Source organism: Actinacidiphila acidipaludis (assembly GCF_019890725.1).
GTDB lineage: Bacteria > Actinomycetota > Actinomycetes > Streptomycetales > Streptomycetaceae > Actinacidiphila > Actinacidiphila acidipaludis.
Window position 1 is genome coordinate 1 of the sequence record NZ_JAINZZ010000052.1, and the last position, 54581, is coordinate 54581.

Genomic DNA, 54581 nt, shown 5'->3' on the forward strand with positions numbered 1-54581 from the left:
TGTCGTCAGCGGCCCGGCGGCCGCGCATGCGTCGCTCGGGGTCACGTCAGTCCTCCCCGAGGATCTGCGGCACCTTGAAGCGCTGCTGCTCCTGCGCGGGCGCGCCCGACAGCGCCTGCTGCGGGGTCAGCGACGGCCGGACGTCGTCCGGGCGCATGACGTTGGTCAGGGGCAGCGGGTGCGAGGTCGGCGGAACGTCCTCGCCGGCCACCTCGGATACGCGGGCTACGGCACCGATGATGTCGTCGAGCTGTCCGGCGAAGTGGTCCAGCTCTTCGCGGGAGAGCTCCAGTCGTGCCAGCCGGCCGAGGTGAGCGACCTCCTCGGGCGTGATGCCAGGCATGCAGCGGTCCTCTGGGGGTGAGATGTCGATTGTGGCCCCAATCCTACGGGCCCGGCCGTCGCGACCCGTACCGCATTACCCCCCGCACGCCCTCGGCGCGCGGGGGGTGACGCCTTCGGGGGCCGGCGACGTCCCTATGCCGTCCCCGTGCGGCCGGCGGGACCGCCGACGTCGGCCACGGAGGCGTGCTCGGGTTCGGGCTCCGCGGCGGACGGGGAGCCGCCGCCGGAGGCGGCCGGGGCCGACGCCTGGCCCGCGGCCGGGGCGGCGGATACGGACGCGGGGGCGGCAGGTCCGGTGGCCGGGGCCGTTGCGGGCGCGGCGGCCGCCGTGGACGCGGGGGCGGAGGCGGAGGCGGAGGCCGAGGCCGACGCGGACGCACCCGAGAGGCGGACGGCAGGGGCGTTGTCGGCCGGGCCGGCGCCCGCGCCGGGTCCCGTGGTCCCACCGGTACCGGACCCCCCACCCGGACTCGCGTCCGGGCCGGCGCCCGAACTCGCCGCCGTCAGGGCGGGCCGGGTGGCCCGGCCGCCGGGGCGCCAGCCGTCGTTGCGCCGGGACTGGAGCCACTTCGTGGCCTCCTCCGGAGGCATCGCGGCGGCGACCAGCCAGCCCTGGACGGCGTCGCAGCGCAGGTCCCGCAGCCGCTCCCAGGTCTCGTCGTCCTCCACGCCCTCGGCGACGACCATCAGTCCCAGGGAGTGGGCGAGGTCCACCGTGCAGCGGACGATCTCGGCGTCCTCAGGGTCCACGACCAGTCGGGCCACGAAGGACCGGTCGATCTTCAGTTCGCTGACCGGCAGCCGGCGCAGGTGGACCAGGGACGAGTAGCCGGTGCCGAAGTCGTCCAGCGACATCTTCACGCCGTGGCCGGTGAGCCCGTTGAGGGTCTCCGCGGCCCGCTGCGGGTCCTCCAGCAGGACGTGCTCGGTTATCTCCAGCTGGAGGCAGCCGGGCGGCACCCGGTGGTGGGCCAGCCGCGCGGCGACGGCACCGGCGAAGCCGGGGCTGTGGACGTCGCGCGGCGAGACGTTGACGGCGACCGGCACGTCCAGGCCCGCCTGCCGCCAGCGGGCGATCTGGGCCAGCGCGGTGTCCAGCACGTATTCGGTGAGCTGCGGCATCAGGCCGGACGTCTCGGCCATGGTGATGAACTCGTCGGGGTTGACCCGGCCGCGGTCGGGGTGCTCCCAGCGGACCAGCGCCTCCAGGCCGGCCACCTGGCCGTCGAACCGCACCTTGGGCTGGTAGTGGAGTTCCACCTCGCCGGCCTCCAGGGCCCGCCGCAGGTCACCGAGCAGTCCGAGCCGGTCGGGGGTGTTGCCGTCGCGGGTGACCTCGTACACCTCGACGCCGCTGCGGTCCCGCTTGGCCTGGTACATCGCCACGTCGGCCCGCCGCAGCAGCCCTTCGGCGTCCAGCGCGTGGTCGGGAAAGACCGCGACCCCGGCGCTGGCCTCCAGCACCAGGGTCAGGCCGTCGAGGCCGATCGGTGAGCCGAGGGCCGCGACCAGCGCCCGGGCGACCCGCTGGGCGCGGGTCGGCGAGTCGCAGGCCGGCAGCAGGACGGCGAACTCGTCCCCGCCGAGCCGCGCGGCCTCCGCACCGCGCGGCAGGGCGAGCCGGAGCCGGTCGGCGATCTGCAGCAGCAGCCGGTCGCCGGCCAGGTGGCCGAGGGTGTCGTTGACCGACCGGAACTTGTCCAGGTCGATGAGGATGAGCCCGACCCTGCCGCCCGCGCCGGATCCGGCGACGCCCGGCTCGGGGCGCTTGGCGCGCTCCTGGGCGACGTCGAGCGCGGACCAGGCTCGCTCCAGCAGCCACTGACGGTTCGGCAGGCCGGTCAGCGGGTCGCGCAACTGCTCCTCGGCGCGGGCGTGCGCGATCCACAGCGTGGAGTCGAGCGCGATCAGCGGCACCGAGAACAGCGGGAGCAGCGACGGCTTGTCGCAGGCCACGACGAGGATGAGCGGGGAGATGCCGAGCAGCGCCACCCCGACCATGCCCTGCCGGACCAGCGCGGTGCGGGCCACCGTGGGCAGGCCGCCGCTGCGTGGCGCGAACGCCCACCACAGCAGGGTGCGGGTCGCGGCCAGATAGGCCAGGCCGGTGACGCACACGGTCACCGCGGCGGACGCCGACCATCCCGTGGGCGCCCATGGGTGCTCGACCGAGGGGCGGGTGCCGAAGAGGGCCAGGGTCAGCGCACCGGCGCCGATGCCCAGGACGTCGATGGCGCCGTGCAGCAGCGCCTGCCGCCAGCGGTGACGGCGGGCGGCGCCGACCAGGACCACCACGGCGAGGCTGACCAGCACCGCCGGCACCCAGCCGAAGAGCATCAGCATCGCCAGGGTGAGCGCGGCGCCGGAACCGGTGCCGCCCCACCAGCGGTCGCGGCCCATGGCCACCAGATGGCCGACGATGATGCCGGTCAGGAACGCGAACGACCAGCCCACCGTGCCGCCGGGGAACAGCGCGTGACCGTCACTCAGCACCCGCGCCACACCGGCCAGCAGGGCGGCGCCGGCGACGACCGGGACGGCCCGCCGGGCGATCGGCCCGGGAGGGGCCGGGAGCACGGACGCCGCCACGGCGGGGCTCGTGGGCAGCGGCGCCGCTCGGGCGCTGTCCGTTGATTCCATGCCCGTCCCTCTCACAGCCCGTCGCGCAAGCAGGTCCTTCGCGCCGATACCCCGAGCGGTTCCCCGCTTCAGGTGTGCTGCAAGCTTGTTGCCGCGCTGGCGCGCCTTTCCACAGTAGGCCGCAAGGCGCCGGCGCGAGCACCGAACAGTTGCCATCGCCGAAGGCGACCTGGGCAGTCACCGTATTCCGAAATGGGCTGATCGGGTGACATCTTCGCCTTGTTCAGTCGGATTTCCCGTCGTCTTCCGCCGGATTCACCGCTGCTTGCTTCGCCGCGTCCGCTCCCTGTTCGAGCAGGACGGCGAATCCGTCCTCGTCGAGGACGGGAACCTTGAGTTGTACCGCCTTGTCGTACTTCGAACCGGGATTGTCGCCGACCACCACGAAGTCCGTTTTCTTCGAAACCGAGCCGGTGACTTTCGCCCCCCTGCTGCCCAGGGCCTCTTTCGCGCCGTCACGGGTGAAGGTGGCCAGCGTTCCGGTGACGACCACGGTGAGTCCCTCGAGTGGCCTCGGTCCTTCGTCCGAGCCCTCCTCGGTGAACCGCACGCCGGCCGCCCGCCACTTCTCGATGATCTCCCGGTGCCAGTCCTCGGCGAACCACTGCTTCACGGAGGCGGCGATGGTGGGCCCGACGCCGTCGACCGCGGCGAGCTCCTCCTCGGCGGCGTCCCTGATCCGGTCGAGGTCGCGGAACTCGCGGGCCAGCGCGTCGGCGGCGACCGGCCCGACGTGCCGGATGGACAGGCCGGTGATGATCCGGGCCAGCGGACGCTCCTTGGCGGCGGCGATGTTGTCGAGCATCGCCAGGGTGTTCTTCTTCGGCTCGCCCTTCTGGTTGGCGAAGAACGAGACGATCTTCGGCTCGCCGGTGGCCGCGTCGCGCTTGGGCAGGCCGGTGTCCTGGTCCAGCACGTAGGAGCGGATCGGCAGCAGCGTCTCGACGTCCAGGCCGAACAGGTCGCCCTCGTCCTTCAGCGGTGGCTCGGCGTCCAGCGGCTGGGTGAGCGCGGTGGCCGCGACGTACCCGAACGACTCGATGTCCAGGCAGCGGCGGCCCACCAGGTAGTAGAGCCGTTCGCGCAACTGGGCAGGGCAGAAGCGGGCGTTGGGGCACCGCAGATCGATGTCGCCCTCCTTCATCGGCTGCAGGGCGGTGCCGCAGTCCGGGCACTCGGCGGGCATCACGAACTCCCGCTCGCTGCCGTCCCGCAGGTCCACGACCGGGCCGAGGATCTCGGGGATGACGTCGCCGGCCTTGCGCAGCACGACGGTGTCGCCGATGAGGACGCCCTTCTTCTTGACGACGTCCTGGTTGTGCAGGGTGGCGAACTCCACCTCGGAGCCGGCCACCGTCACCGGCTCGACCACCGCGTAGGGGGTGACCCGGCCGGTGCGGCCGACGCCGACGCGGATGTCGACCAGCTTGGTGTTGACCTCCTCCGGCGCGTACTTCCAGGCGATGGCCCAGCGGGGCGCGCGCGAGGTGGAGCCGAGCCGGCCCTGCAGCGGGATCTCGTCGACCTTGACGACGACGCCGTCGATCTCGTGCTCGACGTCGTGCCGGTGGGCGCCGTAGTAGTCGATGAACTCCCGCACCTCGGCGAGGGAGTCGACCACCCGGTTGTGGCGGGCGGTGGGCAGGCCCCACTCGCGCAGCAGCTCGTAGGCGTGCGACTGGCAGTCGATGTCGAAGCCGCGGCGGGCGCCGATGCCGTGCACGACCATCCGCAGCGGGCGTCCCGCGGTCACCCGCGGGTCCTTCTGCCGCAGCGAACCGGCCGCCGCGTTGCGCGGGTTGGCGAAGGGCTTGTCGCCGGCCTCGACCAGCCGGGCGTTGAGCTCCTCGAACTTCTCGCCGGGGAAGTACACCTCGCCGCGGATCTCCACCAGCTCCGGCACGCGCTCGCCGGCCAGCCGCTCGGGGATGTCGGCGATGGTGCGCACGTTGGGCGTGATGTCCTCGCCGGTGCGGCCGTCCCCGCGGGTGGCGCCGCGGGTCAGCCGGCCGTTCTCGTACGTGAGGTTGACCGCGAGGCCGTCGACCTTGAGCTCGCACAGGAAGTGGTACGGGCTGCGGTCGTTGTCCGGCGCGCCCAGCTCGGCGGCGACGCGGTCCGCCCAGGTGGTCAGCTCCTCGTCGGTGAAGGCGTTGTCGAGGGAGAGCAGACGCTCGATGTGCTGGACGCTGGTGAACTCGGTCTCGTAGGCGCCGGCCACCTTCTGGGTGGGCGAGTCGGGGGTGCGCAGCGCGGGGTGGCGCTCCTCCAGCCCTTCCAGGGTGCGCAGCAGCTTGTCGAACTCGGCGTCGCTGACGACCGGGGCGTCCTTGACGTAGTAACGGAAGCGGTGCTCCTCGACCTGCTCGGACAGGCGGGCGTGCTGCTCTCGTGCCTCCGCGGGGATCTCCGCGGACGCTGCGTCCTCCAGGGCTGCCACGGTTCCGTCCTTCCTCACTCTGGGTTGTCGACGAGCGAGCGTGCCGCCTTCGCGCAGTGCACGAGTGCGGCACGGGCGTAGGCCGGCGAGGCCCCCGCCAGGCCGCACGACGGGGTCACGGCGACCGCGGACCCCAAGGCCCCCGGTGCCAGTCCCAGCCTGCGCCACAGCGCCCGAACACCACTGACGCTACCGGCAGGGTCTGACAACGGGGCGTCGGTGCCGGGCACGACACCGGCGAACAGCGCGGTGCCGGCCTCGGCCGCCTCACCGAAGGCGTCCCAGTCACGCTCGGTGAGCAGATCGAAGTCGAAGGAGATGCCCGCGGCCCCGGCCCGGCGCAGCAGGGCGAACGGCACCTCGGGCGCGCAGGAGTGGACGGTGACCGGGACGCCGGCCGCCGCCATCACGTCGCGCAGGGCGCCCTCGACCACGCCCCGGTCCACCGCGCGGTGGGTGCGGTAGCCGCTGGCGCTGCGGATCCGGCCCTGCAGGACGGCGGTCAGCGACGGCTCGTCGAGCTGCAGGACGGGACGGGCGCCGGGGACCCTCCGGCGGATGTCGGCCAGGTGGGCGGTCAGGCCCTCGGTGAGCGAGGCGGCCAGGTCACGGCAGGCGCCGGGGTCGGAGAGCGCGGCCTCGCCCCCGCGCAGTTCGACGGCGGCCGCGAGCGTCCACGGCCCGACCGCCTGGACCTTCAGCGGGCCCTCGTACCCCTGGGTGAACTCCTCCAGCGCGTCCAGGTCCTCGCCGAGCCAGGAGACCGCGCGCTTGGTGTCGCGTCCCGGCCGGTCCCCGAACCGCCAGCCGCTGGGCTCCACCCGGGCGTACAGCTCCACGAGCATCCCCAGGGTGCGGCCGATCATGTCGGCGCCGGGCCCGCGGGCGGGCAGCTCGGGCAGGAACGGCAGCGCCGCGACCGCCTCGACGGCCACGCGCGCCGCCTCGCGGGCGTCGCCGCCGGGCATCGACCCGATCCCGGTCGCGGCACCTTCGGGCAGGCTGAACTGGGTGTCGGTGGTCACGTTCGAAAGCGTAGTGGCTGGCGGGCCGCCCACCGCGCGCCGCCGGCGCCCGCCCGCTCACGGCGGCCCGTTCCAGATGAGGCACAGGTGGACGCCGTACACGGCGGAGGCCAGGGCCGCGGTCGTGAGGGCGTAGGCGACGGTCCTGCGGTGGGTGCGGGCCAGCACCCGGGCCAGCGGGATGAGCAGGGGGAAGGCCGGCAGCAGGAAGCGGGCCCGGGCGATGTAGACGCCCTTGCCGAGCGCGACCACGGCCAGCAGCGCCCCGCTGAACAGCAGCAGCGGAAACGCCTGGCGCTGGGCCACGCACAGCGCGAACAGCGCGAAGCACGCGAGGACGACCAGCGTGACGACGACGTACGCCACCGGGATGTCCGCGCCGCGCTGTCCGAGGAACACCCAGCGGATGCGCCGCAGCAGGTAGCCGCCCTTGCTGAGCTGGTTGCCCCAGGCCGCCTGCACCGCGAAGTAGCCGTCGGCGCGGTGCAGCCGGAAACCGACCCAGGCGACGAACGCCAGCCAGCCCGCCGGGGCGAGCACCACGGCGAGCCCCGGCCGCCAGGCCCGGCGCCACCAGGGGCCGCCCGCCCGCACCTCGCCGAGCACCGCCAGCGCGGCGACCGCGGACACCGCCGCGGCCAGCGCGATGCCGGTGGGCCGGGTGAGCCCGGCGAGGGCGGCGAACATCCCCGCGCGCACCCAGTGCCGGCAGAGCGCGGCGTACAGGGCCGCGGCGCACAGCGCGGTGAACAGCGACTCGGTGTACGCCATGCTCTCCACGACGGCGTGCGGCAGGCAGCCCCAGAGCACCGCCAGGATGATCCCGGTCCTGCGCTTGTACAGCCGGTCGCCGATGAGGAAGATCAGCCAGGCCGCGGCGAAGGAGGCGGCCATCGACACCGCCCACGCGGACCTGGCCGGGCCGGTGGGCAGCACGGCGTCGGCGATCCGGCACAGCCAGGGGTAGAGGGGGAAGAACGCCAGGTTGCTCCACGCGTGCCAGGTGTGCGCCGCGCCGAGGACGGTGTGGTCGTAGCCGTGCTCGGCGACGTCGAGGTACCAGCGGGAGTCCCAGGACCCGTAGAGGACGGTGCCCGGCGACCGGTCCCGCCGCTTGGCGAGGTAGTACAGCAGCGCGATGCCCAGGAACCGGGCGGCGCCGTAGCCGAGCAGGGCGGGGGCGGCGTGCCGCAGGGCGGCCTCGGCACGGTTGCGCAGGTCCCGGTGGGCGCCGGTCGGGGCGCTGCGGGATTCCGCGGCGGCTGAGGCCATGGTCGGTCCGCTCCCTCGGATCGGGTGGGGCGCGGACGACCCTACGATCCGGGGGCGGGCAAACCATCACCAAACAGGCGCATTGGTCCGACAAGCGCCAGAGAAGTACACGGTCGGGTGACGGGCCTCCGCCGTACGCCAGTTGGCCCTCTCCCCCAGCGTCCACGCGCCGGCTCCCCCGCCGTCCGACGGCGGGACGGGCCGGTCAGACCAGGCCGGGACGCACCGTCAGATCGGTGACCTCGGCGTCGCGCGGCAGGTCGATCGCGGTGAGCACGGCCGTGGCCACCGACTCGGGGTCGATCCAGCGGGTGGCGTCGTAGCTCTTGCCCTCCTGCTGGTGGACCTTGGCCTGCATGGGCGTGGCGGTGCGGCCCGGGTAGACGGTGGTGACCCGGACGCCGTTCGCGTGCTCCTCGGCCCGCAGCGAGTCCGCCAGGGCCTTCAGGCCGTGCTTGCTGGCCGCGTAGGCGGACCACTCGGCGCTCGCGGAGAGCCCGGCGCCGGAGTTGGCGAACAGCACGTGACCGCGCGACAGGCGCAGTTGGGGCAGCAGCAGCCGGGTGAGCTCCGCCGGGCCGACCAGGTTGGCGGCCAGCGTCTCCAGCCAGATCTTCGGGGTGAGGTCGCCGACCGGGCCCAGTTCCACCACGCCCGCGATGTGCAGCAGGGTGTCCAGCCGGTCCGGCGGCGCCTGGTGGCCCAGCGCCCAGGACAGGCGGCCCGGTTCGCCGAGGTCGCCGACCAGGGTCTTCGCGCCGGGGTGGGCGGCGGCCAGCTCACGCGCCCGGCCGGCGTCCCGGGCGAGCAGCCAGACCTCGTCGCCGCGGTCCAGCAGGCGGCGGGCGACGGCCGCGCCGATGCCCGAACCGCCGCCGGTCACGAGGTGGATGCGGGGCTCGGGGCGGGCTGCCGCCGTGGACGCCGAGGACGCCGAGGACGCCGACGACGCCGGGGACGCTGACGACGGGGTGGCCCCGGGGGTGCTCACACCTGCTCCTGGAGGTACGCGAGGGCGGCGGCGCCGTCGTCGGCGAAGTGCACGAGGTCGGCCAGCGGCAGCGGCAGGAAGCCCTCGGACTCCATCCGCCGGAACTGCTGCTCCAGGCCGTCGTAGAAGCCGGCGCTGTTCAGGACGACCACCGGCTTGGTGTGCATCCCGTGCTTCTTCAGCTCCAGGATCTCGGTCGCCTCGTCCAGGGTGCCGGTGCCGCCGACCATGACCACGATCGCGTCGGAGCGCAACAGGAGTTCGGCCTTGCGGTGGGCGAGGTCGCGGGCGACGATCATCTCGTCGGCGTCCGTGCGCGCGACGCCCTGCAGGAACTCCACGGAGACGCCGACGAGCCGGCCGCCGGACGCCTGCACGGCGTCGGCGACGACCTTCATCAGGCCGGACTCCGAACCGCCCCACACCAGGCTGTGACCGCCTTCGCCGATCAGCCGCCCGAACTCCTTGGCGGGGACGGTGTACTGCTCGCCGAGATCGGCGGCGGACAGGAACACGCCGATGTTCATACGGTCACCGGGGGCTTCTCCTCGAGGTGGCTGGTGGTGGTGGCGATCGTCGCGGAACCGACGACGCGGCTGCCGTCGTAGAGCACGACGGCCTGGCCGGGCGCGACTCCGCGCACCGGCTCGGCGAAGGACACCCGGAGCTCCTCGCCGCTGAGTTCGGCGGTGACCGGGACGTCGTCGCCGTGGGCGCGCAGCTGCGCGGTGTACGCGGCGGCGCCGGTGGGCGGGGTGCCGCACCAGCGGGGGCGGATCGCGGTGAGCGCGGTGACGTCGAGCGCCTCGGCGGGGCCGACGGTCACGGTGTTGTTCACCGGTGAGATGTCGAGCACGTAGCGGGGCTTGCCGTCGTCGGCGGGGACGCCGAGCCGCAGGCCCTTGCGCTGGCCGACGGTGAAGCCGTAGGCGCCGGTGTGGGTGCCGACGCGGGTGCCGTCCCGGTCGACGATGTCGCCCTCGGCGGTGCCGAGGCGGCGGGCAAGGAAGCCCTGGGTGTCGCCGTCGGCGATGAAGCAGATGTCGTGGCTGTCGGGCTTGCGGGCGACCGCCAGGCCGCGGCGCTCGGCCTCGGCGCGGATCTCGTCCTTGGTGGTGCGGGTGTCGCCCAGCGGGAACAGCGCGTGCGCGAGCTGGCGCTCGTCCAGCACGCCGAGCACATAGCTCTGGTCCTTGGCCATGTCGCTGGCCCGGTGCAGCTCGCGGCCGCCGTCGGGACGCTCCACGACGGTGGCGTAGTGGCCGGTGCACACCGCGTCGAAGCCGAGGGCGAGCGCCTTGTCCAGCAGCGCGGCGAACTTGATCTTCTCGTTGCAGCGCAGGCAGGGGTTGGGCGTGCGGCCGGCCGCGTACTCGGCGACGAAGTCCTCGACGACGTCCTGCCGGAAGCGGTCGGCCAGGTCCCACACGTAGAAGGGGATGCCGATGACGTCGGCGGCTCGGCGGGCGTCGCGGGAGTCCTCGACGGTGCAGCAGCCGCGGGCTCCGGTGCGGAAGCTCTGCGGGTTCGCGGAGAGGGCGAGGTGGACGCCGGTCACGTCGTGCCCGGCCTCGACGGCCCGGGCGGCGGCGACCGCGGAGTCCACGCCGCCGCTCATCGCGGCGAGCACCCGCAGCCGCTTGCCGGGGGCGCTCTGAGGGGTCTCGTTCACCTGTCCAGGGTAACGGGAGGGGCCGCGGGCCCTTTCGCCCCGCACCTTTCCCGGGCCTTCTCCCTGTCGTCGCCCGGATCCCGCGGGAACCGGGAAGACTGAGCGGGCGCTTAGTGTTGTGCTCTCCGAGGCTGGACAACTGATGACTACTGACGGGTAACCTAGCGACCATGGCAACTGCAGCGGCCCGCGCGGCCATCGGCGACAGCGAGTTCGACCGGGACACGGCGGTCGTGCCCAGGGCGGACGAGCCCGGGACGTACGACATCGACCTGTCGGCCGGCTGGACGATCATCGCGGCGGTCAACGGCGGCTACCTGCTGGCCGTGCTGGGACGGGCGCTGCGCGACGCGCTGCCGCACCCCGACCCGCTGACCATCACCGCCCACTACCTGACCGCCTCCCAGCCGGGACCCGCGGTGATCAGGACGCAGACGCTCCGCGCCGGGCGGACCATGTCCACCGGCCAGGCCTCGCTCTACCAGACCGACGAGCAGGGCCGCGAGGTCGAGCGGATCCGGGTCATCGCCGGATACGGCGACCTGTCCGCGCTGCCGGACGACGTGCGCACCTCGGCCACCCCGCCGGCGATGCCCTCCTACGCGGACTGCGTCAGCTCCGACGACGCCCCCGACGACGGCCCGGTCACCGGCTCGACCGCCATCCTGGAGCGGCTCGACCTGCGGCTCGACCCGGCCACCGCGGGCTGGGCGATCGGCATGCCGTCCGGCGCCGGTGACATGCGCGGCTGGCTGGGGCTGGCCGACGGCCGGGACCACGACCCGCTCTCGCTGCTGCTCGCCGTCGACGCCCTGCCGCCCACCGCGTTCGACCTCGGCCTGAAGGGCTGGACGCCCACGCTCGAACTGACCGTGCACCTGCGTGCCGTGCCCGCGCCCGGGCCGCTGCGGGTGGCGCTCACCACACGCAACCTGGCCGGTGGCCTGCTGGAGGAGGACGCCGAGGTCTGGGACAGCGCGGACCGGCTCGTCGCCCAGGCCCGGCAGCTGGCCCGGGCGCCGCGCGGCTGAGACCGGCACCCGCAGGCGGGCCGCCCGCGGCCGGTCGCGGCAGGGGGCGTGAGCGGGGCCGCGGAAGTCGCCCCGCGCGCGCTCCCCGGGCGGACCGCGGGTCCGGCGGACCCCCGTAGAATCGCTGCATCATGGCCTACTTCGACCACGCCGCCACCACGCCCATGCTCCCGGAGGCGGTCCAGGCGATGACCGCGCACCTCACGGTGACCGGCAACGCGTCCTCGCTGCACGCGGCGGGTCGGCAGGCCCGGCGGACCGTCGAGGAGTCCCGCGAGGCACTGGCCGCGGCGCTCGGCGCCCGCCCGAGCGAGATCGTCTTCACCGGCGGCGGCACCGAGTCCGACAACCTCGCCGTCAAGGGCCTGTTCTGGGAGCGCCGGGCCGCCGACCCCCGCCGGGTCCGGGTGCTGGCCAGCCCGGTCGAGCACCACGCGGTGCTCGACGCGGTGTACTGGCTGGCCGACCACGAGGGCGCGGTCGTCGAGTGGCTGCCGGTCGACGAACTCGGGCGGGTCCGCCCCGAGACCCTGCGCGCGGCCCTCGAACGGAATCCGGACGACGTCGCCCTGGTCACCGTGATGTGGGCCAACAACGAGGTCGGCACGATCATGCCGGTCCGCGAACTGGCCGCTGTGGCCTCCGAGTTCGGGGTGCCGATGCACTCGGACGCGGTGCAGGCGCTCGGGCAGACCGAGGTACGGTTCGCGGACAGCGGGCTGGACGCGATGACCGTGACCGGGCACAAGATCGGCGGGCCGTACGGCGTCGGGGCGCTGGTGCTGCGGCGCGAGGACACCCCGGTGCCGCTGCTGCACGGCGGCGGCCAGGAGCGGAGCCGGTCCGGCACCCTCGACGTGCCGGCCATCGCCGCGTTCGCCGTGGCGGGCACGCTGGCCGCCGAGCGGCGGGCGGACTTCGTCCGCGAGGTGGGCGCGCTCCGCGACGAGCTGGTGCGGGGCGTCCTGGCGGCGGTGCCGGACGCGGTCCTCAACGGCGACGCCTCGCCCGAGGGGCGGCTGGCGGCCAACGCGCACTTCACGTTCCCCGGGTGCGAGGGGGACGCGCTGCTGTTGCTGCTCGACGCCCAGGGCATCGCGTGCTCGACCGGCTCCGCCTGCACCGCGGGAGTGGCCCAGCCCAGCCATGTGCTGCTCGCGATGGGGCAGCCCGCGGAGGCCGCACGGGCCACCCTCCGCTTCTCCCTCGGCCACACCTCCACCGCGGACGACGTGGCCGCCCTGGTCGCGGCCATCGGCCCCGCCGTCGTCCGCGCCCGCACCGCCGGCCAAACCTGAGGGGTCACCCTGCGGTCGGCTCCACCCCCTTGAGTGCGGCCGCCCCTCGCCGGAGTGCGGCACCCCACAGGGCCGCGGGGTCCCCCGCGCCCCTGATGGTTGCCCTTCGCCCGAACAGGGCGAACCCCGGCTCGCGCGGGGCGAACCGGGGTTCAGAGGGTGAGGGTGCGGGCTAGCCCGCCGCAGGCGCGTTCTCGGGGTGGTGGCAGGCCACCTGGTGTCCGGTCGCCAGCGCCGCCAACGGCGGCTCCTGCGTCTTGCACACCTCCGTCGCCTTCCAGCACCGGGTGTGGAACCGGCACCCCGCCGGCGGCGAGATCGGCGACGGCACGTCACCGTTCAGCAGAATCCGCTCACGCTGCTGCTTGCGCTTGGGGTCCGGCACCGGCACCGCCGACAGCAGCGCGTTGGTGTACGGGTGGAACGGCGAGCCGTACAGGTCCTCGCGGTCGGCGATCTCCACGATCTTGCCGAGGTACATCACCGCGATCCGGTCGGACACGTGCCGGATCACCGACAGGTCGTGCGCGATGATCACGTAGGTGAGGCCGAGCTCGTCCTGCAGGTCGTCCAGCAGATTGACGACCTGCGCCTGGATCGAGACGTCGAGCGCGGAGACCGGCTCGTCGGCGACCACCAGCTTGGGCTTGAGGGCCAGCGCGCGGGCGATGCCGATGCGCTGCCGCTGACCGCCGGAGAACTCGTGCGGGTAGCGGTTGTAGTGCTCGGGACTGAGGCCCACCAGTTCCAGGAGGTTCTGCACCTCCCGCTTCACACCGCCCTCGGTCTGCACCTTCTGCAGGCGGAAGGGCGCACCGACGATGGTGCCGATGGTGTGCCGCGGGTTCAGCGACGAGTACGGGTCCTGGAAGATCATCTGCACGTCGCGGCGCATCGGGCGCATCGCCCCGACGCCGAGGTGCGAGATGTCCCGGCCCTCGAACTCGATGGTGCCGCCGGTCGGTTCGAGCAGCCGGGTGATCAGCCGGCCCATGGTGGACTTGCCGCAGCCCGACTCGCCGACGACACCGAGGGTCTCGCCCGCGCCGACCTCGAAGTCGATGCCGTCGACGGCCTGCACGGCCCCGACCTGACGGCGCAGCACACCCTTGGTGATCGGGAAGTGCTTCACCAGTCCGGTGACCTTCAGCAGCGTCTCCCGGTCCCGTACCGGGGACGCGCCCTTCTCCAGAGAGGTGTTCGCCGACGGTGCAGTCACGGCTTCGTCCTGGCCCTTCACAGCTTCGGTTCTATCTCTTCGGTCCAGATCCGGTTCCGCTCGGCCTGGGCCAGATGGCACGCGGCGAGGTGGCCGGGGGCCGTCTCACGCAGCTCGGGGACGACGGACTCGGAGGACCCGCCGGTCAGCGACGCGTACGGGCAGCGCGGGTGGAAGGCGCAGCCGGACGGCACGTTGATCAGGCTGGGCGGGCTGCCCTTGACCGGGTTGAGACGGTCGGTGCGCTCGCGGTCCAGGCGCGGCATCGAGCCGAGCAGTCCCCAGGCGTAGGGGTGCTGCGGCTTGGTGAACACCCGCTCGGCGCTGCCGCGTTCGACGACCCGGCCGGCGTACATCACCAGCAGGTCGTCGGCGACCTCGGCGACCACCCCGAGGTCGTGGGTGATCATGATGACCGCGGAGCCGAACTCCTTCTGCAGGTCCCGGATGAGGTCCAGGATCTGCGCCTGCACGGTCACGTCGAGCGCGGTGGTCGGCTCGTCCGCGATCAGCAGCTCCGGGTTGTTGACGAGCGCCATCGCGATCATCGCGCGCTGCCGCATGCCGCCGGAGAACTGGTGCGGGTAGTCGTGGAACCGCTTGCGCGGCTCGGGGATGCCGACGCGGTCGAGCATCTCCATGGCCCGCTCGGAGGCGACCTTCCTGCTGACCTTGTGGTGCACCCGGTAGGCCTCGACGATCTGCGCGCCGACCTTGTAGTACGGGTGCATCGCGGACAGCGGGTCCTGGAAGATCATGGCCATCTTGCGGCCGCGGAGCCGGCGGACCCGGTCCGCGCTGGCGCCGACCAGTTCCTCGCCGTCCAGCCAGACCTCGCCCTTGATCCGGGCGCGGGCGGTGCGGTGCAGGCCCATGATGCCCAGCGACGTCACGGACTTGCCGGAGCCGGACTCGCCGACGATGCCGAGGGTGCGGCCGCGCTCCAGGTCGAAGCTGATGCCGTCCACCGACTTGACCAGGCCGTCGTCGGTCTGGAAGTGGATGTGCAGGTCGCGCACCGACAGGTACGAGCCGTTCGCCGGCCCGGACGCGACCGGCTCCCCGACCGCCGCGGTGGGCGCGGGCTCGGTCACCTTCTCCAGGGAGGCCTTGGCGGGAGCCTCGGCCGCGGGCTCGCTCTCGGGCGCCGCCTCGGTCTCGGTCTCAGCCGCGGCCTCGGTCTCGGTCTCAGCCGCGGTCTCAGTCTCGGCCTCGGCGGCAGACGCGGCCTCGCTCTCGGGCGCCGCCTCGTCGGCGGGGCCCTTCTGCTCCGGCACGGAGGCCGCTTGTTCGTCAGCGTCCTTCTTCAGCGCCTTGCCGCTGCTGTTGTCGGTGCTCACGAGTACCTCACGCGGGGGTCGATGGCGGCGTACAGCAGGTCCACCACAAGATTGCAGACGACGATGAAGGTGGCGGCCACGATGGTCACGCCCATCACGATCGGCAGGTCGTTGCCGGTGATGCCCTCAACGGCGTACTCGCCGACTCCCTTGAAGGAGAAGACGCTCTCTGTCAGGACGGCTCCGCCGATCAGCAGCCCGAAGTCCATACCGAAGATGGTGAGGATCGGGGAGAGTGCCGCGCGGAGGCCGTGCTTTCCGACCACCACGCGCTCGGGCAGACCCTTGGCGCGTGCGGTGCGGATGTAGTCCTCACCCATGGTCTCCAGCATTCCGGCTCTGGTGAGCCGGGCGTAGAGAGCCGAGTAGAGGAAGGCCAGACTCACCCAGGGCAGGATGAGGTTCCACGCCCATTCCCCGGGGTTGTCGGTGAAGGCCACGTACTGGACGTTGTCCCAGATGACCCACTTGTAGGAGAAGAGGCCGAGCAGGACGAGTCCGGTGAAGAAGATCGGCAGCGAGACGCCGGCCAGGGCGACGCCCATGGACAGCCGGTCGAAGATCGAACCCCGCTTCAGCGCCGACAGGACGCCGATGGCCACGCCGGACACCACCCAGATCACGGCCGCGCCGATCGCCAGCGAGAACGTGATCGGGATGCGGGACTTGATCTGCGGCCACACCTCGATGTGGTTCTTGAAGGAGTAGCCGAAGCACGGGCGGTGGCAGTAGGCCGCATCGGGGCCGAACTTGTAGTGCGCGCCCATGACGATGGCCTTGATGAAGTGCCAGTACTGCTCGTAGAGCGGCAGGTCGAGGCCCAGGTTCCTCTTGACGGCGGCGATGGACTCCGGGTTGGCGTCCTTGCCGACATACTGCGTGGCCAGCTGTGTGGTGGTCTGCCCGCCCAGCTTCGGCACCCAGAAGAAAATCAAGAAGGTGACCGCGCTGACGACCAGCACCAGGAATATCGCGGCGATCACGCGTCGAATGATGTACGCAGTCACAGCGGATCGGCGCCGGGCCGCCGGTCCGGGTGGTCATCCCACCCGGACCGGCGAGCCCGAAGCCTTCACCTGCCTTCCGGTGTTCGGGTTCGTTCGGTGCTCGCTCGTCCTACTTCGAGGAGCTGAGCAACAGGTAGTCGTACATGCCCAGGTAGGCCTGAGTGACGGTGACGTTGGTCGCGTTCTCCGGGCGGTAGAGCAGGTTCTTGCGGTAGATCAGCGGCACCACGGTGGCGGTGTCGACGACCATCTTGTCGATGTCGCCCCACGCCTTGGTGCGGGCCGCGGCGTCGGTGTTGGCGATCGCGGCCGCCAGGGCGGCGTTGATGTTCTTGTCGTTGAGCTCCTGGAGGTTGTTGCCGCCGGAGGGCTTGATGGCGCTGCCGTCGACGATCTGGTCCAGGAAGCCGTAGCCGGTCGGCCAGTCGGCGCCCCACGCGGTGAGCATCAGGCCGAGCTGGTGGCTGTGCACGTAGCTCGGGACACCGGCGAAGTTCGAGAAGTACTTGCCGGCCGGGAAGCTCTTGATGTTGGCGGTGATGCCGACCTGCTTGAGCGAGTTCTGGATCGCGGTCGCCTCGGCCATCTCGGCGGGGCGGTCGCTGCGCGCGGTCAGGTTGGTGGTGAAACCGCTCGGCTTGCCACAGGCCGTGAGCGCCGCCTTGGCCTTGGTCACGTCGCCCTTGTTGTCGGGCGTCGCGAACTCGTCGAACTTGGTGTAGCCGTTGACGGTCGGCGGGAGCAGCGTGGTGGCCACGTCACCCTTGACCGGACCGCCGATGGCGGTCTGCACCGAGACCTTGTCGATCGCGTACTCGATCGCCTTGCGGCAGTCGGCGTTGTTGTACGGCGCGACGTTCGGGTTGATCGCCAGGTACGAGGTGGCACCGGCGTACGTGTCGTCGGTGTTCTTCGAGTACTTGGGACCGATGACCTTGGCCTGGGTGTTCGACTGGACACCCGTGCCGCCGGAGTCGACGGTGTCGTTGCCGGCGATCAGGTTGTTGTCGATCGTGTTGGCGTTGACCTTGAACTTGATCTTGATCTCGTTCGGCAGCGCCTTGCGGATCGGGTCGCTGGCCTGCGACCACTGCGGGTTGCGGACCAGGTCCGCGCCCACGTTGTCCTCGTACGAGGCGAACTTGTACGGGCCGGACGACACGATGTGCTTCACGTAGTCGGCGCCGGTGTCCTTGCTCTGCGGCACGGGGGCCGTCTGCGAGAAGGTCGCCAGGTAGTCGAAGTCCGCGAACGGCTTCGCCAGGTGGAAGACGATCGTGGTGTCGTTCGGGGTCTCGATGGACGCGATGCCGTTCGGGCTCTTGTCCTTGTAGGGACCCTTGTACGCGTCACCGCCGGCCAGGTACGCCTTGAAGTACGTCGGGCCGTTGGACAGGGCCTCGGGCGCGAAGTTGCTGCGCTCGATGCCGTACTTGATGTCCTTGGTGGTGATCGGCGTGCCGTCCTCGTACTTCAGGCCGGGACGGATGGTGTACGTCCAGGTCTTCGCGTCGGGGCTGGACTTGCCCAGGCCCGTGGCGAGGTCGGGAACGACGGTGAGGCCGTCCTTGCCGGCGGCCGGCTTGAAGGTCAGCAGCGTACGCGCGTAGAGGCGCGAGAAGTTCTGCACCCAGCCGTAGTACGTGTTGCCCGGGTCCAGGGAGTCCGGCACGTCGGAGTTCTCCATGACGACCGTGCCCCCCTTCTTGTCCGAGGGGTTCACGATGCCGGTCAGCGCGGCGTCCTTGGCGGCGGCCGCGCCCTGGGAGTTGCCGCCCTTGCTGCCACCGTTGTCGGACTTGGAGTTGCTACTGCACGCGGATGCTCCCAGGGCGAGTGCCGTGGCGAGCGCCAGCGCCGCTGTCGCCTTTCTGCTGTTCATGCCGAGGAAAGCCTCCTGTTTCGATGAATGTCCGGTGTGCCGGGCGCGGGGGACCGCGCCCGGAGGGTCACCGGGCCGGGTCTGTGCAGTGGAACGACTGTGGTCTGGGGCGAACATCACTTGCTGCGCGGGTCGAGTGCGTCGCGCAGCCCGTCACCCAGCAGGTTGAACGCGAGCACGGTGATGAAGATCGCCAGGCCGGGGACGATCATGAACTCCGGGTCGGCGTAGAACAGGTCGATGGCCGAGTTGAGCATGCCGCCCCACGACGCCTGGGGCGGCGCGATGCCGACGCCCAGGAAGCTCAGCGCGGCCTCGAAGAGGATGTTGGTCGGGATCACCAGGGTCGAGTAGACCAGGATCGGCGCGACCAGGTTGGGCAGCAGCTCCTTGAACAGGATGTACGGTCCGCGGGCGCCCAGGCTGCGTGCGGCCTCGACGAACTCGCGCTCGCGCAGGCTCAGCGTCTGGCCGCGCACGATCCGGCCCATGTAGGGCCAGTTGAAGAAGCCGATCACGAAGATCAGCACGCTGATCCGCAGGGGGAGGCCGCTCAGCCCGAACGCGCCGTCCTGCAGCGACGCCGAGATCGAGATGGCGAAGAGCAGCAGCGGGAAGGCCAGGAAGGTGTCCATGGCGCGGCTGATAACGCTGTCGACCCAGCCGCCGTAGTACCCGGCGATCAGGCCCATCACCGCGCCGATCACCACGGACAGCACGGTGGCGCCGGTGGCGACCAGCATCGACACCCACGAGCCCTCGATGATGCGGGCGAGCAGGTCACGGCCGTACTGCGGGTCCACACCGAGCGGGTGGGACAGGCTCATTCCGCCGAAGGCGCCCTTGGGCGTCGTCGTCGACGGGTCGATCAGGTCCTGGTGGAAGGCGTTGGGATCGAGGCCGAAGACGCTCTCGATCGGCTTGGCCAGGATCGCGAGCAGCACCAGCAGGATGACCACGACGCCACCGGCGACCGCCACCTTGTCGCGCCTGAAACGCATCCACGCGATCTGACCGAGGGAACGCCCCTCGATCGTCTTGCGATCCGCCCCGGCGAGGATGGCCTCGGGCTGCGCCTCGGCCTGCGCCTGGGTGGTCTCGATAGGTGCGGTCATGGTGTAACTGACCCCTCTCGCCGGCGGGTAACCGGCGCGCGCCCGCCGCTGTAGCGGCTTTACTCGTCAGTGGTGCTGCGGTGCGGAATAGCTGTTCTGAAGGACATTCAGGATCACGGAGAAACGACACGCGACCCGTTGCGCTGGATTCTTCTGTGCGCCGGCGATCACCCGCCAGCCCTCACCGAGAAGGGATGCGCAACTGTGATGTGGTGATTCTTAGTCCGTTACCCGCCCGTACCTCGGGGTACCGTCAGCCCGTGGACGAGCGGCTGCGCGCGGTGTGCGACCTGATGATGCCCCAGGCCCGGGAGATGGCGGGCCTGCACGAGTACGACGGAAGGGTCCAGGACCTGTCCCCGAGCGGGATACGTGCGGCGCTGTCGCGGCTGGAGGAGGCCGGGCGGTCCGCCGGCCCCCTGGACGACGCGCACGACGAGGCCCACCTGGCGGTTTTCGAGCAGTCGGTGCGGGTCCAGTACGGCGATCTCGAACTGCACCGGCGTGATCCGTATCCGCATCTGTCGAATCTGGAACTCGCCTGCTACGACCGGGAGTACGCCTCGCGCAAGGAGCGCGCCGCGGCCCGGCGCAAGCACCTGGCGCAGTGGCCGGAGGCGATCGAGGCGTCGCTGGAGTCCCTCGACCGGGTGAGCGCGCCGGTCGCCGAGGCCCTGCTCGGCACCGCGTACGGGCTGGCCGTCGGGCTCGACGCCCAGCAGGGCCGGGTCGAGGAGGAGGCGCTGCGGGCGCACGCCCGGCTGGTGGCCCGGCTGGAGGCGGCCGCGCAGGACGGCGACCCCGACCCGCGGCTGGGCGGCGCGGCGCTGGCCGCGCTGATGGGGGCGCAGGAAGGCCTGCGGGTCGATCTCGGCGCGCTGGCGGACGAGGCGGCACGGGAACGGGACCGGCTGACCGAGCTGCTGACCGGCGCGTGCGCGGCCTACGACCCGAACCGCACGGTCGACGAGCTGATCCCGGTGCTGCTGGCCGACCACCCGGACGCGGACGAGGTCATCGCCGAGGCGGCCCGGCTCACCGACGAGGTCATCGACTTCACCCGGGACCACGGCCTGGCGCCCTATGTCGACGGCGAGTGCCTGGTGGGGCCGGCGCCGCCGTCCCGCCGCTGGTCGATGGCGATGATGGCGTGGGCGGCGCCGGCCGAGAAGGGCTCGGTGCCGTCCTGGTACCACGTGACCCCACCCGAGCCGGAGTGGCCGCGGGCGGAGCAGGAGGAGTGGCTCACCGTCTTCAGCCGGACGAGCCTGCCGTCGATCACCGTCCACGAGGTGGCCCCCGGCCATTTCGCCCACGGACGGGCGCTGCGCCGGACCCGCGGGCCGGTGCGCCGGGTGCTGCACAGCCTGGCCTTCGCCGAGGGCTGGGCGCACTACGTGGAGGAGGTCTGCTTCGAGGAGGGCTTCCGGGGCCGTGACCCGCGGTTCGCGATCGGCGTCGCCCTGGAGGCGCTGGTCCGGGTGACCCGGCTGACGTGCGCGATCGGGCTGCACACCGGGGCGATGGATCTGGAGGAGGCGGCCCGGCTGTTCGTGCGGGACGCACATCTGGCGCGGACCAGCGCGCTCGCCGAGGCGCGGCGCGGAACCTTCGACGCGGGCTACGGCCGGTACACCTGGGGCAAGCTGGAGATCATGCGGCTGCGGGAGCGCGCCCGGCGCAGGTGGGGCCGGGAGTTCTCCCTCCCCCGCTTCCACCGGGCCCTGCTGTCCCTGGGCAGTCCGCCGCTCGGCCTGCTCGCCGACGCACTGGACCTGCCGGCCTTCCGCTGACGGCCGTCGTGGTGGTCGGCCCGGGCCGCGGTGGCCGCCCGTCCGCCCTGACGCGACGTCAGCGGGCGGGCCCCCAGGCGGGTCCGGCCGCATAGGCGTCGCGGTCGAAGAAGGCGGCGGCGTGCACCCGCATCCACAGCGCCACCGGGTCGAAGGTGTCGCCCATGGCCACGGTGGACACGGCGAGCCCGTCCGGCAGTCCGCCGACCGACTGCTGCATCATCATCCGCACGCCCTCGACGGACTGCGGCACACCGTCGTACACCTCGACGCCGACCGCCAGGTACGGCTCGCCGACGGCCGGCTGGACCCAGGCGCGGCGCAGCGACCGGACGGCCGGGGTGCGGTGCGCGGCCTGCACCAGCAGCGAGTAGAACTGCGGGATCTGCAGGGACGGTTCAGCGATCTGCAGGGGCCCGGCCGGCAGCACGTCCAGGCCCACGGCGATCCGCCGCAGGTCCGGCCAGGGCACCCCGACGCCGCCGCCCGAGGCGTGCGGATTGAGCCACAGCCCGCAGCGGTCGGGGTAGAGGGTGAGCGCGACGTCCCGCCCGGAGACCACCTCGTGGTCCCGGGTCCAGCCGCTGGCGGCCAGCTCGCGCGGCGAGGTGAAGCAGGGCGCGTAGGTGTGCCCGCCGACCTCCATGCTGCCGTACTGCGCGTCCGGGGAGCCCGGGGTGCCGTGCCACAGCAGCATCCACACCTGGCCGCCGGCGAGTGACGCGAGCAGGTTCTCGTATGCGTCGAAGCGGCCGGGGGCCACCTGGAGCAGCATCTGCTCCACATGGCCGGCCGCCGCAGCGCCGCCTTGCGCGCCCGCGATCACGTGGGACCGCCCCTTCTCGTCGTCCGTTCCCGCCATCAAATCAGGTCGAGTGTTCCCGGTGGAACGCCCGACGACTCAAGCCGAGCCGTCTATAGGTCGTCTATATGTCGCCTGAACAACGTGTATACGCAGTCGCGCGGCCACGCTCCGCTACGGTCACTCGCGGGTGAAGAAGGGCCGGACGGACTCCAGCATCCAGTCCGCGACCGGGTCCTGGGCGATGTCCAGCAGGATCAGGTGGACCGGCACGGTCAGCGGCGCGGCGCCCAGCGCCCGGCCGAGGGCGTCCATGGCCGCGGCTCGGTCGCCCTCCTGCCAGGCGTCCAGCTCCACGCCCACGAAGAGCGACGGCGGCTCGTCCTCGACCGCGGCCAGGGCGCGCCGGGCGGTGAGCACCACCGGGGTGACCGCGAACTCGCCGGCCGCGGCGGCGAGGAAGTCGATCGGGTCGTCGTCGTGGTCCGGCTCCCAGAGCCGGACCCGGCCGCCGGAGGCGGGGTTGTCGCCGCGTTCGGGCCGGCACAGCTCGGCGACGGCGGCGGGCGGCACCGGCACCCCGACGGCTCCGCCGGGGTTGACGGCGATGCCGACCGTGGGCGGCAGGCCGCGGGCGAACTCGTGGACCGGCGCGACGGTGCAGGACATGCCCTCGGCCGCCTGCCGGAACTGCTGCTCGGAGCTGAACACCGGCACGTAGACGGCGCCGCCGAGTTCGACGGTGGGCAGGTCGAGGCCGTCCGCGCCGGGGTGGCCGCCGTTGGGCAGCGGAACCCACACCTGGGAGCGGCCGAGGACCTCCAGCAGCCGGGGCCCGGCGCCGGGGTTGCCGACGCTGGCGGTCAGCACCTCTTCCAGCTCGTTGGCCGGCCATATGTACGGTGCCGGAGTCTCCATGTCGCCGTCGTCCACCCTTGTCCGCCGATGTGCCGGTGCGGCACTCGCCCGCCGCCCGGGAAATCTTAGGGCCTGGCAGGGACTACGGGGCCGGAGGCGGGCATGCGTCACACGGGCGTGCAATGATGGCCACCACAACTTGCATACCGGCCGTTGGAGGCCGCGCGGGAGAGTTCCGACCCTGTCCGGGGCCGGGCGCCGAAGGAGCAAGTCCTCCCTTGAATCTCTCAGGCACAGATACCGCGCGGGCGAGGCAGATCTGAAAAGCGGAGGGGCCGTAGGGCTCCTCTCACCCAAGGTGCAAGCCGGGGTCCCCCGACGATGATCGGGGGTTCACGGTGAACCTCTCAGGTTCCGATGACAGATGGGGAGGCCGCAGTGGCCTCGTCCTCCGTGCATCCGTCCTGTTCACCGTCCTCACCTGGGAGCCCGTTTCCGATGAGCGAATCCCCGAGCCAGCCCGCGGGCGCGCCGCGCCGTACCGCGCTGGACGCGCTGCACCGCGCGCTCGGCGCCACCATGACCGACTTCGCCGGCTGGGACATGCCGCTGCGGTACGCCAGCGAGCGCGAGGAGCACCAGGCGGTTCGCACCCGGGCCGGCCTGTTCGACCTGTCCCACATGGGTGAGATCGCCGTGACCGGCCCGCAGGCCGGGGAGCTGCTGGACTTCGCGCTGGTCGGCCACCTCTCGGCGCTGGCCGTGGGCCGGGCCCGCTACACCATGATCTGCGCGGCCGACGGCGGCATCCTGGACGACCTGATCGTGTACCGGCTCGGCGAGCAGGAGTTCATGATCGTCGCCAACGCCTCGAACGCCCAGATCGTGCTGGACGCGGTGACCGAGCGCGCCGCGGGCTTCGACGCGGCGGTCCGCGACGACCGCGACGCGTACGCGCTGCTCGCCGTCCAGGGCCCGGAGTCCCCCGGCATCCTGAAGTCCCTGACCGACGCGGACCTGGACGGGCTGAAGTACTACGCCGGGCTGCCCGGCACGGTCGCCGGGGTCCCGGCGCTGATCGCCCGCACCGGCTACACCGGCGAGGACGGCTTCGAGCTGTTCGTCGCGCCGGCCGACGCCGAGGCGCTGTGGCAGGCGCTGACCGAGGCAGGCCGGGCCGCGGGGCTGGTGCCGTGCGGTCTGTCCTGCCGGGACACCCTGCGCCTGGAGGCCGGCATGCCGCTGTACGGGCACGAGCTGACCACCGCGCTGACCCCCTTCGACGCCGGTCTCGGCCGTGTGGTGAAGTTCGACAAGCCGGGCGACTTCGTCGGCCGCCAGGCGCTGACGGTGGCGGCCGAGAAGGCCGCGGCGACCCCGCCGCGCAAGCTCGTCGGCCTGGTGGCCCAGGGCCGCCGGGTGCCCCGGGCCGGCTACCCGGTCACCGACGGCTCGGGCGCGGTGATCGGCGAGGTCACCTCCGGTGCCCCCTCGCCCACGCTCGGTGTGCCCGTCGCGATGGCCTACGTGGACGCCGCGCACGCCGCGCCGGGCACGGCCGGGGTCGCGGTGGACATCCGCGGCGCCCAGGAGCCGCACGAGGTCGTGGCCCTGCCGTTCTACAAGCGCGAGCGCTGAGACTCCTCTTACCTCCTCCGTCCTCGCGCCGCGTGCGAGGACCGCCAACCATCCGGGAGAATTCCGACATGAGCATCAACCCTGAGCAGCTGCGTTACAGCAAGGAGCACGAGTGGGTCTCGGCCCCCGCGGACGGGGTCGCCACCGTGGGCATCACGTCGCACGCCGCGGACGCGCTCGGCGACGTCGTCTTCGTCCAGCTCCCCGAGGCCGGTTCGACCGTCACGGCGGGTGAGACCTGCGGCGAGCTGGAGTCCACCAAGTCCGTCAGCGACCTGTACTCGCCGGTGACCGGTGAGGTCACGGAGGTCAACCAGGACGTGGTCGACGACCCGTCCCTGGTCAACTCCGCGCCGTTCGCGGGCGGCTGGCTGTTCAAGGTCCGCGAGTCCGAGGAGGCGGCGGACCTGCTGACCTCGGCCGAGTACGACGCGTTCGTCGCGGGCTGAGGGCGCACGATGTCGCTGCTGAACCAGTCCCTGCACGAGTTCGACCCGGACGTCGCCGCCGCGGTCGACGCCGAGCTGCACCGCCAGCAGTCCACGCTGGAGATGATCGCGTCGGAGAACTTCGCTCCGGTCGCCGTCCTCGAGGCGCAGGGCTCGGTCCTGACCAACAAGTACGCCGAGGGCTACCCCGGCCGCCGCTACTACGGCGGCTGCGAGCACGTCGACGTCATCGAGCAGCTCGCCATCGACCGGGTCAAGGAGCTGTTCGGCGCCGAGGCGGCGAACGTCCAGCCGCACTCGGGCGCGCAGGCCAACGCCGCCGCGATGTTCGCCCTGCTCAAGCCGGGTGACACCATCCTGGGCCTGGACCTCGCGCACGGCGGGCACCTGACCCACGGCATGCGGATCAACTTCTCGGGCAAGCTCTACAAGGTCGCCGCCTACCACGTGGACGAGCAGACCAGCCTCGTCGACATGGCCGAGGTGGAGAAGCTCGCCAAGGAGCACCGGCCGCAGCTGATCATCGCCGGCTGGTCGGCGTACCCGCGGCAGCTCGACTTCGCCGAGTTCCGGCGGATCGCCGACGAGGTCGGGGCGTACCTGATGGTCGACATGGCGCACTTCGCGGGTCTGGTCGCGGCCGGGCTGCACCCGTCCCCGGTGCCGTACGCGGACGTGGTCACCACCACGACCCACAAGACGCTGGGCGGCCCGCGCGGCGGTGTGATCCTCTCCCGGGCCGACCTGGCCAAGAAGATCAACTCCGCGGTCTTCCCCGGCCAGCAGGGCGGTCCGCTGGAGCACGTGATCGCGGCCAAGGCGGTGGCGTTCAAGGCCGCGGCCACGGACGAGTTCAAGGACCGCCAGTCCCGTACCCTGGAGGGCGCGAAGATCCTCGCCGACCGGCTGGTCCAGCCGGACCTGGCGGAGACCGGCGTGGCGGTGCTGTCCGGCGGCACGGACGTGCACCTCGTCCTGGTCGACCTGCGCAACTCCGCGCTGGACGGTCAGCAGGCCGAGGACCGGCTGCACGAGGTCGGCATCACCGTCAACCGCAACGCCGTCCCGAACGACCCGCGGCCGCCGATGGTCACCTCGGGTCTGCGGATCGGCACGCCGGCCCTGGCGACCCGCGGTTTCGGCGCGGAGGACTTCCGCGAGGTGGCCGACATCATCGCGCAGGCGCTGAAGCCCGACTACGCGGCCGACAAGGCCGCCGCCCTGCGCGACCGGGTCTCCGCGCTGGCCGCGAAGTACCCGCTGTACGCGTAAGCCCGACCGGGGGCGCGCCCGCGAGGGCGCGCCCCCGACCCCAGGGGGGACAACGGCGTCCCCCCGTCAGACAGGAGTCCCCAGCACCATGGCAATCTCGGTCTTCGACCTCTTCTCCGTCGGCATAGGCCCGTCGAGCTCGCACACCGTGGGCCCGATGCGGGCCGCGGGCATCTTCGCGCACCGGCTGAAGAACGAGGGCCTGCTCGCCCACACCGCGGCGATCCGCGCCGAGCTGTTCGGGTCGCTGGGGGCCACCGGGCACGGTCACGGCACGCCGAAGGCCGTGCTGCTGGGCCTGGCCGGCCACTCGCCGCGCACGGTGAACGTGGAGACCGCCGACGACGAGGTCGCGGCCGTCCACGCCGCCAAGCGGCTGAGCGTGCTGGGCGCCCACGAGATCGCGTTCGACCCGGCCACCCAGCTCGTGCTGCACCGCCGCAAGTCGCTGCCGTACCACGCCAACGGCATGACCCTCTTCGCGTACGACGAGGACGGTGAGCCGCTGCTGGAGAAGACGTACTACTCGGTCGGCGGCGGCTTCGTGGTCGACGAGGACGCGGTCGGCGAGGACCGGATCAAGCTGGACGACACGGTGCTGCGCTACCCGTTCCGCACCGGCGACGAGCTGCTGCGGCAGTCCCGGGACACCGGCCTGTCGATCTCGGCGCTGATGCTGGAGAACGAGAAGGCCTGGCGCAGCGAGGCGGAGATCCGGGCCGGGCTGCTGGACATCTGGCAGGTCATGCAGGCGTGCGTGTCCCGCGGGATGTCCCGCGAGGGCATCCTGCCCGGCGGCCTGAAGGTGCGGCGCAGGGCCGCCCAGTCCGCGCGGCAGCTGCGGGCCGAGGGCAACCCGGCGGCCCACGCGATGGAGTGGGTGACCCTCTACGCGATGGCCGTCAACGAGGAGAACGCGGCGGGCGGACGGGTGGTGACCGCGCCGACCAACGGCGCCGCCGGCATCATCCCCGCGGTGCTGCACTACTACCTGAACTTCGTGGCGCCCAAGAGCGGCCCGGTGGAGGAGCAGGAGGACGCGATCGTCCGCTTCCTGCTGGCGGCGGGCGCCATCGGGATGCTCTTCAAGGAGAACGCCTCGATCTCCGGCGCCGAGGTCGGCTGCCAGGGCGAGGTGGGCTCGGCCTGCTCCATGGCCGCGGGCGGCCTGGCCGAGGTGCTGGGCGGCTCCTCCGAGCAGGTGGAGAACGCCGCAGAGATCGGCATGGAGCACAATCTGGGCCTGACCTGCGACCCGGTCGGCGGCCTGGTCCAGATCCCGTGCATCGAGCGCAACGGCATGGCCGCGGTCAAGGCCGTCACCGCCGCCCGGATGGCGATGCGCGGCGACGGCCGCCACCACGTCTCCCTGGACAAGGTCATCAAGACCATGAAGGAGACCGGCGCGGACATGAAGATCAAGTACAAGGAGACCGCACGCGGCGGCCTCGCGGTGAACGTCATCGAGTGCTGATTCACGCGGCCTGACCCGCGTACGCGCCCGCGCCCCGTTCGGGGCGCGGGCGCGGTGTCGTCGGCCGGACGGCGTCAGCTCCGGGCGAAGGCGAGGAGGTCCTCGTTGAAGCGCTCGGCGAACTTGGGGACCATCGCCAGCCCGTGCGGCGCGCCTTCGTAGACCTTGAACGTCGAGTTCTTGATCAGCTTGGACGACTTGTTGCCCGCGGACACGATCGGCACGATCTGGTCGTCGTCCCCGTGGACGATCAGCGTCGGGACGTCGACCTTCTTGCAGTCCTCGGTCAGGTCCGTCTCGGAGAACGCCTTGATGCAGTCGTAGGCGCCCTTGATGCCGACGGACATCGACCACAGCCAGAACATGTCGCGGGTGCCCTGGCTCACCGTCGATCCGGGGCGGTTGGCGCCGTAGAACGCCGCGCTGAGGTCCTCGTAGAACTGCGAGCGGTCGGTCGCCACGCCCTTGCGGATCTCGTCGAACACCTCCATCGGCAGCCCCTCGGGATTGTCCGCCGTCTTCAGCATCAGCGGCGGTATCGCGCCGACCAGCACGGCCTTGGCGACCCGGCCGGTGCCGTACTTGCCCATGTAGCGGGTCACCTCACCGCCGCCGGTCGAGTGCCCCACCAGGATCACGTCGCGCAGGTCGGCGCTCTCGATGACGGACGCCAGGTCGTCGGCGTACGTGTCGAGGTCGTTGCCCTCCCAGGGCTGCCCGGAACGCCCGCCCCCGCGCCGGTCGTGGGCGACCGCGCGGAAGCCGTTGTCCGCGACGAGCTGCGCCTGCGGGTCCCACGCGTCGGCGTGCAGCGGCCAGCCGTGGCTGAAGACGACCGGCTGCCCGGAGCCCCAGTCCTTGTAGAAGATCTTGGTGCCGTCCTTCGCGGTGGTGTACGGCATGACCACACTCCTCACGGTCGGTCGCTGGGTACTGACAGACGGCCGCGCCCCAGGACCGGGCACATCTCGCACGCGCCCGGGAGTCCGCGTCCCGGCCGCCGCTTCGGGCCGGCACGTTCCGGGGGACGGCGGGCGGCGCGGCGGCGGCCCGGCGGCCGTGGCCACGGCCCACGCGGTCCTGAACACCGCACCGGACGGGGCCCGCCCCGTGCCGCGGCCCACTACCCAGCTTCGCGCGCCCGGCCAACTCCCGCATTCCGGGAGCGGTCCGGGCCCGCGGGGAGTCCGGCGTCAGGCGGCCGCCGCGGCCTCGGCGATCTGGTCCGGGGTCGGTGCGAGCCGGGGCGAGGCGAAGGTGATCAGGATCGTCGCGGTGCTGAAGACCGCGGCCACCAGCAGCCCGCGGTGGAATCCGGCGGCCAGCGCGTCGGCGGGCGCGGAGCCGTCGGCGAGCGCCCCGGTGGTCCGCGACGTCGACAGCGTCGTCACCACCGCGAGCCCGAGCGCGCCCCCGACCTGGTAGAACGCCGTGACCAGGCCGGACGCCGCCCCCGCCTCCCGGGGCGCCACGTCCACCACCGCCGCGATCTGGCCCGGCACGGCGACCCCGATGATGCCGACGCCGAAGAGCACCAGCCCGGGCAGCAGCCCGGAGGCGTACGAGCCGTGCGCACCGGCCTGGGCGAGCAGCACCAGCCCGGCCACGTTGAGGACCGCGCCGGCCAACTGCACGGGACGGGTGCCGAACCGGGTGACCAGCGGCGTGGTGGCGACCGCGGCCGCGATCGCCGCGCCGCCCATCGGCAGGAACTCGACCCCGGCCCGCAGCGCCGAGCCGCCCCGGGCCTGCTGGAGGAAGATCGCGGTCAGGAAGAACATGGACAGGAACGCGGCGCCGTTGAGCGCCAGCGCGCCGCCCGCCGTGCTCAGCGCGCGGTTGCGCAGCAGCCGCAGGGGGACGAGCGGCGCCTCGGCGCGGGCCTCGACGGCGACGAAGGCCGCCAGCAGCACCACGCCCGCGGCCAGGCATCCGGCCACCTCGGCCGAGGCCCACCCGGCGGGTTCGGCGCGGACCACGCCGTAGACCAGGGCCAGCAGGCCGCCGGTGCCGAGGAACGCGCCGAGCAGGTCGAAGGAGCGGTTGCCGTCGTGCGGCACGATCCGCCGGACGAAGACGGGGGTGACGGCGACCAGGCCGACGACGATCGGCACGTTCACGATGAACACCCAGCGCCAGCTGAAGGAGTCGACCAGCAGGCCGCCGGCCACCACGCCGAGCGTGCCGCCCAGTCCGGCCAGGCCGCCCCACACGCCCATGGCGATGTTGCGGCGGCGGCCGTGCTCGAAGGTGACGGTGAGGATCGACAGCGCGGCGGGCGACAGCAGCGCGCCCCCGAGCCCCTGGACCGCGCGGGCGGCGATCAGCAGGCCGGGCGAGCCGGCCAGTCCGCCGAGCAGCGAGGTCACGCCGAAGAGGGCGAGGCCGGCCGCGAACACGCGCCGGGAGCCCAGCAGATCGGCCGCGCGGCCGCCGAGCAGCAGGAAGCCGCCGAAGAGCAGGGTGTAGGCGCTGATCACCCACTGCAGGCCGTCGGTGCTGAAGCCGAGGTCCCGCTGGATGTCGGGCAGTGCGACGTTCACGATCGTCACGTCGAGCACCACGATGAACTGGGCGAGGGCCAGCACGGTGAGCGTGGCCCAGGGACTGCGTCGCATGGTGGTCTCCCACAAACTAGGTATACGACGTAAGCTTTCAGCGTTCACCATACACACTCTTGTGTACGGCGTATACCTTCGCTGGAACTCCGCCCCTCGGGCCGCATCCCGCGGATGCGTACGCTGTACGCACCACATCGACCGGGAGGCCCGCGGATGCCGGCGCAGAAGCGCTTGAACAGGGACGAGTTGGTCGCCACGGCCATGTCCGTGGTCGACGCGGAGGGCCTGGAGGCCGTCACCGTGCGGCGGGTCGCCCAGCAGCACGACGTGACCCCCATGGCGCTGTACCGGCACTTCGACGACAAGGACGGACTGCTCGACGCCGTCGCCGAACGCGTCCTGGACGACGTCCGGCTCCCGGCGGCCGACGACCGGCCCTGGCACGAGCAGATGGCCGACCTGCTCACCGCGTTCCTGGACGCCATGCGCCCGCACCCCAACGCCACCCCCCTGCTCTTCGACCGGATACTGTCCGCCGAGTCGGGACTCGCCATCACCGAGCGCACGCTGACGCTGCTGGCCGAAGCCGGCATGAGCGTCGACGACGGCGCCGAGCACGCCTGCAAGGCACTGAACTTCCTGGTCACGCTGGTACTCACCGAGCCCGGCCGCGGCGACGACACCGACCCCGCGGCCCGGGACGAGGCGTTGCGCGCCAAGCGGGCCCGGCTGCTCACCCTGGACCCGGCGCGCTACCCGCACGTGGTGGCGGCGGCCGGGCCGCTCACCGACTGCCCGAGCGCGGAGGCGTACTACCGGCGCGGGGTCGAGTCGATCGTCACCGCCATGCGCGGGCCGGCGGCGGCCGCGGCGCCCACGGCGGTGTGACCGGGCGCGGATCACCGCAAGCCGGACGGAATTCACTTTCGGCACCCAAGATTTCACGGGAAACGCCTTCTGCGTCCCGTTCTACGCGCGTATCTTGAGGCCGATCGCGCGCGCCCGCCCGGCGGGTTGACGCCGTGTCATGTCCGAGTGCCGTCCGCACAAAGGAGATTCCCTCCGGTGTCGCACCCTTCCGAGGCCACACCTCAGCCCGCGAGACCCCGGTCCGCGAGTCCGGCCAGGTCCCAGCTCCGCAAGCGCATGCTGCCCATCGGCATAGCCGGCGCCGTCGTCCTGGCGGGCGTGACCGTCCACTCCGCCTTCGCGACCCCGTCCTCGGACGGCGTGATCGCCGAGGTCTACGGCGGCGGGGGCAACTCCGGTGCCCTGTACACCAATGACTTCGTCGAGCTGGCGAACTCCGGTGCCGCGCCGCTGGATCTGAGCGGCTACACCGTGCAGTACCTGCCCGGCAGCCCTTCCGCCAGCTCCAAGTGGCAGGTCACCACGCTGACCGGCTCGCTGGCCGGCGGCGGCCGCTACCTCGTCGGCGAGGCGGCCGGCACCGGCGGCACCCAGGCGCTGCCGACCCCGGACGCCACCGGCACCATCGCGATGGCCGGCACGAGCGGCACGGTCGCGCTGGTGTCCGGCGCGGACCCGCTGACCTGCCTGACGGCCGCCGACTGCGCCGCCGACAAGCGCGTGAAGGACCTCGTCGGCTACGGCACCGCCGTGGTCCACGAGGGCGGCGGCGCGGCGGCGGGCGCGAGCAACACCAACTCGGTGACCCGCGCGGCGAACCTCGCCGACACCGACGACAACGCGGCCGACTTCACCGCTGGCCCGCCCACTCCGCAGAACTCGGGTGGCAACTGCCCGACGGCCCGGGTCGCCTCCGACGACGGCGGCACGGTGGGTGTCACCGGCGGCGGTGACGCCATCGGCGGCATCACCAGCGGCGGCGGCGACGTCAGCGGCGGCGGCACGGCCGGGGTCACCGATGGCGGCACCGTCGGCGGCACGGACGGCGGCACCACCACCACCGGCGGCGACGCCATCGGCGGCGTGGACGCGGGCGCCACCACCGGGGGCGGCACGGACGGCGGCAGCAGCAGCGCCGGGGTGGACTCGGGCGCCACCACCGGCGGCGGCACCACCACCGTCGGCGTGGACGCCGGCGCCACCAGCGGCGGCGGGGGCGACTGCACGCCTCCCACCACCCCGCCCACCACGCCCCCGACGACGCCGCCCACCGGCGAGCCGCCGGTCGCGGCGAAGATCCACGACATCCAGGGCGACACCCGGGTGTCCCCGCTGGACGGCAAGGCCGTCACCGGCGTCACCGGCGTCGTCACCGGCGTGCGCGGCTACGGCTCCTCCAAGGGCTTCTGGATGCAGGACCCGAACGCCGACGACAACCCCCGTACCAGCGAGGGCATCTACGTCTTCACCAGCTCCGCCCCCACCGTCGCGGTCGGGGACGCGGTGTCGGTCGCCGCGACGGTCTCGCAGTACTACCCGGGCGGCGCCGCGGCCGGCGGCCAGGCGGTCACCGAGCTGACCAAGCCCACGGTGACGAAGGTCTCCAGCGGCAACCCGCTGCCCGCGCCCGTGGTGCTCGACGCCCGTTCCGTGCCGGACGCCTTCGTGCCGAGCGCGGGCGGCGGCAGCATCGAGAACGTGCCACTGCGGCCCTCGGACTACGCCCTGGACCTGTTCGCGTCCCTGGAGGGCATGAACGTCCAGATCGCCGACACCCGCGTGGTGGGCGCCACCGACCCGTACTCCGAGCTGTGGGTGACGGTGAAGCCCACCCAGAACCGCACCAAGCGCGGCGGCACGCTCTACACCGGGTACGACCAGCCCAACTCGGGCCGTCTGATGGTGCAGTCACTGATCCCGACTGCCGACCAGGCGTTCCCGGTGGCCAACGTCGGCGACACACTGGCCGGGACCACCGCGGGCCCGCTGGACTACAACCAGTTCGCCGGCACCTACGCCGTCGAGGCCCGCACGATCGGCACGGTCAAGAGCGGCGGGATCACCCCCGAGGTGACCGCCAAGGCCGCCTCGGACCAGGCGACGGTCGCCACGTACAACGTCGAGAACCTGGCCCCGGACAACCCGCAGTCGAAGTTCGACGCGCTGGCCAAGGGCCTGGTCACCAACCTGCGTTCGCCCGACGTCGTCGCCCTGGAGGAGATCCAGGACAACAGCGGCGCGACGGACGACGGCACGGTGGCCGCGGACAGGACGCTGCAGAAACTGGTCGACGCGATCGTGGCGGCGGGCGGCCCGCGCTACGACTGGCGTGAGATCGACCCGGTCGACGACAAGGACGGCGGCCAGCCCGGCGGCAACATCCGCCAGGCGTTCCTGTTCAACGCGCAGCGCGTGGGCTTCACCGACCGCGCCGGCGGCGGCTCGACCACCGCGGTCGGCGTCACCGGCACCGGGAAGAACACCGCGCTGACCGCCTCCCCCGGCCGGATCGCACCGAACGACCCGGCGTGGACCACCAGCCGCAAGCCGCTGGCGGGCGAGTTCACCTTCCGCGGCAAGAAGCTGTTCGTGATCGCCAACCACTTCGACAGCAAGGGCGGCGACCAGGGCATCGACAGCCGCTTCCAGCCGCCGGTGCGCAGCTCCGAGGTGCAGCGGGTGCGGCAGGCGGTCATCGAGCACGACTTCGTCCAGCAGCTCGAGCAGGCCGACCCGCACGCCGACGTGGTGGTGCTGGGCGACCTGAACGACTACCAGTTCTCGCCGGCGGTGCTCAGCCTGACGGGGAACGGCAAGGTCCTCACCGACCTGGTCAACACCCTGCCGCTGAAGGAGCGTTACTCCTACGTCTACGAGGGCAACTCGCAGGTGCTCGACCACATCCTGGTCAGCCCGGCGCTGAAGGACGTCGAGTACGACGTCGTGCACATCAACTCCGAGTTCGCGAACCAGACGAGCGACCACGACCCGCAGGTGGTGCGGCTGCAGCCGTGACCCCTGAGGGGTGAACTCCTGCCGCGGCGGGCCCGGGTCGACCGACCCGGGCCCGCCGTCGTGCGTGCTCCGCTCAGCGGGGCGGAGGGGCGGGAGGCGGCGCAGACCTTGACGTGTGACGCGTGGGGTTATAGACAACTCGTTGGCCAGAGAGCGCTCTCAGATAGCGCCGGACGCCTCGACACGGTCCCCCACCCGGTCTGGAGAACGTCATGCCTGTCACCTTCGCGCACGACTTCGCGCACGAGCCGGACGACATCCCCGGCTCTCCCCCGCCCCGCGGCCACCGCGCCCGGCGTTCCCGGACCCGCCTGGGTCTGGCCGCCGTGGCGGTGGCCGCGCTCAGCCTCGCCGGGTTCACCGCGGCGACCGGCACCGGTGGCGCGGCCACCCCGCCGGCCCGCGCCGCGGCGAACGCCGCCGCACCGGCTCCCGCCCCGAACGCCGTGCCCGCCCCGCCGGCCGGCTTCACGACCACCTGGAGCGACGACTTCAGCGGTGCGTCCGGCACCGGCGTCAACGGCTCCGACTGGAAGTACGACACCGGCCCCGGAAGCAGCTTCGGCACCGGTGAGATCGAGACGATGACCAACAGCACCGCGAACGTCTACCAGGACGGCAACGGCCATCTGGTGCTCAAGGCGCTGCATGCGGGGAGCGACCCGCGCTCGGGGTGGACCTCGGGCCGGATCGAGACGCAGTCGTCGTCGTTCGGCGCGCCGCCCGGCGGCGTGGTGATGATGCAGTCCTCGATCCAGCAGCCGAACCTGACCACGGCCAACGGCGCCGGCTACTGGCCGGCGTTCTGGATGCTGGGCTCGACCCTGCGCACCGGCACCACCTGGCCGACCTCCGGCGAGGTCGACATCCTGGAGGACATCAACTCCCGCAGCTCGGTGTTCGGCACGCTGCACTGCGGCACCAACCCCGGCGGCCCGTGCAACGAGAGCACCGGCATCGGGTCCGGTGAACGCGCCTGCTCCGGCTGCCAGACCGGCTACCACACCTATGCCGTGCAGATCGACCGCTCGACCTCGCCCGAGCAGATCCGCTGGTACCTCGACGGCGCCAACTACTTCACCGTCAAGGCCAACCAGGTCGACGCCACGACGTGGGCCAACGCCGTCGACCACCCGTTCTTCATCATCTACGACCTGGCGATGGGCGGCGGCTTCCCCGACGCCTTCGGCGGCGGCCCCAACGCCGCCACGGTCTCCGGCGGCCAGATGAACATCGACTACGTCGCCGTCTACAACAAGGCGCCGGGCGGCGGCGGCACGACCACCCCGCTGTCGCAGGGCAAGCCCACCACCGCGTCCTCGACCGAGAACTCCGGCACCCCGGCGTCCTCGGCCACCGACGGCAACACCGGGACCCGCTGGTCGAGCCAGTTCAGCGACCCCCAGTGGCTGCGGGTGGACCTCGGCGCCACCCACACCATCAGCCAGATCAAGCTCGACTGGGAGGCGGCGTACGCCAAGGCGTTCCAGATCCAGACGTCGAACGACGGCACGAACTGGACCACCGTCTACTCGACGACCTCCGGGACCGGCGGCAACCAGACGCTGAACGTCTCGGGGTCCGGCCGCTACGTGCGGATGTACGGCACCCAGCGGGCCACGCAGTACGGGTACTCGCTGTGGGAGTTCCAGGTGCTCGGTTCCTGACCGCGCCCGACCGCACCCGACGGCCGGTCGCGCCGACTCCCCGGGGCGGGCCGGACACGACGTCCGGTCCGCCCCTCGGGGTTCGGCGGGCGCGCCCGCCGAGGTCCGGCCGCGCCTCAGACCGTGAGGACGATCTTCCCCGTCACGTGTCCCCCCTCGCTGAGCCGGTGCGCCTCGGCGGCCTCGGCCAGCGGGAAGGCGCGGAACACGGGGAGTTCCAGCTTGCCGGCCGCCACCAGCGCCAGCGCCTCCTGGAAGGCCGGCTCGCCGCGGTACTCGTCCCCTCCTCCGGAGGTGAACCGCACGCCGTACTCGGCAGCGCCCTGCCCGTCGGCGATGGTGACCACCCGGTCCTTGTTCCCGGTCAGCTCGACGGAGGCGGCCACCGCGCCGCCGCGGCCGGCGGCGTCCAGCGCGGCGTCGACGCCCTGCGGGGCGACCGCCCGGACCCGTTCGACGAGGCCGTCGCCGTAGGTGACCGGGATCGCGCCGAGCGCCCGCAGATGGTCGTGGTTGGCCTCGCTCGCGGTGCCGATCACGGTCAGCCCGCGGGCGACGGCGACCTGGACGGCGACCCCGCCGACGGCGCCGGCGGCCGCGTGGACGAGCAGCGTCTCGCCGGGCTGGACCCGCAGCAGCTCCAGCGCGCGGTAGGTGGTCTCGGCCGCGACCGGAATGGCCGCCGCCTGCTCCCACCCGACGGTGTCCGGCTTGATCGCGATCCGGCCGGCGTCGGCGAGGGCGAGTTCGGCATAGGCGCCGGTGGCGGTCTGGCCGAACACCGCCTCCCCCACGGTGAGCCCCTCGACGCCCTCGCCGAGGGACTCGATCACCCCGGCCGCCTCGACGCCGGGCACGTGCGGCAGGCTGACGGGGAAGACCTGGTTCATCTGGCCCGACCTGATCTTGTGGTCGAGCGCGTTGACGCCCGCGACGCGGACGGCGATGCGCACCTGGCCGGGACCCGGCTGCGGGACGTCCCGCTCCTGCACGCGCAGCACGTCGGGTGAGCCGAACTCGGCGAAGGCGATGGCCTTGGGCATGGGATTCACGGTCCTTACGACGGTCGGTCGGCTGATCTGCGAGTCGTTACGTGTTCCAGCATGTCCCGGGCGGGCCCGGGTACCCGGCCCGTCCCCCGGCCGGTTTCCGCCAGGCCGGTCGGACAGTCCTCGCCCCCATCCTCGCCGCACCGCGGACCGCGTGCAGGTCGGCGACGGCGTGTCTACGCGCCGGGGGCCGCGAGGACGGACGCGGCCGGCACCAGCGGGGCGGTCGGCACCCGGCGCGTGCGGCCGGGGGCGAAGACGACGTGGCGCAGCAGCAGGAAGCGGGCCAGGCCGGCGAGGCCCGAGGCGGCCAGATAGACGCCCTGCCGCAGCAGCGCGCCGCTGTCCGGGCGCAGGGCGTCGAAGGCCGTCAGCGCGCCGGTGGTGAAGAGGTAGGACATCAGCACGGTCAGCCCGCTCGCCCAGTGGTCGCGCCAGCTCGCGCTGCCGCGGCCGAAGGTGAACCGTCCGTGCAGTTCGGTCGCCAGCACCGTGGAGGCCACGGTCAGGACCGCGTTGGCCAGCGCCAGCGGCACCCGGTCGCCGATGAGCAGCAGCGCGCCGGAGGCGAGCAGCGTCACGCCGCCGCCGCAGACCCCGAAGCGGGCGAAGGACAGCAGGGCGGGCAGGCCGGCGCCGGCTGCCGGGCGGTCGGCCGCGTCGGCGCTGCCTGCGGTGCGTGTCATCGGGGTCTCCTCGGGTTTCGGCGTCCACCCGACTCTCGCGCACCCAACTCTCCCGGCCCATCCGGTGTTTCCCCCATCAGAGGTGGGGGTAGCCCCCACCTCGGGTCAGGGACGACACTCCGGGGAGCGACTCGATCAAATATTTACATGAGAAGGCAATGAGGATTCTTAGCCATTGTTTATAAGGTGAGTGGCTCCACATCACCCTTGCATTGCCCTGCGAAATGTCGTTCTTATGGCATAAGTCACGATTCAGGGATTTGCCCCCGGACCCCGACCTGTGCCACAGTCGAGAGCAACGGCAACCCCAGACCCGGGCTCAGCCGTTCCACAGGCGCCGCGGACACACCCCCCCTGCTCCGCGGCGGTACCGAAGAGGCCCTCCCGCTGTCACCCCCCCCGACGCGGAGGGCCTCTTCTCGTTCCCGGCGGCCGGACCCCAGGCGCCGGTCAGTGGTCGGCGACGCGCAGTTCGAACCAGGTGGTCTTGCCGCGCGGCTGGAGGTCCACGCCCCAGCGGTCGGAGAGGGTGTCGACGAGGAAGAGGCCGCGGCCGCTGACGTCCAGGTCACGCACCGGCAGCAGGCAGGGCAACGCCCGTGAGGGGTCCCGCACTTCGATCCTGACCCAGCCCCGGCGGCGCTGCATCCGCAGGCCGAACGTCCGGGCGCCGGTGTGCCGTACCGCGTTGCCGACGAGTTCGGAGACCAGCAGTTCGACGGTGTCCGCGTGCGAGCCGAGTCCCCAGACCCTGATCACGGACAGTGCCAGCCGGCGGGCAGTCGACGCGGACTCCGGCCGCGACGTGAGATGCACCTCGCGGACCGACGGATCGCCCAAGAGGTCCAGGACGCCGACCGCGGGATCGTCGGGCAGGAGCGGGGCAACGACCGCCGCGGGTTCCGCCCGCTGCGGCTGCTCCGATCCACCCCGGCCCGCCATGCCTCTCATGATGGCCGCAACCGGGGGGTTCCGGAGGGTAACCCCGTGAATTCATCCCCCCGGAAGCGGAGCTCGGAGCCCGGGTTTCGGCATATTCGCCGGGCATAAAACCCCCCGGAACACCCTTGCCCATCAGCGGAGTTGAACACACGGGACCGAGCGCGGAGGGCGGACGGCCACTCCCTGCTTAAGGTTCGTTTAAGATTGCCTTAAGCCGGGCCGCCCACCCTCCGTGACGTTCACCCCATGACATTGCCGGGCATCTCCGGGGCCTCACGCCCAAGTCTCCTACGGTCAGGCGAACTTGGCCTTGCCCGGGCCTTCCTCGACGAAGCTGCGCATCCCGGTCTCCCGGTCCTGGGTCGCGAACAGGCCCGCGAACAGCGTGCGTTCGATGGCCAGACCGGTGTCCAGACCCGCGTCGAGGCCGGAGTCCACCGCCTCCTTCGCCGCCCGCAGCGCGTACGCCGGTCCGCGCGCCAGCCGCGCGGCCCAGGCGTGCGCCTGCGCGTAGACCTCGCCGGCGGGCACCACCCGGTCGACCAGGCCGAGGGTCAGCGCCTCGTCGGCGGCGACCATGCGACCGGTGAAGATCAGGTCCTTGGCGCGCGACGGGCCGATCAGCCGGGAGAGCCGCTGGGTGCCGCCGGCGCCCGGGATGAGGCCGAGCAGGATCTCCGGCTGGCCGAGCTTGGCGTTCTCCGCCGCGATGCGGAAGTCCGCGCACAGCGCCAGTTCGCACCCGCCGCCCAGCGCGTACCCGGTGACGGCGGCCACCACCGGCTTGGGGATGCGGGCCACCGCGGTGAAGGCGTCCTGCAGGTCGCGCGACCGGTCGACCATGTCCTGGTAGGACATGGCCTGCATCTCCTTGATGTCGGCGCCGGCCGCGAAGACCTTCTCACCGCCCCACACCACCACGGCCCGGACGTCGGGCCGCCGCCCCGCCTCGTCCGCCAGCGCCTTCAGCCGGTCCTGCGTGGCGCTGTCCAGCGCGTTCATCGGCGGCCGCTCCAGCCGGAGGGTGCCGACGCCTTCGTCGACTTCCAGGGTCACAGTCATGCTCGGGAGCGTACGCGACCGTGTTCACGACGCCAGCCACTGGCTCCAGGTGAGGTTCCAGCCGTTGAGGCCGTTGTACCACTGCACCGTGGAGTCGCCGGAGTTGACCACCCGGACCACGTCGCCGACGAGCGAGTTGGCGTAGAACCAGGCCGCGGGCGTGCTCGCGTCACCGGCGCCCCGCACGTCCCGCAGCCCGACGCACCCGTGGCTGGTGTTGCCGGCGCCGAACACCGACGGCGCGGCCCAGTAGTTGCCGTGGATGAAGGTGCCCGAGTCGGTGAGCCGCATCGCGTGCGGCACGTCGGGGATGTCGTACTCCCCGCCGAAGCCGACGGTGTCGCCGTTCATCCGGGTCGTGAGGTACTTCTCCGCGATCACCATCGTGCCGTTGTAAGTGGTGTGGTCCGGGGCGCCCGCGGAGACCGGGAGCGTCCGGAGCGCCGTGCCGTCCCGGTAGACGGTCATGGTGTGCTTCGCCGCGTCGACGACGCTGACCTGCCGGCGGGCGACGGTGAAGTGCACCGTCTTGTGCTGCCTGCCGTAGACGCCCGGAGCGCCCTCCACGCCGTCGAGGTCCAGCGCGAGCGTCACCTCGGTGCCCGCCGCCCAGTAGTCGGCCGGACGGATGTAGACGTCCTGGTCGCCGTTCCACTTCGCGGCCACCGGCACGGCCGGGGAGGCGGTCACGGTCAGCCCGTGCTCGACCGCCTTCCGGTCGCTGATCGGCCGGCTGAAGCGCAGATGGACCTCCATGCCCACGCCGACGGTCGAGCCGTCCTCGGGGGTGAAGAACCCGACGAAGGTGTCCCTGGGCACGACCGTGGTGAACGAGGCGTGGTTGTCGGACTCCCGGCCCGCCGCGTCCCTGGCGACCGCGTCGACGGTGTACTGCGTGGAGGTGTCCAGGTGGCCGTCGGGCGTCCAGCCCAGGCCGTCGGCGGAGGTCGTGCCGGGCACCGGGGTGCCCTGGCCGTCCTTGACCACGACGGAGGTCAGCCTGCCGCCGGCCGCGGCGACCTTAAGGGTGCCGGTGGTCGGCACGTCGGTCGCGCCGTCCTTCGGCAGGATCGAGACCACCGCGGCGGACACGTCCGCGTCCGGCGCACCCGAGCGGCCCGCCGCCGCCCTGCCGTCGTCAGCCGTACCGGCGCCGTCCGGCCCGCACGCCGTCACCAGCGCCAGCAGGCCGCCGAGCACGAGCGCCGCGGCGCTCCTCCTGACGCGCGGCGGCACACCCGTCGCCTTCACCTTCTCGGCTCCCTGAGTCCCCAGGCGCACAGGATCTGCGCACGAAACACCCGACCCCCCCTGCGAATCCCAGAGAACCACACGCGAACACCGCCGAGGACCGGGGACTGTCACCGTTTCGTCCCAGTTGCCTGTGCGCCGGCTCAGCGGCCGCCGTGACCCGCCGCGGCCCGGTTCCCCGTTATGGCATCGCGGGGAATCGCGACGACCGGCACGCCGGACCCGTCACCCGGATGGCCATCTTCCGGTCAGCGGTGCCGATCCGCCGGTGATAGTTCTTTTCTCACTACCGACCAAGGAGAGAACCGATGGCTGAGCGCACCATCGCGCGTCGACGCGGTTATCGAGAAGGTCTCGGCGGTGAAATGCTCGCCGAGTACCTGGGCACATTCGTTCTGATTCTTCTGGGCATCGGATCCGTCGCCGTCGCGGTCGTCGGCCTGCCCGGTTCCGGGCGCCAGGTCGTTCCGTTCGGAGCCCCCAACTGGCTCATCATCTCGTGGGGCTGGGGCCTGGGCGTGGTGTTCGGCGTCTACGTCGCCGGCGGTATCAGCGGTGCTCACCTCAATCCCGCGGTGACCCTCGCGTTCGCGGCGCGCAAGGACTTCCCCTGGCGGAAGATCCCCGCCTACTGGTTCGCCCAGCTGTTCGGTGCTTTCTCCGCGGCCGCGCTGGTGTATAGCTCGTACCACTGGGCGATCGAGGCCGCCGACACCAAGGCCGGCCTGCCGAGGGACAAGTCGCTTTCGACGTACTCCATCTTCGCCACATTCCCCGCGCAGTACTTCGGGAATTCCTGGTGGGGTCCGTTCCTCGACGAAATGATCGGCACCGGAATCCTGCTGCTCCTCATCTGCGCGCTGATCGACCTGCGCAACACGGCACCCGGCGTCAACCTCCACCCGTTCCTGATCGGCCTCGTGGTCGTGGCCATCGGCCTGACCTTCGGCACCAACTCCGGATACGCGATCAACCCCGCCCGTGACTTCGGCCCGCGGTTGTTCACCTACTTCGAAGGCTGGGGCTCGATCGCCCTACCAGGCAGTTATATGTGGTTCAACCATTACTGGTGGATCCCCATCGTGGCCCCGCTCTGCGGCGCGCTGATCGGCGTCGGCGTCTACGACCTGGTGATCTCCCCCATCCTCGTCGCCCGGCGACGGCTGGCCGAGGCCCAGGAGGAGGGCCCCGCGACCGAGGAGATCTGACCCCGCACCTCCCCTCTCACCCCTCACCGGCTCCCGCCGGACCCGGACCCCGGAGCGACGTCTCCGGGGTCCGGGGCTGTTCCGGACACCGCGGAGCCCGCGGTCCACTGCGGCCAGGTGAGGTTCCAGCCGCCGAGCCCGTTGTCGGGATCCACCACGCGGTCGTCGGAGTCCACCACGCGGACCGCGTCGCCGATGATGGAGTTGGCGTAGAACCAGCCGGCCGGGGTGTCCGGGCCGCCGCCCTTGCGGTCCTGCAGCCCGATGCACCCGTGGCTGACGTTCTCGTGGCCGAAGACCTGCGGCGGCGTCCAGTAGTTGCCGTGCACGAACGTGCCCGAGGTGGTGAGCCGCATCGCGTGCGGCACGTCCGGGATGTCGTACTCCCCGCCGAAGCCCACCGTGCGGCCGCTCATCCGGGTCTTCAGGTACTTCTCCGAGATCACCATGATCCCGTTGTACGTGGTGTGCTGCTCGCTGCCGACGGTCACCGGCAGCACCCGCAGCACCCGGCCGCCGCGCACCACGGTCATGGTGTGCTCGACGCTGTCGACGGTGCTGCGCTGGTCCCGGCCGACGGTGAAGGTGACGTCCTTGGACTGCGTGCCGTAGGTCTCCGGCGCGCCCCGCACCCCGCGCAGCCGCAGCGACAGGGTGATGCGGGTGCCGGCCCGCCAGAAGTCCGCCGGGCGCAGGTCCAGCCGCTGGTCGCCGAACCAGTGGCCGGCCACGGTCTGCGCGGGGACGCTGCTGACGGTGATGCCGCGCTCGACCGCCTGCCGGTCGGCGATGTGCCGGTTGAAGCGCAGGGAGATGATCATCCCGGTACCGACCGTCGAGCGGTCCTCCGGGCTGAAGTAGCCGATGAACGTGTCGTGCCGGGGCGCCGGCGCCTCCGCGCCCTTGGGCTGCCGCCCGCCGCCGCATCCGCCGGTCAGCAGCAGCGCCGCGGCGGCCAGCACTCCCAGAACCGTTCGCGCCCCCGTCGTGCGCCTCACCGTTGTCGTCACGCAGCGCCAACGACGCGGCACCCCGCGGGGAAACGCGGCATGCCGCCGAACGGGCACGTGAGCGCGCGGGCTTCACCCGGCAGGGCCGCGGGACCGCACCACCCCGTCGCGGAGAACGTCCGGCGGACCTGTCGCGTCCCGCAGGGGTCGGCCGGGTGACTCACGAGCTCCGGACGGGAAAGATGGTTGCAAGCACAACGGCCGCTCGGGCACGGGACGCCCCGCGGCCGGCCGAAGCCGCGGGAGGAAGCACGTGTCCGAGACACGCGAGTTCGGCGTCGCCGGGCAGGCGGAGACCGTCCCCCGGCCCGCCCCGGCGAGCGCCGCTCCGGCCGTGGCTCCCCCGCGCCAGCGCGCCGCCCCCGACGCGGCGGACGGCGACCGCCCGACCGCCACGGTGTGGCCCGGGACGCCGCAGCCGCTCGGCGCCCGGTTCCGTACCGGCCCCGACGGGCGCACCGGTACCAACTTCGCCCTGTGGGCGGCCGGCGCGGAGTCCGTCGAGCTGTGCCTGTTCGACGCGGACGGCACCGAGACCCGCGCGCCGCTCACCGAACTCACCCACGAGGTGTGGCACGGCTTCGTGCCCGGCGTACTGCCCGGGCAGCGGTACGGCTACCGGGTCGGCGGCCGCTGGGACCCGTGGACCGGCGCCCGCTGGAACCCGGCGAAGCTGCTGCTCGACCCGTACGCGCGGGCGGTGGACGGCGAGTTCGAGCTGGTGCCGGAGGTGTACGGGCACGTGCGGGACTGGCCGGAGACGCAGGTCGCCGACACAGTCCGGGACAACCGCGACTCCGCGCCCCTCGTGCCCAAGGGCGTCGTGGTGGACGACGACGACGACTGGGAGGACGACCGCCGGCCGAAGACGCCGTGGTCGGACTCGGTCATCTACGAGCTGCACGTGCGCGGCTTCACCCAGCGCCACCCCGGCATCCCGCCGCAGCTGCGCGGCACCTACGCCGGGCTCGCCCACCCCGCCGCGATCGAGCACCTGACCGGGCTGGGCGTGACGGCCGTGGAGCTGCTGCCGGTCCACCAGTTCGCCCACGAGGACCACCTGGAGCGGCGGGGGCTGCGCAACTACTGGGGCTACAACTCGATCGGCTACTTCGCGCCGCACGCCGCGTACAGTTCCAGCGGCACCCGCGGGGAGCAGGTCGGCGAGTTCAAGCGGATGGTGAAGGCGCTGCACGCGGCGGGCATCGAGGTGATCCTCGACGTCGTCTACAACCACACCGCGGAGGGCGGCCAGGGCGGTCCCACGCTGTCGCTGCGCGGCATCGACAACCGCGGCTACTACCGGCTGGGCGCCGACCCGCGCGGGTACGCCGACTACACCGGCTGCGGCAACACCCTCAGCGTCGTGCAGCCGAACGTGCTGCGGCTGATCACCGACTCGCTGCGGTACTGGGTGACCGAGATGGGCGTCGACGGCTTCCGCTTCGACCTGGCGGCTGCGCTGGCCCGCTCGATGCACGACGTCGACATGCTCTCGCCGTTCCTCGCGGTGATCGCCCAGGACCCGGTGCTGCGCCGGGTGAAACTGATCGCCGAGCCGTGGGACGTGGGGGCCGGCGGCTACCAGGTCGGCGCGTTCCCCCCGCTGTGGACGGAGTGGAACGACCGTTTCCGGGACACCGTGCGGGACTTCTGGCGGGGCGCGACGTGCGACGTGCGCGACCTCGGCTACCGGCTGTCGGGCTCCAGCGACCTCTACGACTGGGGCGGCCGCCGCCCCTACGCCTCGGTCAACTACGTGACCGCGCACGACGGCTTCACGCTACGGGACCTGGTCAGCCACAACGGCAAGCACAACGCGGCCAACGGCGAGGACGGCCGGGACGGCACCGACGACAACCGCTCGTGGAACTGCGGGGCGGAGGGCGAGACCGACGACCCCGAGGTGCTGGCGCTGCGCTCCCGCCAGTTGCGCAACCTGATGACCACGCTGCTGCTGTCGACCGGGGTGCCGATGCTGGTCGCCGGGGACGAGATGGGCCGCACGCAGGGCGGCAACAACAACGCGTACTGCCAGGACAACGAGACGAGCTGGGTGGACTGGTCGCTGCTGGACGACCCGCGGTGGCGGGGGCTGCGCGACCTGACGGCACGGCTGGTGGCGCTGCGGCGGGCCCATCCGGTGCTACGCCGCGGCGGGTTCTTCTCGGGGGTCGCCAGCGCCCCCGAGGGGCTGCAGGACGTGGCCTGGTTCGAGCCGGGCGGCCGGGAGATGACGGACGCGGACTGGTTCGCGCGGTCCTCGACGCTCGGGATGTTCCTGTCCGGGCGGGACATCCCGCAGCGGGACGCGCGCGGCGAGCCGGTCGTCGACGACAGCTTCCTGCTGGTGGTGCACTCCGGGCACCTGCCGGTGGACTTCGTGCTGCCCGGCGGGCGGTGGGCGGAGGGCTACGAGCCGGTGCTGGACACGGCGGCCGAGGAGCCCTGGCCGGCGGACGGCGGCCCGGTGCCGGCCGGGCAGCAGGTGACGGTCGCCGCGCGGTCGGTGCGCCTGTACCGGGTGCGCGATGTCCGCGCCGCGGAATCGCCTGGACGGCGCTGAGTGGTCCAGTCCATATTGGCCGGGTGAGCTCACCCTCGTCCGGCCCTGACGCCTGCCCTCCCCTCCCCGACACGACCGCATCGACCGACGTCACCGCACCGGCCGACATCACCGCGCCGATCGGCGTCCCCGCATCGGCCGACGTCACCGCTCCGGCCGGCCTCATCGCGCCGGCCGGCCCGCGGCCCGGGACGGGGAGCGACGGGAAGCGGCCCGACCGTCTGTGGTCGCCGAACTTCCGGCTGTACTTCACCGCCCGCACCGTCGCCATGCTCGGCGACACCATGCTGCCGGTGGCGCTGTCGGCCGGCCTGCTGACGTACGGCTACTCGGCGGGCGACATCGGCCTGGTGATGGCCGCGGCCACCGCGTGCTTCGCGGGATTCGTCATCTTCGGCGGGGTGTTCGCGGACCGGTTCAACGCCCGGGCGCTGATGATCGGCGCCGACTCGGTGCGGGTGTGCACGCAGTCGCTGGCCGCGGTGCTCTTCCTCACGCACCACGTCCGGCTGTGGGAGATGGTCGCGATCGCCGTGGTCAACGGCACCGCGGCGGCCATGTTCCAGCCCGGGGTGGCCAGCACCCTGGTCCGGGTGGCCACCGACGTGCAGGGTGCCAACGGCGTGACCAGGACCGCCGAGTCGACCGCGGGGCTGCTGGGGCCGGCCTTCGCCGGCCTGCTCATCGGGCTCACCTCGCCGGGCGTGGTGTTCCTGGTGCACGCCTCCACGTACGCGACCAGCGCGCTCTGCCTGGTGCTGCTGCGGCTGGCGCCGCAGGCCCCGCGGGTGGCCCGGGCGGTCAACAGCTTCCGCACCGATCTCGCCGAGGGCTGGCGGGAGTTCCGGGCCCGCACCTGGATGTGGTCGGTCATCGTGGTGTGGATGGTGTTCATGGTCTGCACGACCGGCCCCTACACGCCGCTGTCCGCCGGAGAGATCATCCCGGCGCACGGCGCCGGCGCCTACGGTCTGGTCAACTCCGCGCTCGGCGGCGGCACCGCGGTGGGCGCGCTGGTGGCCATCCGGCTGCGCGCGCAGCGCCAGTTGCGGGCCGGGTCCATCGCGCTCTTCCTGACGGCCCTGATGCCGTTGTCCGTCGGGCTGGGCCTGCCGATCGCGGCCGTCTGCGGGTGCGTGTTCGCCGCGGGTGTCGGCTCGGCGTACTGGGGCGTCAACTGGGCCACGTCGGTGCAGACCCATGTGCCCGGCGACATCCTCAACCGGATCCACGCCTACGAGGTCGCCGGGTCGGTGGCCATGGTGCCGGTCGGCCAGGCGCTCGCCGGCCCGGCCGCGGCGGCGTTCGGGGCGCGGCACGTGCTGCTCGCCGGGAGCTGCGTCGCGGTGGCCGTCGCCACGACCCTGCTGTCGCTGCCGGCGGTCCGCAACCTGCGCCGCGCGCCGAGCGCCTAGCCGGGCGACGGCCGGCGGTCCGGCGCCGACCGCCCGGCCGGGCGACGACCGCGCAGCCGGGCCCGGGCAGACGACGCCGCCCCGGCCCGGCGCACGGCCCCGCTCAGACCAGGCTGTCCCGCCACGCCTGGTGGAGCCCGGCGAAGTGGCCGTCGCCCGCGATGAGTTCCTCGGGGGTGCCGTCCTCCACGATGCGGCCGCCCTGCATGACCAGCACCCGGTCGGCGATCTCCACGGTCGACAGGCGGTGCGCGATGATCACCGCCGTGCGGCCCCTGAGCACGGTGTGCATGGCGTGCTGCACGGCCCGCTCGCCGGGCACGTCCAGCGAGGACGTGGCCTCGTCGAGGATCAGCACGGCCGGGTCGGCCAGCAGCGCCCGGGCGAACGCGACGAGTTGGCGCTGCCCGGCGGAGATGCGGCCGCCGCGCTTGCGGACGTCGGTGTCGTAGCCGTCCGGCAGCGCCGCGATGAAGTCGTGCGCGCCGATCGCCTTGGCCGCCGCCTCGACCTCGGCGCGGGTGGCGTCCGGCCGGCCGATGGTGATGTTCTCGGCGACCGTGCCGGAGAACAGGAACGCCTCCTGCGTCACCATGACCACACCGCGCCGCAGGTCGGCCTGGGCCAGGTCACGCAGTTCGACGCCGTCCAGCAGCACCCGGCCGGCGGTCGGGTCGTAGAAGCGGGCGAGCAGCTTGGCGAGGGTCGACTTGCCCGCGCCCGTCGCACCGACCACGGCGACCGTCTGGCCGGCCGGCAGCCGCAGGTCGAACGTCGGGAGCACCTCGCCGCCGGTGCGGTAGGCGAACCGGACCCCGTCGAAGACCACCTCGCGTCCGGGGATGCCGCCGGCCCGCTCGGGCAGTGCCACCGGCCGGTCCGGTTCGGGGACCGCGGGGACCTGCGCGAGCAGCCCGGCGATCTTCTCCAGCGAGGCGGCCGCGGACTGGTAGGAGTTGAGGAACATCCCGAGCCGGTCGATCGGGTCGTACAGCCGCCGCAGGTAGAGCACGAAGGCGGCGAGCACGCCGAGCGCCATCCCGCCCTCGGCGACGCGGTACGCGCCCCACAGGACGATGCCGGCGATGGTGACGTTGGCGATCAGCCGGGAGCCGACGACGTAGCGGGCCATCTCCAGGATCGCGTCGCCGTTGGCGCGTTCGTGCCGGTGGTTGAGCCCGCCGAACGCGCCGTCGTTGGGCTGCTCGCGGCGGAACGCCTTGACCGGGCGGATGCCGTTCATGGTCTCGGTGAACTTCACGATCACCGCGGCGATCGCCGTGGACCGCTTGCGGTAGGCGACCATCGACCGCCGCTGGAAGACCCGGATCGCCCAGTACAGCGGGAGGTACGACACCAGGGTGGTCAGGCCCAGCTTCCAGTCGAGGACCACCAGCAGGACGGTGATGTACAGCACGGACAGCACGACCTCGACGAGCTCCTCCAGGCCGTCGGTGAGCAGTTCCCTGATCGACTCGACGTCGGAGGTGGCGCGGGCGATCAGCCGGCCCGAGGTGTAGCGCTCGTGGAAGTCCAGGCTCAGCGTCTGGGCGTGCCGGAAGATGCGTCCGCGCAGCTCGATCAGCACGTCCTGGCTGACCCGGGCGGCGGTGCGGATGAAGCCGCGCTGCAGCAGGCCGGAGGCGAGCCCGCAGCCGAGGTAGCCCAGGGCGACCGCGATCAGCGCGCCGTGCTGCCCGTGGCGCACCTGCGGGATCGCGCGGTCGATCGCGTAGGCGACGAGCAGCGGTCCGGCCTGCACGGCCGCCTGCTGCACCAGCAGCAGGACGGTGGCGATCCACACGCGGCGGCGGTGCGGGCCCAGCAGCGAGCGCATCAGGGTGAGCTGGGCGTTCTTCGGCGCGGGGAGCACGTCCTGGGCGAACGGGTCGGTGGCGCTGCCGGGGGCCCCGCCGCCCGGCTGGTCGGCTGCCTCGTCCGGGGCCTGCGGCTCGGCGGGGTGCTCGGGGTGTTCGGCCACGGAGGTCATCGGGCCTCGCTCCTCTCCAGGTCCGCGGCCTCGCGGCGCTCGTCGTGCGCATGTCGCGGCTTCTCGTACGGGTCGTCCCGCGGGTCGTCCTGCGGGTCGTCCTGCGTCTCGGCGCCGGACATCAGATGGCGGTACTCGGCGCTGCCGTGGAGCAGTTCGGTGTGCGTGCCGACCGCGGTGATCCGCCCGCCGGACAGCAGCGCGACGCGGTCGGCCAGCAGCACGGTGGACGGCCGGTGGGCGACTACGAGCGCGGTGGTCTCCCGCAGCACCTCGCGCAGCGCGGCCTCGACCAGCGCCTCGGTGTGCACGTCGAGCGCCGACAGCGGATCGTCCAGCACCAGGAACTGCGGGCGGCCGACGACCGCCCGGGCCAGCGCCAGCCGCTGCCGCTGGCCGCCGGACAGGCTCAGCCCCTGCTCACCGACCTCGGTCTCCAGGCCCTCGGGCAGCCGCTGCACGAAGTCGCACTGCGCGACGTCCAGCGCCCACCGGACGTCCTCCTCGCTCGCCCCCTGCGTTCCCGCGCCCATCGCGACGTTCTCCCGGACGGTGGCCGAGAACAGCGTCGGCTCCTCGAAGGCGACGGCGACCAGTTCGCGGACCCGGTCCACCGGCAGCCGCGCGATGTCCGCGCCGTCCAGGGTGATGCGGCCGCCGGTGGCGTCGTGCAGCCGCGGCAGCAGCGCGGTGAGGGTGGTCTTGCCGCATCCGGTGGCACCGACCAGCGCCATCGTCTCGCCGGGGCGGATGTGCAGGTCGACGCCCGTGAGCTGGTCGGGGGTGCCGGCCGGGGCGTCGGGGTAGCGGAAGCGGACGCCCTCCAGGCGGATGCCGTCGGCCCGGGGCTCGGCGGGGGCGCCGCTGATGTCCGCCTCGGGCGTGTCCATCACCTCGAAGTAGCGGTCGGCCGCGGTCGCCGACTCGTTGCTCATGGCCAGCAGGAAGCCGATCGACTCCACCGGCCAGCGCAGCGCCAGCGCCGTGGACAGGAAGGCCACCAGGGTGCCCGCGGAGAGCCGGTCGTCCGAGACCTGCAGCACGCCGACCACCAGCGCCGCGCCGATCGCCAGCTCGGGCAGGGTCATGATGACCGCCCAGATGTCCGCGAGCAGCCGGGCCTTGCGCATCTCGGTGCTCCACAGGCCCTTCGCCTGGTCGCGGAAGGCGCGGGCCTGGCTGCGGTGCCGCCCGAAGGCCTTGATGATCCGGATGCCGAGCACCGACTCCTCGATGAGCGTCGCCAGGTCGCCGGCCTGGTCCTGGGCCCTGCGGGCGGCCAGCGCGTAGCGCGCCTCGAAGTACGAGCAGAGGATGACCAGCGGCACGACGGGGGCGAGCAGCACCAGGCCGAGCAGCCACGACTGGGCGAACAGGATCGCGAAGCCGATGAGCACGGTGGCGGCGTTGACCACGAGGAAGACCAGGGGGAAGGCCAGGAACATCCGCAGGATCTGCAGGTCCATGGTGGCGCGGGACAGCAGCTGACCCGACGCCCAGCGGTCGTGGAACTCCACCGGCAGCCGCTGCAGGTGGCGGTAGAGGTCGGAGCGCATCGACGCCTCGACGCCGGCCAGCGGGCGGGCGACCAGCCAGCGGCGGACGCCGAACAGCCCGGCCTCCAGGAGCCCCAGCAGCAGCACGAGCCCGCCGCCCAGCCACACCCCGCCCGGGTCGTGGTCGGTGACCGGCCCGTCCACCAGCCACTTCAGCACCAGCGGGATGAAGAGCGACATGCAGGACGCCGCGACCGCCACGACCGCGGAGAGTGCGAGTCTGACCCGGACGGGTCTGACGTACGGCCACAGCCGCAGCAGCGACCGGGCGACGGATCGGGAGCGGGCGGGGGGCGCGGGGTCCGGTGCGGCGGCAGGCATCACCAGTCGACCCTAGGCGGGACCACTGACAGTCCTCACCTGGTTTTCACTCCTGGCGTGATCGCACCCATGGGTTTCCGGCCAGGTCACAGGGCCGCCGGGGACAAGCCGGGCGGGCCGGCCCCGGAGGCCGGCGGAAGGCGGACTCCCGTGTTCCGCAACGGAGTTGACCCCTGCATCTGTTACTCCGTCACTCCTTGGAAATATCCTCCGTCTGCCCAGTGGCAGCCGAAAGAAGCTGCCACGTTTCCCGCGGAGCCCGAATGGCCATACACGAGCACGAGGTCGACCGCCGCACCTTGTTCAGGGTCGGCCTGGGTACGGCGGTCGCCGCCGTCGTCGGCACCGAGGTGGCCCTGGCCGGCCCGGCCGGTGCGACCCCCTCACCGGAGTTCCCCTGGATCATCGACTGCGACACCTGGGGAGCCCGCCCGCCGTCAAGCCCCATCCAGATCACCGGCAACACGACCAACAAGATCATCCTGCACCACATGGCGTTCCCGAACGTGACGGACTACTCGCGCGAGCACGCCGTCCAACTGGCCAAGGACTGCCAGAACCTGCACATGGACACCAACGGCTGGGCGGACACCGGCCAGCACTTCACGGTGAGCCGCGGCGGCTACGTCCTGGAGGGCCGGCACCGCAGCCTGGAGACCCTGGACGCCGGCCTGCACCAGGTGATCTCCGCCCACTGCCCGGGCGAGAACGGCAACGCCATCGGCATCGAGAACGAGGGCACGTACATCACCGAGACGCCGCCGCAGGCCCTGCTGGACTCGCTGGTCGAGCTGTGCGTCGCGGTCTGCGGCAAGTTCCGGCTCAACGCCTGGGACATCTTCGGCCACTGGGACTTCCGGCTGGGCACCGACTGCCCCGGCATCGCCTTCTACGCCGAGTTCCCGCAGGTCCGCCGCCGGGTGCTGGCGGCCATGGGCGTCTCCCCGTCCGCCGCGCCGGCCCGCCGCTGGCCGGACATCTGGCGGTTCGTGGACAGCCAGGTGGTGCAGGTGGCCCAGTATCTGCTGGTCGACGCCGGCTACACGGACCTGGCGATCAACGGGGTGTTCGGCACCGACATGAACCCGATGGTCGCCGACTTCCAGACGACGCACGGCATCCCGGTCACCGCGGACGCCACGTTCGACACGGCCACCTGGGAGGCGCTGGCCCCGGTCCTGGACAAGGACGCCACCGGGCTGCCCGTGGAGGCGGTCCAGTACATGCTGGGCATCAAGGGCTACGCCGACACGGTCGCCGTCACCGGCGAGTACGACCACAACACCATGAAGGCCGTCCAGGACATGCAGCGGCTGCACGGGCTGCACCCCAACGGCAAGGTCGACCTCAGCACCTGGTGCGCGGTCGTCGGCGGCACCGTCCGCGAGGCGCTGTACGCCTGAGCCGCGCCCGATCCCCTCGGCTGCCGGTCCCCTCCCCGGGACCGGCAGCCGACGTGTTTCCGGCGGCGGCCCGGCTGGCGGAATCCGAACGGAACACCAAGGACGGGAACCGGCCGGGCAAAGGATCCGGCCGCCCGGGTTCCGCCGACTTCGGCCACCCGTCTCACGCCTCGAGTTGACATAAGCAGTGCCGGCCACCTCGGAACTCCGGTCCACGCAGACCCAATTGACCGGATTCGTACCGGAATTTTGTTTGCATCGACGCAACACGCCGATCACATCCGCCCGCTATGCGGATCCATCAGCCCGGACACCGGACCGGTTTCAGCCAATCCACGGCAACGGGTCTGGCATGAACAGGTAAAGAGTGTCACTCTGTGGCCCGTCCCACAGCACCGCAGCACCACCGCCGTGCTCGCAACACCCAGCTCTACCGGGCAGCCCACCATCCTCACCTGCCCGGACTGTCCCGGCCGCCACCCGCGGCCGCCGCAGAAGGAGTACAGGAGTGCGCAGATCCCCCCGCACCAAAGCCGCTGCCGGAGCGCTGATCGCGGCCGGCGCCGCGATGGTCGCCGTGTCACTGCCCGCGAACGCGACGGCCAGTTCCCCGGCCGCCGCGACGGCCGCGTCCCACGCGCAGCCCCGCACGGGCGCCCTGCCCGCCGCGCTGTCCCCCGCCCAGCACGCCGCCCTGCTGTCCCAGGCGACGTCGAAGGCCGCGGCCACCGCGTCCTCGCTGCACCTGGGCGCGAAGGAGAAGCTCGTCGTCAAGGACGTCGTCAAGGACGCGGACGGCACCACGCACACGCGTTACGAGCGCACCTACGACGGCCTGCCGGTGCTCGGCGGCGACCTGGTCGTGGCCCAGAACGCCTCCGGGGCCACCACGGGCGTCGACCGGGCGACCAACGCCTCGGTGGCGGTGGCCAGTACGACCGCCACCAGGAGCGCCGGTTCAGCGCAGTCCTTCGCGCTGGCCCGGGCCAAGGCGGACGGCGCGGTCGCGCCGGCCGCTACCGCCGCGCCGCGCAAGGTGGTCTGGGCCGGAAACGGCGTCCCCGTCCTCGCGTGGGAGTCGGTGGTCGGCGGCCTGCAGGACGACGGCACCCCGAACCAGCTGCACGTCGTCACCGACGCCACCACGGGCGCGAAGCTCTACGAGTACCAGGGCATCGAGACCGGTGTCGGCAACAGCGAGTACAGCGGCCAGGTGAACATCACCACCACGCTGTCGGGCAGCACCTACTCGATGACCGACAACACCCGTGGCGGCCACAAGACGTACAACCTCAACCACGGCACGTCCGGCACCGGGACGCTCTTCACCGACACCGACGACACGTGGGGCGACGGCAACGCCACCACCGCGCAGACCGCCGGCGTCGACGCGGCCTACGGCGCCCAGGAGACCTGGGACTTCTACAAGAACACCTTCGGCCGCAACGGCATCCGCAACGACGGCGTGGGCGCCTACTCCCGCGCCCACTACGGCAGCAGCTACGTCAACGCCTTCTGGGACGACAGCTGCTTCTGCATGACCTACGGCGACGGCAGCGGGAACGCGCACCCGCTGACCGCGCTGGACGTGGCCGGCCACGAGATGAGCCACGGCGTCACCTCGAACACCGCGGGCCTGAACTACTCCGGTGAGTCCGGCGGCCTGAACGAGGCCACCTCCGACATCCTGGGCACGGGCGTGGAGTTCTACGCCAACAACTCCGCCGACCCGGGCGACTACCTCATCGGCGAGAAGATCAACATCAACGGCGACGGCACCCCGCTGCGGTACATGGACCAGCCCAGCAAGGACGGCGGCTCCAAGGACTACTGGGACTCCAGCATCGGCGGCCTGGACGTCCACTACTCCTCGGGTCCGGCCAACCACTTCTTCTACCTGCTGTCCGAGGGCAGCGGCGCGAAGGTCATCGGCGGGGTCAGCTACAACAGCCCGACCAAGGACGGCCTGCCGGTGCCGGGCATCGGCCGGGACAACGCGCTGAAGCTCTGGTACAAGTCGCTGACCGAGCGCTTCACCTCCACCACCAACTACGCCTCGGCGCGCACGCAGTCGCTGCAGGCCGCGGCCGACCTGTGGGGTGCGGGCAGCGCGACGTACAACACCGTCGCCAACACCTGGGCGGCGATCGGCGTCGGCAGCCGGGTCACCACCTCCGGTGTGACCGTCACCCAGCCGGCGAACCAGTCGACCGTGGTGAACACCGCGGCGAGCCTGCAGATCCAGGCCAGCAGCACCAACGGCGGCGCGCTCACCTACTCGGCGACCGGCCTGCCGGCCGGCCTGTCGATCAACGCCTCCAGCGGCCTGATCTCCGGCACCCCGACCGCCACCGGCACCTCCTCGGTCACCGTGACCGCCAAGGACTCCACCAACGCGACGGGTTCGGCGACCTTCAGCTGGACGGTCACCAGCTCCGGCGGTGGG

40 protein-coding genes and 1 riboswitch are annotated in these 54581 nt (G+C 72.3%); of the genes, 15 read left to right on the forward strand and 25 right to left on the reverse strand.

Annotated features, from left to right (window positions below; genetic code table 11):
• Positions 1-46 precede the first annotated feature (46 nt).
• The 8 genes from gatC to mnmA form a co-directional block, all read right to left on the reverse strand.
• Positions 47-343, reverse strand: a complete 297-nt coding sequence (gene gatC, locus K7862_RS28820) for an Asp-tRNA(Asn)/Glu-tRNA(Gln) amidotransferase subunit GatC (protein WP_222967594.1) — start codon at positions 341-343, stop codon at positions 47-49.
• Between the two features lie 134 nt (positions 344-477).
• On the reverse strand, positions 478-2985 hold the full coding sequence (locus tag K7862_RS28825) for a putative bifunctional diguanylate cyclase/phosphodiesterase (protein WP_222967596.1): 2508 nt from the start codon (positions 2983-2985) through the stop codon (positions 478-480).
• A gap of 223 nt (positions 2986-3208) precedes the next feature.
• A complete protein-coding gene (gene ligA / locus K7862_RS28830) occupies positions 3209-5425 on the reverse strand; it encodes an NAD-dependent DNA ligase LigA (RefSeq protein WP_222967598.1) in 2217 nt (738 codons plus the stop codon).
• Positions 5426-5439: 14 nt separating this feature from the next.
• The gene (locus K7862_RS28835; RefSeq protein ID WP_222967600.1) at positions 5440-6450 is read right to left on the reverse strand and encodes a methionine synthase; all 1011 of its coding nucleotides are present in this window, start codon (positions 6448-6450) and stop codon (positions 5440-5442) included.
• Between the two features lie 57 nt (positions 6451-6507).
• Positions 6508-7722, reverse strand: a complete 1215-nt coding sequence (locus tag K7862_RS28840) for a putative hexosyltransferase (RefSeq protein WP_222967602.1) — start codon at positions 7720-7722, stop codon at positions 6508-6510.
• Positions 7723-7927: 205 nt separating this feature from the next.
• Complete coding sequence (locus K7862_RS28845; RefSeq protein ID WP_222967651.1) at positions 7928-8614, reverse strand: SDR family oxidoreductase; 687 nt, start codon at positions 8612-8614, stop codon at positions 7928-7930.
• 95 nt (positions 8615-8709) lie between these two features.
• Positions 8710-9240, reverse strand: a complete 531-nt coding sequence (locus K7862_RS28850) for an LOG family protein (protein WP_222967604.1) — start codon at positions 9238-9240, stop codon at positions 8710-8712.
• On the reverse strand, positions 9237-10385 hold the full coding sequence (mnmA, locus tag K7862_RS28855) for a tRNA 2-thiouridine(34) synthase MnmA (RefSeq protein WP_308012238.1): 1149 nt from the start codon (positions 10383-10385) through the stop codon (positions 9237-9239). The genes K7862_RS28850 and mnmA overlap by 4 nt, the downstream gene beginning before the upstream one ends.
• Before the next feature lie 170 nt (positions 10386-10555).
• On the opposite strand from mnmA, the gene K7862_RS28860 reads away from it, so the two are divergent.
• Together K7862_RS28860 and K7862_RS28865 are read left to right on the forward strand one after the other, a co-directional pair.
• Positions 10556-11416 carry a thioesterase family protein gene (locus K7862_RS28860; RefSeq protein WP_222967607.1) on the forward strand — a complete coding sequence of 287 codons (861 nt, stop codon included), beginning with the start codon at positions 10556-10558 and terminating at the stop codon, positions 11414-11416.
• 131 nt (positions 11417-11547) lie between these two features.
• Positions 11548-12714, forward strand: coding sequence for a cysteine desulfurase family protein (locus tag K7862_RS28865; protein ID WP_222967609.1), 1167 nt, complete (start codon positions 11548-11550; stop codon positions 12712-12714).
• Positions 12715-12886: 172 nt separating this feature from the next.
• Here K7862_RS28865 and K7862_RS28870 read toward each other — a convergent pair whose 3' ends face one another.
• From K7862_RS28870 to K7862_RS28890, 5 genes are all read right to left on the reverse strand, one after another.
• Positions 12887-13933 (reverse strand): ABC transporter ATP-binding protein, encoded by a 1047-nt coding sequence (locus tag K7862_RS28870; protein ID WP_372461690.1) that lies wholly within the window; start codon positions 13931-13933, stop codon positions 12887-12889.
• Positions 13934-13950: 17 nt separating this feature from the next.
• Entirely contained in the window at positions 13951-15036 is a 1086-nt protein-coding gene (locus K7862_RS28875) for an ABC transporter ATP-binding protein (protein ID WP_222967655.1), read from the reverse strand.
• A gap of 233 nt (positions 15037-15269) precedes the next feature.
• Positions 15270-16280, reverse strand: coding sequence for an ABC transporter permease (locus K7862_RS28880; RefSeq protein WP_222967611.1), 1011 nt, complete (start codon positions 16278-16280; stop codon positions 15270-15272).
• Between the two features lie 109 nt (positions 16281-16389).
• Positions 16390-18162, reverse strand: coding sequence for an ABC transporter substrate-binding protein (locus K7862_RS28885; protein ID WP_222967613.1), 1773 nt, complete (start codon positions 18160-18162; stop codon positions 16390-16392).
• Positions 18163-18278: 116 nt separating this feature from the next.
• A complete protein-coding gene (locus K7862_RS28890; RefSeq protein ID WP_222967615.1) occupies positions 18279-19277 on the reverse strand; it encodes an ABC transporter permease in 999 nt (332 codons plus the stop codon).
• 260 nt (positions 19278-19537) lie between these two features.
• On the opposite strand from K7862_RS28890, the gene K7862_RS28895 reads away from it, so the two are divergent.
• The gene (locus K7862_RS28895; protein WP_222967617.1) at positions 19538-21070 is read left to right on the forward strand and encodes a DUF885 family protein; all 1533 of its coding nucleotides are present in this window, start codon (positions 19538-19540) and stop codon (positions 21068-21070) included.
• 58 nt (positions 21071-21128) lie between these two features.
• Here the strand turns inward: K7862_RS28895 and K7862_RS28900 are convergent, their stop codons facing one another.
• Positions 21129-21932, reverse strand: coding sequence for an enhanced serine sensitivity protein SseB C-terminal domain-containing protein (locus K7862_RS28900; protein WP_222967619.1), 804 nt, complete (start codon positions 21930-21932; stop codon positions 21129-21131).
• A gap of 120 nt (positions 21933-22052) precedes the next feature.
• Positions 22053-22790, reverse strand: a complete 738-nt coding sequence (locus tag K7862_RS28905) for an enhanced serine sensitivity protein SseB (protein WP_222967621.1) — start codon at positions 22788-22790, stop codon at positions 22053-22055.
• Positions 22791-22945: 155 nt separating this feature from the next.
• Positions 22946-23043: riboswitch (glycine riboswitch) on the forward strand.
• 185 nt (positions 23044-23228) lie between these two features.
• Between K7862_RS28905 and gcvT the strand changes: the two genes are divergently transcribed.
• The 4 genes from gcvT (at position 23229) to K7862_RS28925 (ending at position 27563) form a co-directional block, all read left to right on the forward strand.
• Positions 23229-24368: a glycine cleavage system aminomethyltransferase GcvT gene (gcvT, locus tag K7862_RS28910; RefSeq protein WP_222967623.1), complete on the forward strand. Its 1140-nt coding sequence runs from the start codon at positions 23229-23231 to the stop codon at positions 24366-24368.
• A 68-nt stretch (positions 24369-24436) separates the two neighbouring features.
• Positions 24437-24817 (forward strand): glycine cleavage system protein GcvH, encoded by a 381-nt coding sequence (gcvH, locus tag K7862_RS28915; protein WP_222967625.1) that lies wholly within the window; start codon positions 24437-24439, stop codon positions 24815-24817.
• A gap of 9 nt (positions 24818-24826) precedes the next feature.
• Positions 24827-26089, forward strand: a complete 1263-nt coding sequence (gene glyA / locus K7862_RS28920) for a serine hydroxymethyltransferase (RefSeq protein WP_222967627.1) — start codon at positions 24827-24829, stop codon at positions 26087-26089.
• Between the two features lie 88 nt (positions 26090-26177).
• Positions 26178-27563, forward strand: a complete 1386-nt coding sequence (locus K7862_RS28925) for an L-serine ammonia-lyase (protein ID WP_222967629.1) — start codon at positions 26178-26180, stop codon at positions 27561-27563.
• Positions 27564-27637: 74 nt separating this feature from the next.
• Here the strand turns inward: K7862_RS28925 and K7862_RS28930 are convergent, their stop codons facing one another.
• Both K7862_RS28930 and K7862_RS28935 read right to left on the reverse strand, forming a co-directional pair.
• Positions 27638-28465, reverse strand: a complete 828-nt coding sequence (locus K7862_RS28930; protein WP_222967631.1) for an alpha/beta fold hydrolase — start codon at positions 28463-28465, stop codon at positions 27638-27640.
• 291 nt (positions 28466-28756) lie between these two features.
• On the reverse strand, positions 28757-30181 hold the full coding sequence (locus K7862_RS28935; protein WP_222967633.1) for an MFS transporter: 1425 nt from the start codon (positions 30179-30181) through the stop codon (positions 28757-28759).
• 156 nt (positions 30182-30337) lie between these two features.
• Between K7862_RS28935 and K7862_RS28940 the strand changes: the two genes are divergently transcribed.
• The 3 genes from K7862_RS28940 to K7862_RS28950 all read left to right on the forward strand — a co-directional run bounded on the left by K7862_RS28940 (position 30338) and on the right by K7862_RS28950 (position 35676).
• Positions 30338-31012 (forward strand): TetR/AcrR family transcriptional regulator, encoded by a 675-nt coding sequence (locus K7862_RS28940; RefSeq protein WP_222967635.1) that lies wholly within the window; start codon positions 30338-30340, stop codon positions 31010-31012.
• 258 nt (positions 31013-31270) lie between these two features.
• On the forward strand, positions 31271-34009 hold the full coding sequence (locus K7862_RS28945; protein ID WP_222967656.1) for a DUF8508 domain-containing protein: 2739 nt from the start codon (positions 31271-31273) through the stop codon (positions 34007-34009).
• Between the two features lie 212 nt (positions 34010-34221).
• Positions 34222-35676 carry a discoidin domain-containing protein gene (locus K7862_RS28950; RefSeq protein WP_222967637.1) on the forward strand — a complete coding sequence of 485 codons (1455 nt, stop codon included), beginning with the start codon at positions 34222-34224 and terminating at the stop codon, positions 35674-35676.
• Positions 35677-35792: 116 nt separating this feature from the next.
• On the opposite strand, the gene K7862_RS28955 is transcribed toward K7862_RS28950, so the two are convergent.
• The 5 genes from K7862_RS28955 to K7862_RS28975 all read right to left on the reverse strand — a co-directional run bounded on the left by K7862_RS28955 (position 35793) and on the right by K7862_RS28975 (position 40666).
• Entirely contained in the window at positions 35793-36719 is a 927-nt protein-coding gene (locus K7862_RS28955; protein ID WP_222967639.1) for an NADP-dependent oxidoreductase, read from the reverse strand.
• A gap of 182 nt (positions 36720-36901) precedes the next feature.
• Positions 36902-37411 (reverse strand): GtrA domain-containing protein, encoded by a 510-nt coding sequence (locus K7862_RS28960; RefSeq protein ID WP_222967640.1) that lies wholly within the window; start codon positions 37409-37411, stop codon positions 36902-36904.
• A gap of 450 nt (positions 37412-37861) precedes the next feature.
• Positions 37862-38353, reverse strand: coding sequence for an ATP-binding protein (locus K7862_RS28965; protein WP_222967642.1), 492 nt, complete (start codon positions 38351-38353; stop codon positions 37862-37864).
• Between the two features lie 294 nt (positions 38354-38647).
• Entirely contained in the window at positions 38648-39415 is a 768-nt protein-coding gene (locus K7862_RS28970) for an enoyl-CoA hydratase/isomerase family protein (RefSeq protein ID WP_222967644.1), read from the reverse strand.
• Positions 39416-39439: 24 nt separating this feature from the next.
• On the reverse strand, positions 39440-40666 hold the full coding sequence (locus tag K7862_RS28975) for a L,D-transpeptidase (protein ID WP_308012240.1): 1227 nt from the start codon (positions 40664-40666) through the stop codon (positions 39440-39442).
• 308 nt (positions 40667-40974) lie between these two features.
• Here K7862_RS28975 and K7862_RS28980 point away from each other — a divergent pair, with 308 nt between their 5' ends.
• Entirely contained in the window at positions 40975-41874 is a 900-nt protein-coding gene (locus K7862_RS28980) for an MIP/aquaporin family protein (RefSeq protein WP_262413984.1), read from the forward strand.
• Between the two features lie 23 nt (positions 41875-41897).
• On the opposite strand, the gene K7862_RS28985 is transcribed toward K7862_RS28980, so the two are convergent.
• On the reverse strand, positions 41898-42836 hold the full coding sequence (locus K7862_RS28985) for a L,D-transpeptidase (RefSeq protein WP_372461691.1): 939 nt from the start codon (positions 42834-42836) through the stop codon (positions 41898-41900).
• A 382-nt stretch (positions 42837-43218) separates the two neighbouring features.
• On the opposite strand from K7862_RS28985, the gene glgX reads away from it, so the two are divergent.
• The gene (gene glgX / locus K7862_RS28990) at positions 43219-45450 is read left to right on the forward strand and encodes a glycogen debranching protein GlgX (protein WP_372461693.1); all 2232 of its coding nucleotides are present in this window, start codon (positions 43219-43221) and stop codon (positions 45448-45450) included.
• Positions 45451-45473: 23 nt separating this feature from the next.
• Positions 45474-46865, forward strand: coding sequence for an MFS transporter (locus tag K7862_RS28995; protein WP_372461692.1), 1392 nt, complete (start codon positions 45474-45476; stop codon positions 46863-46865).
• A gap of 103 nt (positions 46866-46968) precedes the next feature.
• On the opposite strand, the gene K7862_RS29000 is transcribed toward K7862_RS28995, so the two are convergent.
• A complete protein-coding gene (locus K7862_RS29000) occupies positions 46969-48855 on the reverse strand; it encodes an ABC transporter ATP-binding protein (protein ID WP_222967648.1) in 1887 nt (628 codons plus the stop codon).
• The gene (locus tag K7862_RS29005; protein ID WP_222967649.1) at positions 48852-50732 is read right to left on the reverse strand and encodes an ABC transporter ATP-binding protein; all 1881 of its coding nucleotides are present in this window, start codon (positions 50730-50732) and stop codon (positions 48852-48854) included. Before K7862_RS29005 ends, K7862_RS29000 begins: the two co-directional genes overlap by 4 nt.
• A 263-nt stretch (positions 50733-50995) precedes the next feature.
• Between K7862_RS29005 and K7862_RS29010 the strand changes: the two genes are divergently transcribed.
• On the forward strand, positions 50996-52135 hold the full coding sequence (locus K7862_RS29010) for a peptidoglycan recognition protein family protein (protein WP_222967650.1): 1140 nt from the start codon (positions 50996-50998) through the stop codon (positions 52133-52135).
• A 508-nt stretch (positions 52136-52643) separates the two neighbouring features.
• A partial coding sequence (locus K7862_RS29015) for a M4 family metallopeptidase (protein ID WP_443611936.1) occupies positions 52644-54581 on the forward strand: 1938 nt, incomplete at its 3' end.

Excerpts from the sequence above, each read along its gene's own strand:
- gatC (WP_222967594.1), bottom strand. The coding sequence starts at position 343 with ATGCCTGGCATCACGCCCGAGGAGGTCGCTCACCTCGGCCGGCTGGCA.
- K7862_RS28825 (WP_222967596.1), bottom strand. The coding sequence starts at position 2,985 with ATGGAATCAACGGACAGCGCCCGAGCGGCGCCGCTGCCCACGAGCCCC.
- K7862_RS28840 (WP_222967602.1), bottom strand. The coding sequence starts at position 7,722 with ATGGCCTCAGCCGCCGCGGAATCCCGCAGCGCCCCGACCGGCGCCCAC.
- K7862_RS28850 (WP_222967604.1), bottom strand. The coding sequence starts at position 9,240 with ATGAACATCGGCGTGTTCCTGTCCGCCGCCGATCTCGGCGAGCAGTAC.
- K7862_RS28860 (WP_222967607.1), top strand. The coding sequence starts at position 10,556 with ATGGCAACTGCAGCGGCCCGCGCGGCCATCGGCGACAGCGAGTTCGAC.
- K7862_RS28865 (WP_222967609.1), top strand. The coding sequence starts at position 11,548 with ATGGCCTACTTCGACCACGCCGCCACCACGCCCATGCTCCCGGAGGCG.
- K7862_RS28885 (WP_222967613.1), bottom strand. The coding sequence starts at position 18,162 with ATGAACAGCAGAAAGGCGACAGCGGCGCTGGCGCTCGCCACGGCACTC.
- K7862_RS28890 (WP_222967615.1), bottom strand. The coding sequence starts at position 19,277 with ATGACCGCACCTATCGAGACCACCCAGGCGCAGGCCGAGGCGCAGCCC.
- K7862_RS28900 (WP_222967619.1), bottom strand. The coding sequence starts at position 21,932 with ATGGCGGGAACGGACGACGAGAAGGGGCGGTCCCACGTGATCGCGGGC.
- K7862_RS28905 (WP_222967621.1), bottom strand. The coding sequence starts at position 22,790 with ATGGAGACTCCGGCACCGTACATATGGCCGGCCAACGAGCTGGAAGAG.
- gcvT (WP_222967623.1), top strand. The coding sequence starts at position 23,229 with ATGAGCGAATCCCCGAGCCAGCCCGCGGGCGCGCCGCGCCGTACCGCG.
- gcvH (WP_222967625.1), top strand. The coding sequence starts at position 24,437 with ATGAGCATCAACCCTGAGCAGCTGCGTTACAGCAAGGAGCACGAGTGG.
- glyA (WP_222967627.1), top strand. The coding sequence starts at position 24,827 with ATGTCGCTGCTGAACCAGTCCCTGCACGAGTTCGACCCGGACGTCGCC.
- K7862_RS28925 (WP_222967629.1), top strand. The coding sequence starts at position 26,178 with ATGGCAATCTCGGTCTTCGACCTCTTCTCCGTCGGCATAGGCCCGTCG.
- K7862_RS28930 (WP_222967631.1), bottom strand. The coding sequence starts at position 28,465 with ATGCCGTACACCACCGCGAAGGACGGCACCAAGATCTTCTACAAGGAC.
- K7862_RS28935 (WP_222967633.1), bottom strand. The coding sequence starts at position 30,181 with ATGCGACGCAGTCCCTGGGCCACGCTCACCGTGCTGGCCCTCGCCCAG.
- K7862_RS28940 (WP_222967635.1), top strand. The coding sequence starts at position 30,338 with ATGCCGGCGCAGAAGCGCTTGAACAGGGACGAGTTGGTCGCCACGGCC.
- K7862_RS28945 (WP_222967656.1), top strand. The coding sequence starts at position 31,271 with ATGCTGCCCATCGGCATAGCCGGCGCCGTCGTCCTGGCGGGCGTGACC.
- K7862_RS28950 (WP_222967637.1), top strand. The coding sequence starts at position 34,222 with ATGCCTGTCACCTTCGCGCACGACTTCGCGCACGAGCCGGACGACATC.
- K7862_RS28955 (WP_222967639.1), bottom strand. The coding sequence starts at position 36,719 with ATGCCCAAGGCCATCGCCTTCGCCGAGTTCGGCTCACCCGACGTGCTG.
- K7862_RS28960 (WP_222967640.1), bottom strand. The coding sequence starts at position 37,411 with ATGACACGCACCGCAGGCAGCGCCGACGCGGCCGACCGCCCGGCAGCC.
- K7862_RS28965 (WP_222967642.1), bottom strand. The coding sequence starts at position 38,353 with ATGGCGGGCCGGGGTGGATCGGAGCAGCCGCAGCGGGCGGAACCCGCG.
- K7862_RS28970 (WP_222967644.1), bottom strand. The coding sequence starts at position 39,415 with ATGACTGTGACCCTGGAAGTCGACGAAGGCGTCGGCACCCTCCGGCTG.
- K7862_RS28980 (WP_262413984.1), top strand. The coding sequence starts at position 40,975 with ATGGCTGAGCGCACCATCGCGCGTCGACGCGGTTATCGAGAAGGTCTC.
- K7862_RS29000 (WP_222967648.1), bottom strand. The coding sequence starts at position 48,855 with ATGACCTCCGTGGCCGAACACCCCGAGCACCCCGCCGAGCCGCAGGCC.
- K7862_RS29005 (WP_222967649.1), bottom strand. The coding sequence starts at position 50,732 with ATGCCTGCCGCCGCACCGGACCCCGCGCCCCCCGCCCGCTCCCGATCC.
- K7862_RS29010 (WP_222967650.1), top strand. The coding sequence starts at position 50,996 with ATGGCCATACACGAGCACGAGGTCGACCGCCGCACCTTGTTCAGGGTC.